We start from the raw sequence: 56631 nt of genomic DNA, 5'->3' as shown, positions 1-56631 counted from the left end.
CGGGAGGCCCAGAGCGAAAGAGGAGAAACACCTCATTATTCCGGTAAATGCCGCCATTTAACCGATGAACAGCGCCGTCAATTTGAAAGCGAAGGCCGTCAGCCAAGCATCCGCATCCTCGTACCTGAAGGGAAAACCTATACGTTTGATGATATGGTCAAAGGCAGCGTTTCGTTTGAATCGGAAGGGATGGGTGATTGGGTCATCATTAAAAAGGATGGCACCCCAACCTATAACTTTGCTGTAACGATTGATGATTATTTAATGAAAATCTCTCATGTGCTCCGTGGCGATGATCATATTTCTAACACGCCAAAGCAATTGATGGTCTATGAAGCATTAGGCTGGGAGCCGCCAGTTTTTGGACACATGACTTTGATTGTCAATGAAAGCCGCAAAAAGTTAAGTAAGCGTGATGAGTCCATCATTCAGTTTATTGAACAATATGAAGAATTAGGTTATATCCCAGAAGCACTCTTTAACTTTATTACACTACTCGGCTGGTCGCCGGCAGGTGAAGAAGAAATTTACTCTAAGAACGAGTTTATTGAAATATTTGACGCGAATCGCCTATCCAAATCTCCAGCATTATTTGATAAGCAAAAGCTGTTGTGGATGAATAATCAATATATGAAAAAAATTGAGGTGAACCGTGTAGTTGATCTGGCTATGCCTCACTTAATTAAGGCAGGCCGAATAAGTGAAAGCATGACAGATGAACAGTATCAATGGCTCCAAGGACTTGTAGCTCTTTTACAGGAAAAAATGAGCTTTGGTGCTGAAATCGTGGAATTATCAGATATGTTCTTTCAAGAGGATGCCATCTATGAAGAAGATGCAAAGGAAATATTAACCGGTGAAACTGTTCCAGAAGTGTTAAGGGCATTTTCACATGAACTTGACCAACTGGAAAGCTTCCGGGCTGATGGTATAAAGGCAGCCATGAAGGCAGTTCAAAAGTCGACCGGTCAAAAGGGGAAAAATCTATTTATGCCAATTCGAGCGGCGGTAACAGGCCAAACACATGGACCAGACCTGCCAATGGCAATTGAACTCTTAGGTAAAGATAAGGTTCAAACGAGAATTAATAAAATTATTAGTTAACATTGGAGAAGAAATGTAATATAGTAGAGTAAACAATTATATAGTTACTAAAGTGTAGAAGAGGATAAGTAAAAAAAGGATGCTTTAAAGAGAAAACCATCACCGGCTGAAAGTGGTTTAAGCCTCTCGTTTTTTGAAATGCACCTCTGAGCCCTGTTTCGAAAAGAGTCAACTTCTAGTAGAAATGGGCGGAACCTATCCGTTAACAGGTAGAGTGAGACCCATATTAAGCTTTCCGTTACCAAAACGAGCTTTTCGGTCTAATCAGAGTGGAACCGCGCATAAGCGTCTCTGTCGTTAAGACAGAGGCGCTTTTTTGTTTCTAAGAAGATATATAACTTTGAACTTAGATAACAGTCTAGCGCAAGCGGCCCAGCGGCTAGTGTACTTCGCCCTTTTCCCTACGATAAGTCAACATCGGATCGCTTACCGCTCTCCGTGTTTCCTTTATCTCAGTCAAAGTGCTCCAGTCCATACGCCGCTAAACGGGCGGCTTACGCTTTATAAAAAGGGGGAGAATGGTAATGTTCAAGAAGTTGAGGGAGGACGTTGAGGTTGTTTTTGAACAAGATCCTGCGGCAAGAAGTCATTTAGAAGTCATCTTAACGTATTCAGGCTTGCATGCCATTTGGTCACATCGACTCGCGCATGCACTCTTTAATCGGAAATTCTATTTTCTAGCCAGGGTTATTTCACAAGTAAGCCGCTTTTTTACCGGAATTGAAATTCATCCTGGGGCAAAAATAGGCAGAAGATTTTTTATTGACCATGGTATGGGCGTTGTTATAGGGGAAACGTGCGAAATTGGGGATAATGTAACTATATATCAAGGGGTAACACTTGGTGGAACGGGTAAAGAGAAAGGAAAGCGGCATCCGACGATTAAGGATAATGTCCTGATTGCCACAGGTGCAAAGGTGCTTGGTTCGATAACCATTGGAGAAAATTCCAAAATTGGCGGCGGCTCAGTAGTATTAATAGAAGTCCCCCCTAACTCAACGGTAGTTGGGATTCCAGGGAGAGTGGTGATCCAGGATGGTAGAAGAATTACAAGAGACTTGAATCACTGTGACTTACCAGACCCTGTAGCCGACCGCTTAAGAGAAATGCAAAATGATCTGGATAAATTAATGCACGAACTCGAAGAATTAAAAGGAGAAAGGATAAAAGTCAATGGCCATTCAACTTTATAATACACTAACTCGTAAAAAGGAAACCTTCGTACCGCTCGAAGAAGGGAAAGTCAAAATGTATGTTTGCGGTCCGACGGTCTATAATTATATTCATATCGGTAATGCACGTCCGGCAATCGTCTTTGATACAGTTCGGCGCTATTTGGAATATCGCGGCTATGATGTTCATTATGTTTCCAATTTTACCGATGTCGATGACAAATTGATTCGTGCTGCCAATCAATTAGGAGAAAGTGTTCCGGCGATTGCGGACCGATTTATCAATGCTTATTTTGAAGATGTGATGGCATTAGGCTGCCAAAAGGCAGATGTTCATCCACGGGTAATGGAAAACATGGACATTATCATTGATTTTATTAGTCAATTAGTCGAAAAAGGCTACGCTTATGAATCTGCAGGGGATGTTTATTTCCGGACAAGAAAATTCGATGAATATGGTAAGCTATCGCATCAATCTATTGATGACCTGCAGGTAGGTGCAAGAATTGAAGTCGGCGATAGGAAACAAGACGACTTAGACTTTGCCTTATGGAAAGCGGCCAAGGAAGGCGAAATCTTCTGGGAGAGTCCTTGGGGACTTGGCCGGCCGGGCTGGCATATTGAGTGCTCGGCAATGGCGAAAAAGTATCTTGGCGAAACCATTGACATTCATGCCGGTGGACAGGATTTGACCTTCCCACATCATGAAAATGAAATTGCCCAATCAGAAGCACTGTCAGGAAAATTATTTTCTCGTTACTGGATGCACAATGGCTATATCAATATTGATAATGAAAAAATGTCTAAATCATTAGGAAACTTTGTCCTTGTTCATGACATTATTAAAAAACATAACCCGCAAGTGTTACGGTTTTTTATGTTATCCGTTCATTACCGCAATCCGATTAATTACAGCGAGGAATTACTGGAGAGTACGAAAGCAGCATTTGAACGCATCACCACCTCTTATCAAAACTTAAAGCATCGGAAAGAAGCGAGTACTGACTTAACAGATTCGAATCAGGTATGGCTTGAAAGTATTGCAAAAAGGCAAGAAGAATTTATTGAGGCAATGGATGATGATTTCAATACAGCTAAAGCGATTTCCGTTTTATTCGACCTTTCAAAACTGGCTAATTATTATCTTTTAGAGAAAAATACAGCTGTGGAAGTCATTGATGCCTTTACAAAACAATTTGAAAAGTTATTCCATGTCTTAGGGCTGACATTTGAAAAAGAAGAAATGCTCGATGAAGAAATCGATGCGCTGATTGAAAAGCGAATCCAAGCTCGAAAAGACCGTAATTTCCAATTGTCTGATCAAATAAGAGATCAGCTAAAGGAAATGAATATTATTTTAGAAGATACACCGCAGGGTACAAGGTGGAAAAGAGGCTAATTCATGCTTGAATATGAAAATACAGTGGATGTTAAACAATTGAATAGTCTCGCTCTTGCCTACATGGGTGACGCGATTTATGAAACCTATGTAAGGCGCCACCTCCTCTATAGCGGTAAGGTAAGACCGAATCAGTTACACCGCACCGGAACCAGTTACGTGTCGGCAAAGGCTCAAAGCCAAATTCTTTTTCAAATGATGGATCATAAACTGCTTGATGAAGAAGAATTAGCGGTGGTTATGCGCGGTAGAAATGCGAAATCAGGCACTGTTCCTAAAAATACAGATGTCCAAACTTATCACTATAGTACAGCATTTGAAGCATTGATGGGTTATCTGTATTTAACGGGTAAAAAAGAACGTTTAGAAGAGCTTATTAGCAGGGCATTTTCATATGTGGAACAAAGAAAGGAGGAACGCTAGGATGGAACAACAAGAATATATTGTTGGCAAAAATCCAGTCATCGAAGCGCTTAAATCAGAAAGGGATATTAATAAAATATTAATTGCCGAAGGATCGCAGCGTGGCCAAATGCAGCAAATTACGCAATTAGCCAAAGAAGCAAATGTGATTGTTCAATTTGTTCCTAAGAAAAAAATTGACCAAATCGCGGATGAAAATCATCAAGGAGTTCTTGCTTATGTTGCGGCCTATCAATATGCGGAAATGGATGATTTGTTTGCAGCAGCAGAAAAGAAAAATGAACCGCCATTCTTTTTATTGTTGGACGAAATTGAGGATCCTCATAACCTTGGGTCGATTATGAGAACAGCCGATTCAGTCGGTGCTCATGGCATCATTATTCCAAAGCGTCGGGCTGTCGGCCTAACAGCAACAGTTGCCAAAGCTTCGACAGGTGCGATTGAATATATCCCAGTGGTCCGTGTCACTAATATGGCGCGAACCATCGATGAACTTAAGGAACGAGGTATTTGGATTGCCGGAACAGATGCAAAAGGCAAAGATGATTACCGAAGATTAGACGGGACGCTGCCACTAGGCTTGGTGATTGGCAGTGAAGGAAAAGGAATGGGAAGACTGATCCGCGATAAATGTGATTTTCTCATCCATTTGCCAATGGTTGGTAAAGTAACCTCGTTAAATGCTTCTGTTGCGGCGGCTTTACTGATGTATGAGGTATATCGAAAACGACACACACTTGAGGAATAGTAATGGATATCCTGCTTGTGGACGGTTACAACATCATCGGAGCTTGGCCTGAACTAAGAGCTTTAAAGGATCATGATTTACCTGCTGCACGGGACCGTTTAGTGGAGAGAATGGCTGAATACCAAGCCTATTCAGGCTTCCGTGTGATTGTGGTATTCGATGCCTATTATGTACAAGGGACGGAAAAGAAGTATAAAAATCATAAAATAGAAGTTATCTTTACGAAAGAAAATGAGACGGCAGATGAGCGGATTGAAAAAATGGCCATTAGTTTAAGTAATCGAAGAACACAAATTCATGTAGCGACTTCCGACTTTACAGAGCAATGGGCAATTTTTGGACAAGGGGCATTAAGGAAGTCTGCACGTGAATTGCTCATTGAAATGTCTTCGATTGAAAGAGGCATCGAAAAGAAAGTGAAAACCATTCAAGAAAAAAGACCCGTTTCTAAAATAAAGATGAGTGCGGAAATGGCAGAAATTTTCGAAAAGTGGCGCAGAGGACAAAAGTGAACGTGGACTAATAAAAAATTGTCATGTATACTATTACTATCTATGCTTGTTCGGTGGAGGGGATCTACTTTGAGTACGGACTTTGGAACAAAGATCAACCAGCAGTTCCTGATAATGGAAGACGAAGGAATTGTTGATTTAGTGCACCAAGGTGATAGTGAAGCATTGGATTATTTAATCCATAAGTATCGGAATTTTGTACGTGCAAAAGCAAGGTCCTATTTTTTAATCGGTGCAGATAAGGAAGATATTGTCCAAGAAGGTATGATTGGACTGTATAAGGCAATTCGTGACTTTCGGGAGGACAAGCTTACCTCTTTCAAGGCATTTGCAGAGCTTTGTATAACTCGTCAAATCATTACCGCAATTAAAACCGCAACAAGGCAAAAGCATATCCCATTAAATTCATACGTTTCATTGGACAAGCCAATCTACGATGAAGAATCGGACCGAACATTAATGGATGTTTTGTCTGGAACAAAGGTTCTCGACCCAGAGGAACTGATTATTAATCAGGAAGAATTTGACCATATCGAAGTGAAGATGACTGAATTATTAAGTGATTTAGAAAGGAAGGTATTGGCTCTCTACTTAGATGGTCAATCATACCAAGAGATTTCTGAAGAGCTAAACCGCCATGTGAAATCAATTGATAATGCTCTGCAGCGTGTCAAAAGAAAGCTGGAAAGATATTTAGAACTTCGTGAATTTTCACTTTGATGATTAAATATGTCATATAATTGAACCGTTTCCAAGGGTTATTGACAATAATTAGGACTCATGTTACATTTTTAAGGATATAATAGAAAATTGGGTAAAGGTGTCGACTATGAGTAAAAAAGTAATCCTTTCCTGTGCTGCTTGCGGCTCGCGAAATTATTCGACGATCAGCAAGCAGACACAAACAGAGAGATTAGAATTGAAAAAATTCTGCAAAACCTGCACCACCCATACCATTCATAGAGAAACGAAATAATGATCATAGACTTTTGCAGATATTTATAGATTTTGGGGGTTACAGAAATGCAGCGCATAACTACATTCTTCAGTGATATTTTCCGTGAGATGAGAAAAGTTAGCTGGCCAAAACGTGGGGAACTAACTCGCTCGACGCTTACTGTACTATCGACTGTTGTTTTTTTTGCAGCGTTCTTTGCGGTTCTAGATTTAGGGATTTCAAAATTGATTCGCTTAATTCTTGAATAATAAATCCACTTTCATGGTATAATGGTGATTAATAAAGGAATTTTTATCTAAAGCCCGTTTCACGGGTTTTTTGTTTGTTTAAAAGATAGTCTATGAATAAGAAATAGGGAGGGACGGACGTTCAAGTCCTCTTAAATGGAAAAAAATTGGTATGTTTTGCATACTTACTCAGGTTATGAAAATAAGGTAAAAGCAAATCTAGAAAAACGAGTCGAATCGATGGGTATGACAGATAAGATTTTCAGAGTGGTTGTCCCTGAAGAAGAAGAGACTGAGATCAAAAATGGCAAGACAAAAGTAGTAAAGCGCAAAGTGTTCCCTGGTTATGTATTAGTTGAAATTGTGATGACTGATGATTCTTGGTATGTGGTTCGGAATACCCCGGGTGTAACAGGCTTTGTCGGTTCATCTGGAGGTGGATCGAAGCCCACGCCATTGCTTCCAGAAGAAGTTGTCGTTATTTTAAAACGCATGGGGGTTTCCGAAAATCGCATCGATGCCAATTATGAAATTGGTGAAACGGTTCGCGTGAAGGAAGGTCCATTTGCTAACTTTACTGGGTCTGTGGAAGAAATGGATAAGGATCGCTCGAAACTGAAGGTTCTTGTCAATATGTTCGGGCGTGACACCCCGGTAGAACTGGATTTCACACAAATCGAGAAGCTCGATTAAGAAAAGCGGAGCGTCCTTTTTGCAGCGATATTTAAAGAAAATAATGTTATATTGTAAAAAAACTTGAAATCATTTTTAAAAAGTGGTAATATTTCATAGGTCAGTATGTCTCCTTGTGAGACAAGACTTATGTCAAGTTCTTTATGATCAATAGATAAAGACAGATGCCTGAGTGGGAGGATTCCTAACGGATTCCAATTACCACATCACGGACTTTAAGGAGGTGTGTCTCGTGGCTAAAAAAGTAATTAAAGTCGTTAAATTACAAATTCCTGCTGGGAAAGCAAACCCTGCGCCACCAGTTGGTCCTGCACTAGGTCAAGCCGGTGTTAATATCATGGGATTCTGTAAAGAATTTAACGCTCGTACAGCAGATCAAGCTGGTTTGATCATTCCTGTTGAAATCACGGTATTTGAAGACCGTTCATTTACATTTATTACGAAAACTCCTCCTGCTGCCGTTCTTTTGAAAGTAGCAGCTGGAATCCAGTCTGGTTCTGGTGAACCTAACCGTAATAAAGTAGCAACAGTAAAGCGTGATACAGTACGCGAGATTGCGGAACAAAAAATGCCTGACCTAAACGCAGCTAGCGTTGAAGCAGCAATGCGCATGGTCGAAGGTACTGCACGCAGCATGGGTATCGTCATCGAAGACTAATTCATGTACTGTTCGTGTTGAATGAGTGGGGTTGCGTTTCTGCGCAACCTTTATTCGTGGGAGAGTAATTCGCTAAAACCACAATCTAGGAGGAAATAAAAATGGCTAAAAAAGGTAAGAAGTATTTAGAAGCTTCAAAGCTTGTAGATCGCCTAAAGGCATATCCAATTGCAGAAGCGATTGATCTTGCTAAAAAAACAAACTTCACTAAATTTGATGCAACTCTAGAAGTAGCATTCCGTTTAGGTGTTGACCCTAAGAAAGCTGACCAACAAATCCGTGGTGCAGTTGTACTTCCAAACGGAACTGGTAAAACGCAACGCGTTCTAGTTTTCGCTAAGGGTGAAAAAGTAAAAGAAGCAGAAGCAGCTGGTGCTGATTATGTAGGTGATGCAGAGTACATCAACAAAATCCAACAAGGTTGGTTTGAATTTGATGTAATCGTAGCAACTCCTGACATGATGGGTGAAGTTGGTAAACTTGGTCGTGTATTAGGACCTAAAGGTTTAATGCCAAACCCTAAAACAGGTACAGTTACATTTGATGTGACTCGTGCGATTAATGAAATTAAAGCGGGTAAAGTTGAATACCGCGTTGACAAGTCTGGTAACATTCACGTGCCAATCGGTAAAGCATCTTTCGAAAACGAGAAGCTTGTTGAAAACTTCAACACTATCTTTGAAACTATGCTAAAAGTGAAGCCATCTGCTGCAAAAGGTACTTACATGAAGAACGTAACTGTTGCTTCAACAATGGGACCTGGCGTTAAAGTTGATCCTTCATCTGTAGCAGTTAAATAAATTTTACCAATTGACAATCTAGAATAGATTTTATATAATCTATTTTGTTGTTTAAAATAATAACATTTGTACTGAAGACAGCAGGTGCGCTAGGCGCGCTTAATTTCCTGCCGAGGTAATGCTATAGAATTGGCTGAATTATTCAGCTGTTGTATGCTGCCTCCATGTCACCGATTGATATGGAGGTTTTTTATTTGCCTAGTATGAATGTAGACAATCTACAGGAGGTGTAAAGATGAGCAGTGTAATCGAACAAAAGCAACTAATCGTTAACGAAATTACTGATAAGTTAAAGAGCAGTGTATCAACAGTTGTTGTTGATTACCGTGGTCTAACAGTTGCTGAAGTAACTGAACTACGTAAACAACTTCGTGAAGCAGGTGTTGAATTCAAAGTTTACAAAAACTCAATGACACGCCGTGCAGCAGAAGCAGCTGAACTTGCTGGTTTAAACGCTGCATTAACAGGTCCTAACGCAATTGCGTTCAGTACTGAAGATGTAGTAGCACCAGCTAAGATCTTGAATGACTTTGCGAAAAAACATGAAGCACTTGAACTTAAAGCGGGTGTAATTGAAGGAAACGTTGCAACAGCCGAAGAAATTAAAGCTCTTGCAGACCTACCATCACGCGAAGGTTTACTATCTATGTTACTCAGCGTACTACAAGCTCCAATCCGCAACCTTGCTCTTGTTACAAAAGCAGTTGCAGAACAAAAAGAAGAACAAGGCGCGTAAGCTAGCCTGAATACGCACATCAAATAAATTTGAACGAAAACTAAGGAGGAAATTTATCATGACTAAAGAACAAATCATTGAAGCAGTTAAAACTATGACTGTTTTAGAACTTAACGATCTAGTAAAAGCAATCGAAGAGGAATTTGGCGTAACTGCTGCAGCTCCAGTTGCAATGGGTGGCGCAGCTGTAGCGGCTGTTGAAGAACAAACTGAATTTGATGTTATCCTAGCTAGCGCTGGCGATCAAAAAATCAAGGTTATCAAAGTTGTTCGTGAAATCACTGGTCTTGGACTTAAAGAAGCAAAAGACCTTGTTGACAACACACCAAAAGCTGTTAAAGAAGGCGTTTCTAAAGAAGAAGCTGAAGAAGTTAAAGCTAAACTTGCTGAAGTTGGAGCAAACGTTGAAGTTAAGTAATAATCTTATAAAAAAGCTCGCTGTATAAGCGGGCTTTTTTTGCCTTAACTAAATTTTTAGTCCTCGGTTATCTTCAATTATTAATATTCCTCGGAGGTGAGTCAGTTGTCTGAACACTACTATTCTCGAATGCAGAGGGTTGAAAGTGACCCGAAATTTTGGGATTACACTTTAAAAAATAACCAGTTCCGTTTTAAAACGGATAACGGTGTTTTTTCAAAAAGAGAAGTAGATTTCGGCTCACGTTTATTAATTGAGTCTTTTGAAATGCCGAATGCAGATGGATTACTTCTGGATGTAGGCTGCGGCTATGGACCAATTGGTCTTTCGATTGCGAAATTTTACCACGATCGTATGATACATATGATTGATGTTAATGAACGGGCGATTGCTTTGGCGAAGGAAAATGCAGAACTTAATCGCATACAGAATGTTAAGATATATGAAAGTGATCGTTTGCTGAATGTAAAAGAAAACACGTTTGCAGCTATTTTAACAAATCCACCGATAAGAGCGGGGAAAAAAACGGTTCATGATATTTTTGAACAAAGCTTCGAGCATCTTACATCTCAGGGTGAGCTCTGGGTTGTCATTCAAAAGAAACAAGGAGCACCATCCGCAATTGAAAAATTAAATAATTTATTTAACCACGTCGAAACTATTGACAAATCCAAAGGTTATTTTGTCATAAAGGCACAAAAAAGTTGACTTGAAAATGTCACTATGATAGCATTATAAAATGCCATCATAATAATTTCCGAATTATTCCTTAAAATACTTAATTTCAACGTATAAAAAAGGGATATTAAGGAAATGATGACAAAATAATAGTCAAAATGTGAAAATGTGGTTTTTAGTAAAAAACCCTTTTTCTTTTTGTTTATTGGAAAGGAAGTAAAATTCTGATCCATAAACGCTAATAGATTTTAATAATAACGCTTGATTTGAGGGGTGAATCAGTTGACAGGTCAACTAGTTCAGTATGGACGACACCGCCAACGAAGAAGTTACGCACGAATCAGTGAAGTTTTAGAATTACCAAATCTTATTGAAATCCAAACCTCTTCCTATCAATGGTTTCTTGATGAGGGTTTGCGTGAAATGTTCCAGGATATTTCACCAATAGAAGACTTTACTGGTAACCTATCACTAGAATTTATTGATTACAGCCTTGGCGATCCAAAGTATTCTGTTGAAGAATCAAAAGAACGGGACGTTACATATTCTGCTCCATTACGTGTAAAAGTACGTCTTGTAAACAAAGAAACAGGCGAAGTAAAAGATCAAGATGTTTTTATGGGTGATTTTCCACTTATGACTGAAACGGGTACGTTTGTCATTAACGGGGCAGAGCGTGTTATCGTTTCACAATTAGTGCGTTCTCCGAGCGTATACTTTAGTGGGAAACTCGATAAAAATGGAAAACGTGGCTACTCGGCTACTGTCATTCCGAACCGCGGCGCTTGGCTGGAATATGAAACAGACGCCAAAGATGTCGTATATGTGAGAATAGATCGTACTCGGAAACTGCCCGTTACGGTTCTTTTGCGTGCACTTGGCTTCGGTTCTGACCAAGAAATCATCGAATTGATCGGTGATAACGAGTACATCCGTAACACATTAGAGAAGGACAATACAGAAGGTGTTGACAAAGCGCTTCTAGAAATTTATGAGCGACTTCGTCCGGGTGAACCCCCTACTGTTGAAAACGCAAAGAGTCTATTAATTTCGCGTTTCTTCGATCCAAAGCGATATGATCTTGCGAATGTAGGCCGTTATAAAATTAATAAAAAGCTTCATATTAAAAATCGCTTATTCAACCAGCGCTTAGCAGAATCCCTTGCGGATCCTGAAACGGGCGAAATTATCGCTGAAAAGGGAACAGTTCTAGACAGAAGAAACCTGGATAGAGTCTTACCAGCCTTGGAAAAGAATATAAACTTCAAAGGCTTCAATCCTTATGGCGGCGTGGTAGATGAAGAGATTACTCTTCAGGACATTAAGATTTATGCTCCTGGCGATGAAAATGAAAAAGTCATTAATGTTTTAGGTAATGCCTATGTTGCCGAACCAATTAAAAATATTACACCTGCAGATATCATTGCATCTATTAGCTACTTCTTTAATTTACTGCATGGTGTAGGCGATACAGATGATATTGACCATCTTGGTAATAGACGTCTTCGTTCTGTAGGAGAACTCTTACAAAATCAGTTCCGTATTGGATTATCCCGGATGGAACGTGTTGTTCGCGAAAGAATGTCAATCCAAGATACTGCTACGATTACACCGCAGCAATTGATCAATATCCGTCCAGTTATTGCTTCGATTAAAGAGTTCTTTGGAAGCTCTCAGTTATCGCAGTTCATGGATCAAACCAACCCGCTTGCTGAATTAACACACAAGCGTCGACTATCTGCCTTAGGGCCTGGTGGTTTAACGCGTGAGCGCGCTGGGTTCGAAGTTCGTGACGTTCACTACTCCCACTATGGTCGTATGTGTCCGATCGAAACGCCAGAGGGTCCGAACATTGGTCTGATTAACTCGTTATCATCTTATGCAAAAGTAAACCGTTTTGGGTTTATTGAAACACCTTACCGTCGTGTCGACCCTGATACAGGGAAAGTTACGAGTCGGATTGATTACTTAACTGCTGATGAAGAAGATAACTATGTTACAGCCCAAGCGAATTCTCGTCTAAGTGATGATGGTTCATTCGTCGATGAAGATGTTGTTGCTCGTTTCCGTGGTGAAAACACGGTAGTTAAACGTGAACGAATTGATTATATGGATGTATCGCCAAAGCAGGTTGTGTCTGCGGCAACAGCTTGTATCCCATTCCTTGAAAACGATGACTCCAACCGTGCCCTTATGGGTGCGAACATGCAGCGTCAAGCAGTACCGCTTATGCAGCCAGAAGCTCCTACAGTTGGAACGGGTATGGAATACGTATCCGGTAAAGACTCAGGTGCTGCGGTTATCTGTAAGCACGAAGGTATTGTTGAGCATGTAGAAGCACGTGAAGTATGGGTACGTCGCATTAATATTGTTGATGGTCAAGAGGTTAAAGGTAATCTTGATAAGTACCGTATGTTAAAATTCATCCGTTCCAATCAAGGAACATGTTATAACCAACGTCCAATCGTTGCTGTGGGCAACCGCGTAACAAAAGGCGAAATTCTTGCTGATGGTCCATCAATGGAACTTGGCGAATTAGCCCTTGGACGCAACGTCCTTGTTGCCTTTATGACATGGGATGGCTATAACTATGAAGATGCGATTATTATGAGTCAACGTCTTGTTAAAGATGATGTATACACATCTATCCATATCGAAGAATACGAGTCAGAATCTCGTGATACAAAGCTTGGACCTGAAGAAATTACACGTGATATTCCAAACGTGGGTGAAGATGCCCTTCGCAACTTGGATGAGCGTGGAATTATCCGTACCGGTGCTGAAGTTAAAGACGGAGATCTCCTTGTTGGTAAAGTTACGCCAAAAGGAGTTACAGAATTAACGGCAGAAGAACGTCTTTTACACGCGATCTTTGGTGAAAAGGCACGTGAAGTTCGTGATACGTCACTACGAGTTCCACATGGCGGCGGCGGAATTGTTCTTGATGTAAAAGTCTTTAATCGTGAAGATGGCGATGAACTGCCACCAGGTGTGAATCAACTGGTCCGTGTTTATATCGTTCAGAAGCGTAAGATTTCTGAGGGAGATAAAATGGCGGGACGTCATGGTAACAAAGGGGTAATCTCTCGTATTTTACCGGAAGAAGATATGCCGTTTTTACCAGATGGTACACCTGTTGATATCATGTTAAATCCACTGGGCGTACCTTCACGTATGAACATTGGACAGGTGCTTGAACTTCACCTTGGGATGGCAGCTCGCTACCTAGGTATTCATGTCGCTTCTCCTGTATTTGATGGAGCGCGTGAAGAAGATGTTTGGGGAACGATTGAAGAAGCAGGAATGGCTCGTGATGCGAAAACGGTCCTTTATGATGGCCGTTCTGGGGAACCATTTGATAACCGTGTCTCTGTGGGTGTCATGTATATGATTAAACTTGCACACATGGTCGATGATAAACTCCATGCCCGTTCAACTGGTCCTTACTCACTTGTTACGCAGCAGCCATTGGGCGGTAAAGCTCAATTTGGCGGACAGCGCTTTGGTGAGATGGAAGTTTGGGCACTTGAAGCATACGGAGCAGCATACACACTTCAAGAAATTCTTACTGTTAAATCAGATGACGTTGTTGGTCGTGTGAAAACATATGAAGCGATTGTTAAAGGCGAAAATGTTCCAGAACCTGGTGTTCCTGAATCATTCAAAGTATTAATTAAAGAACTTCAGAGTCTTGGAATGGATGTAAAAATTCTTTCTGGTGATGAAGAAGAAATCGAAATGCGCGATACGGAAGATGACGATGACTTACAACAAGTCGATACGTTAAACATCGTTCCTGAGCAAGCATTTGAATCTGAAAAAGTCGGTTCAAAAGAGTAATAATATATGCTAGTTGGAGTGCAATCTGCACTCCAACTTAACTTGATTCCTAGCTGCAGCGCGCAACCCCTCGAGGTCATAAGCCAAAATCCTCCAGAAGGCAAAAGACGCCTTCTTGCGGATTTCGTCTTATGCTTGTCGGGGCTAAGACGCGCGCTTCCGCTTTATAACGCAATAAGGGTAAAACCTGGAGATATCAAAAGGGAGGTAGGCCCCTTGCTGGATGTTAATAATTTTGAGTATATGAAGATTGGTCTTGCTTCACCGGACAAAATCCGTTCATGGTCTTTCGGAGAAGTCAAAAAACCAGAAACGATTAACTATCGTACATTAAAGCCTGAAAAGGATGGTTTATTCTGTGAGCGAATTTTCGGTCCAACGAAGGACTGGGAATGTCATTGCGGGAAGTACAAGCGTGTCCGTTATAAAGGCGTTGTATGTGACCGCTGTGGTGTGGAAGTAACTCGTGCTAAAGTTCGTCGTGAACGAATGGGGCACATCGAGCTTGCTGCACCAGTTTCACATATATGGTACTTTAAAGGAATTCCAAGCCGAATGGGACTTGTTTTAGACATGTCACCAAGGGCTTTGGAGGAAATCATCTACTTTGCTTCTTATGTAGTGACGGAATCCGGTGATACAGCTCTTGATAAAAAGCAGCTATTATCTGAAAAAGAATATCGGGCATACCGTGAAAAGTACGGAAACAAATTCCAAGCTGCCATGGGTGCAGAAGCAATTAAAAAACTTCTTTTTGATATCGATTTAAACAAGGAAGTAGACGCCTTAAAAGAGGAATTAAAAAGTGCACAAGGTCAGCGTCGTACGCGTGCGATTAAACGCCTTGAAGTGCTGGAAGCATTCCGTGGTTCTGGAAATGAGCCTTCATGGATGATTCTTGACGTTCTTCCAGTTATACCTCCTGAACTTCGTCCAATGGTTCAATTGGATGGGGGGAGATTTGCGACATCTGACTTAAACGATCTTTATCGTCGTGTAATAAACCGTAATAACCGCCTAAAGCGTTTGTTAGATTTAGGTGCTCCAAGCATTATTGTTCAGAATGAAAAACGGATGCTTCAAGAAGCAGTTGATGCCTTGATTGATAACGGCCGCCGCGGGCGTCCAGTTACAGGACCAGGTAACCGTCCATTGAAGTCACTTTCCCATATGCTAAAAGGAAAGCAAGGCCGTTTCCGTCAAAACTTGCTTGGAAAACGTGTAGATTATTCTGGACGTTCCGTTATCGTTGTAGGACCAAACCTAAAAATGTATCAGTGCGGACTTCCTAAAGAAATGGCGTTAGAACTATTTAAGCCATTTGTTATGAAGGAACTCGTTGAAAAGGGCTTAGCACATAACATCAAATCTGCAAAACGTAAAATAGAAAGAGTATCTCCAGATGTGTGGGATGTACTTGAAGATGTAATCAGAGAGCATCCGGTATTATTAAACCGAGCCCCTACATTGCATAGATTAGGGATTCAAGCATTTGAACCAACACTAGTTGAAGGCCGTGCGATTCGTCTTCATCCTCTTGTATGTACAGCATACAATGCGGATTTTGATGGTGACCAAATGGCTGTTCACGTGCCGCTTTCATCAGAGGCACAAGCAGAAGCACGTTTATTAATGCTTGCAGCACAAAATATCTTAAACCCTAAAGATGGTAAGCCAGTTGTTACACCTTCTCAAGACATGGTTTTAGGTAACTATTACTTAACCTTGGAAAGAGATGACGCTGTCGGTGAGGGAATGATTTTTAAAGACACGAACGAAGCAGTACTTGCTTATCAAAACGGCTATGTTCACATGCATACACGTGTAGCTGTCCATGCGGGCTCATTAGGAAATGAAACATTCACAGAAGAACAAAATAATAAGTTATTAATCACAACGGTTGGTAAACTTATTTTCAATGAAATTCTGCCAAAATCATTCCCGTATATTAATGAACCAACTAGACAGAATTTGGAAGTAGAAACACCTGTAAAATATTTTGTTGAAAAAGGCGAAGACATTAAGGCGAAAATTCAAGAAATGCCATTAATTGATCCGTTCAAAAAGAAAATCCTTGGAAATATCATTGCTGAAGTATTCAAGCGTTTCAAAATTACCGAAACGTCAAAAATGCTTGACCGCATGAAGGACTTGGGCTTTAAGCATTCAACGAAAGCAGGACTTACGGTTGGTGTAGCTGACATTGTCGTACTTCCTGAAAAGCAGGAAATTCTTAAAGAAGCACAAGGTAAAGTAGATAACGTTTTGAAGCAGTTCAGACGTGGTCTAATTACTGAAGATGAGCGTTACGATCGTGTTATTGCGATCTGGAGTGCCGCAAAAGACACCATTCAAGGTAAACTAATGAAATCCCTGAATAAATCGAATCCAATCTTTATGATGAGTGATTCCGGTGCCCGTGGTAACGCGTCTAACTTTACGCAGTTAGCTGGTATGCGTGGTCTGATGGCCAACCCGGCTGGACGAATTATTGAATTACCGATTAAATCAAGTTTCCGTGAAGGATTAACGGTATTAGAGTACTTTATCTCCACTCATGGTGCGCGTAAAGGTCTTGCTGATACGGCTCTGAAAACTGCTGACTCTGGTTATTTAACACGTCGTCTTGTTGACGTTGCCCAAGATGTCATTGTCCGTGAAGATGATTGTGGTACAGATCGCGGTTTCTTAATCAGCGCCTTAAAAGATGGAACTGAAATTATCGAAGGATTGGATGAACGTCTAATTGGCCGTCATGCACGGACTGCGATTAGACATCCAGAAACCAAAGAAGTGCTTGTCCCTGAAAATGGCTTAATTACTGAGGATTTAGCAGAAATTATTGTCGGTGCAGGTATTGAACAAGTAAAAATACGTTCTGCGTTTACATGTAATACCCGTCATGGTGTATGTAAGAAGTGTTACGGCCGCAACCTGGCAACTGGTCAAGAGGTGGAGGTTGGTGAATCTGTTGGTATTATTGCAGCACAATCCATCGGAGAGCCAGGTACACAGTTAACAATGCGTACCTTCCATACAGGTGGTGTTGCGGGAGACGATATTACTCAAGGTTTACCGCGTATCCAAGAGATTTTTGAAGCCCGTAACCCTAAAGGTCAAGCTGTTATCACTGAAATTGAAGGTGTTGTTGTTGGGATTAATGAAGGTCGTGATCGCCAGCATGAAATAGTTGTTCAAGGTGAAGTTGAATCACGAACTTACAATGCTCCATATACAGCACGCTTGAAAGTGGCAGTAAATGATCATGTCGCTCGTGGTGAAGAACTCACTGAAGGTTCGATTGATCCGAAAGAGTTAATCCGAGTAAAAGACGTTACTTCTGTTCAAGAGTACTTATTGAAAGAAGTACAGAAGGTTTACCGTATGCAAGGGGTAGAAATCGGCGATAAGCACGTGGAAGTAATGGTACGTCAAATGTTACGAAAAGTACGTGTCGGTGATGCCGGTGAAACAGATGTACTTCCAGGTACACTTCTGGATATTCACCAGTTTACAGATGCGAACGAAAAGGCATTATTAGCAGGCAAATTACCGGCTACAGGTCGTCCAGTATTACTTGGTATTACCAAAGCGTCGCTTGAAACTGATTCATTCCTATCTGCAGCATCGTTCCAAGAAACAACAAGAGTTCTTACCGATGCAGCTATCAAAGGTAAACGTGATGAATTACTAGGTCTAAAAGAAAATGTTATTATCGGAAAGCTGATCCCGGCTGGAACAGGAATGCCTCGTTATCGTAAAGCTGAGCCTGTACTCCGTGATACCACTTCTGAAGAAACAGTTACTATTGATTAATGATAATAAGGGATCTGCGACTAGCAGATTCCTTATTTTAAGAAATTATTTAAAGTCGTGTTGACATCTATTTGTAAAGATGGTACTATATCAAAGGTGCTCCTATTCACCTGATACTTTGGAGGATATGAACTATGTCTTATGAAAAAGTATTGCAGGCACAAAAGTTCGTTATAGGAACAAAACAAACAGTCAAGGCACTTAAAGAAGGTAATGTCCGAGAGTTAATTGTTGCAAATGACGCTGACCCGAAAGTGACAGTGAAAGTTGTTAATGAAGCTCTTGAAATAAATGTTCCTATCCTATATGTGGATTCGATGCTAAAACTCGGAAAAGCATGCGGGATTGAAGTTGGTGCTTCAACTGTTGCAATTATCCGCTAAAAGCTGTTTTTGTAGATAGAAAGTCTGCAAGAACTTTGTTTTTGCACAAAAATGAACCACCTGGATGTGTGGACTTACAAATAATGAAGGGAGGAAACACAAATGCCAACTATTAATCAATTAGTGCGCAAACCTCGTCAATCTAAAGAGGAAAAATCAAAATCACCTGCACTAAACAAAGGTTATAACAGCTTCAAAAAATCACAAACGAATGTATCTTCACCACAAAAGCGCGGTGTATGTACTCGTGTTGGTACAATGACACCAAAGAAACCAAACTCAGCGTTACGTAAATATGCGCGTGTACGTTTGACTAACGGTATTGAGGTGACTGCATACATTCCTGGTATTGGACACAATCTTCAAGAACACAGCGTTGTTCTTATCCGTGGAGGACGTGTAAAGGATTTACCAGGAGTACGTTATCACATCGTACGTGGAGCACTTGATACAGCTGGAGTTAACAACCGTATGCAAGGACGTTCTAAATACGGTACTAAGAGACCAAAAGCAGCTAAGAAATAAAACAACTTAAATAGAAGCTTCTTTGAAAGGAGGAAATATAATGCCACGTAAAGGTCCTGTAGCAAAAAGAGACGTGTTACCAGATCCACTTTATAACTCTAAATTAGTTACTCGTTTAATCAACAAAATGATGGTTGACGGTAAGAGAGGTAAGTCACAAGAAATTCTTTACTCTGCATTCGATACGATTCGTGAACGCTCTGGCAAAGAGCCGATGGAAGTTTTTGAAGCAGCGCTTAAAAACATCATGCCTGTACTTGAAGTTAAAGCTCGCCGTGTTGGTGGTGCTAACTATCAAGTTCCAATTGAGGTGCGTCCTGACCGCCGTGCAACTTTAGGTCTTCGTTGGTTGGTGAACTATTCGCGTAACCGTGGAGAAAAAACGATGGAAGAGCGTTTAGCTAATGAAATCATGGATGCAGCCAATAACACTGGTGCAGCTGTTAAAAAGCGTGAAGATACACACAAAATGGCAGAAGCAAACAAAGCGTTTGCTCACTATCGTTGGTAATCTAACCTTCAATATAAAAACTTTTAAACTAGGAAGGAGAAAGACCCAATGGCAAGAGAGTTCTCCTTAGCAAACACTCGTAATATCGGTATCATGGCTCACATCGATGCTGGTAAGACGACTACCACTGAGCGTGTTCTTTATTACACTGGTCGTATCCATAAGATTGGTGAAACACATGAAGGTGCATCTCAGATGGACTGGATGGAGCAAGAACAAGAGCGTGGAATTACAATCACTTCCGCGGCTACAACTGCACAATGGCATGGTCACCGCGTTAATATCATCGACACACCAGGGCACGTAGACTTTACAATCGAAGTTGAACGTTCACTTCGTGTACTCGATGGTGCGGTAGCAGTACTAGATGCGCAGTCAGGTGTTGAACCACAAACTGAAACAGTTTGGCGTCAAGCAACCACTTATGGTGTACCACGTGTAGTATTTGTTAACAAGATGGACAAAATCGGAGCAGATTTCCTGTATTCTGTAAAGACATTACATGAACGTCTTGGTGCAAATGCACATCCGGTCCAATTACCTATCGGCGCTGAAGATGAGTTTGAAGCAATCATTGACCTTGTGGAAATGAATGCAGTATTCTACGCAGACGACTTAGGTGAAAACATTGAGGTACGTGAAATTCCTGAAGAACACCGTGCATTAGCTGAAGAACATCGCGAAAAGTTAATAGAAGCAGTTGCAGAACTTGATGAAAACTTAATGGATAAGTATCTAAATGGTGAGGAAATCACTAAAGAAGAGCTTAAAGCTGGTATTCGTAAAGGTACCGTTAATGTTGAATTCTATCCTGTAATCTGTGGTTCAGCTTTTAAAAACAAAGGTGTTCAACTTATGTTAGATGCAGTTATTGATTACCTTCCATCACCATTGGATGTAGCAGCTATTAAAGGTACTCTTCCAGATTCAGATGAGGAAATCGAACGTCATTCAAGTGACGAAGAGCCATTCTCTGCGCTTGCATTTAAAGTAATGACAGATCCTTATGTAGGAAAATTAACATTCTTCCGCGTATACTCTGGTACTTTAGAGGCTGGAACATATGTTCAAAACTCTACAAAAGGTAAGCGTGAGCGTGTTGCACGTATCCTGCAAATGCACGCAAATAGCCGTAAAGAAATCTCTAAGGTTTATGCCGGTGATATTGCTGCAGCTGTAGGACTGAAAGATACAACTACTGGTGATACTCTTTGTGATGACAAAAACCTTGTTATCCTTGAGTCAATGGTATTCCCTGAACCAGTAATTCAACTTTCAGTTGAACCAAAATCAAAAGCAGATCAGGATAAAATGTCCAATGCTCTGCAAAAACTTCAAGAAGAAGACCCATCATTCCGTGCTCATACAGATCAGGAAACTGGTCAAACTATCATCGCTGGTATGGGTGAGTTGCACCTAGATATCATCGTTGATCGTATGCGTCGTGAATTTAAGGTTGAAGCTAACGTAGGTGCTCCACAGGTTGCATACCGTGAAACTTTCCGTTCATCTGCATCAGTTGAAGGTAAGTTCGCACGTCAATCTGGTGGTCGCGGACAATTCGGTCACGTTTGGATCGAATTCTCACCAAATGATGAAGGTAAAGGCTTCGAATTTGTAAACGGTATTGTTGGTGGTGTTGTTCCTCGTGAATACATCCCTGCTGTTCAAGCTGGACTTGAAGATTCACTTGATCGAGGTGTACTTGCTGGGTATCCATTAGTTGATATTAAAGCAAGACTTTTTGATGGATCTTACCATGATGTTGACTCATCAGAAATGGCATTTAAGATTGCTGCTTCCATGGCTCTTAAAAACGCAGCTTCTAAATGTAGTCCGGTAATTCTAGAACCTGTTATGAGGGTTGAAGTTATTATTCCGGAAGAATATTTAGGCGATATTATGGGACAACTTACTGCCCGTCGCGGTCGCGTTGAAGGTATGGATGCTCGCGGTAACGCTCAAGTAGTTCGTTCAATGGTTCCACTTTCTGAAATGTTTGGTTATGCAACAGCACTTCGTTCAAGCACACAAGGTCGTGGAGTATTCTCTATGCACTTTGATCACTATGAAGAAGTACCAAAGTCAATTTCGGAAGAAATCATCAAAAAAAATAAAGGTGAATAATTGATTTTCATCTTTTGATAAAGTATAACTACAATTGGAAGCCGTGAGTAAGGGACAACCATATTCACGGCTTACATAAAAAAAATAAACTTAAATTTTTATAATTTAGAGGAGGATTTCCTAATGGGTAAAGCTAAATTCGACCGTTCAAAGCCACACGTTAACATTGGTACAATCGGACACGTTGACCATGGTAAAACAACTTTAACAGCTGCAATCACTTCTGTTCTTGCTAAATCTGGTAAAGCAGAAGCTCGTGCATACGATCAAATCGACGGTGCACCAGAAGAAAAAGAACGTGGTATCACAATCTCTACTGCACACGTAGAATATGAAACAGATCTTCGTCACTATGCACACGTAGATTGCCCAGGACACGCTGACTATGTTAAAAACATGATCACTGGTGCTGCGCAAATGGACGGCGGTATCCTAGTTGTTTCTGCAACTGATGGCCCAATGCCACAAACTCGTGAGCACATCCTTCTTTCTCGTCAAGTAGGTGTACCATACCTTGTTGTATTCATGAACAAGTGTGACATGGTTGACGATGAAGAGCTTCTTGAATTAGTAGAAATGGAAATTCGTGATCTATTAACAGAATACGACTTCCCAGGCGATGACACTCCAGTTATCAAAGGTTCTGCTCTTAAAGCATTAGAAGGCGATGCTGCATGGGAAGAAAAAATCAATGAACTTATGACTGCTGTTGATGAGTGGATTCCAACACCAACTCGTGACACTGACAAGCCATTCATGATGCCAATTGAGGATGTATTCTCAATCACTGGTCGTGGAACTGTTGCTACAGGGCGTGTTGAGCGTGGTGTAGTTAAAGTTGGTGACGTAGTTGAAATCGTAGGTTTCACTGAAGAGCCAAAATCTACTACTGTAACAGGTGTAGAAATGTTCCGTAAACTTCTTGATTTCGCTGAAGCTGGTGACAACATCGGTGCCCTTCTTCGTGGTGTAGCACGTGAAGATATCGAACGTGGTCAAGTATTGGCTAAACCAAAGTCAATCACACCACACACAAAGTTCAAAGCACAAGTTTACGTATTATCAAAAGAAGAAGGCGGACGTCATACTCCATTCTTCTCAAACTACCGTCCACAATTCTATTTCCGTACTTCTGATATTACTGGTATTTGTATGCTTCCAGAAGGCACTGAAATGGTTATGCCTGGCGACCATATCGAAATGATCGTTGAACTAATCGCTCCAATCGCAATCGAAGAAGGAACTAAGTTCTCTATTCGTGAAGGTGGACGTACAGTAGGTTCAGGTTCAATCACTACAATCACTGAGTAATTAGAAACTGCAGCTCCTTTAGTGCTGAGTGGATAATTATTAAACATATAAAAAGCAGATGGATGACGATCCTTCTGCTTTTTTGTTGTTTTGGCTGTGTTAAAGACATTGTTTTAAAAAGGTTTTAGATCGAGTTTCTTCTATATATATATTCATAATATTCGTACCTCAACCTTTATATTAGGATATTTCTGGAGATTGATAATAATAGTTGATAAAGTGTATATCACCCGCTATAATAGGAAAAGTGTTCGAAACAGAAACATAAAGAAAAAAATCGGAATAAGTGTTGCGTTTGCTTTGTGTTTTATGTATAATAGACAATGTTGGTCTTTGACTGCGATGATGTGGAAGGTTGCTGACACACCCGGCCGCTTTGCCATGGCGAGTGTGTGAGGGAAATTTTCACTGAGAATGTCTATTTAGAAAATAGGCGAATAAAGGAGGGAAAATAATGGCAAAACAAAAAATTCGTATCCGTTTAAAAGCGTATGATCACAGAATCCTTGATCAATCTGCAGAAAAAATCGTTGAAACAGCAAAACGTTCTGGTGCGGCTGTATCTGGTCCAATTCCGCTACCGACTGAAAAAACTATTTACACGATTCTGCGTGCGGTTCATAAGTACAAAGATTCACGTGAACAATTCGAACAACGGACACATAAGCGTCTAATCGACATCGTTAACCCAACTCCACAAACAGTTGATGCGTTAATGCGTTTAGATTTACCATCTGGTGTTGATATCGAAATTAAACTTTAATCAAAATAAATGATAAATAATCTAGGAGGTGTGACTTAAATGACCAAAGGAATCTTAGGAAGAAAGATTGGTATGACTCAAGTATTTGCTAGTAACGGTAACTTAATTCCTGTAACTGTAGTTGAGGTAGCTCCAAACGTAGTTCTTCAAAAGAAATCAGTTGACAGCGACGGATATGTTTCAGTTCAAGTTGGTTTTGAAGACAAACGTGAAAAGTTAGCTAACAAACCAGAAAAAGGGCATGTTGCTAAAGCAAACACTGCTCCTAAGCGCTTCGTTCGCGAATTCCGCGGAGATGACTTAGCAAGCTATGAAGTTGGTCAAGAAGTCAAGGTTGATATTTTCGCTGCTGGCGATATCGTAGATGTAACAGGGATCTCAAAGGGTAAAGGTTTCCAAGGTGTAATTAAGCGCCACGGACAATCACGAGGCCCAATGGCCCACGGTTCACGTTACCATCGTCGTCCAGGTTCAATGGGACCAGTTGCTCCAAACCGCGTATTCAAAGGTAAATTATTACCAGGTCGTATGGGTGGAGAACAAATCACTGTACAAAACCTTGAAATCGTTAAGGTTGATACAGAGCGTAACCTACTTTTAATCAAAGGTAATGTACCTGGCGCTAAAAAAGCTTTATTAAAAATTAAAGGTGCGATTAAAGCATAGTCACTTTTTAAGAAAGGAGGAACAAAGGAATGCCTAAAGTAGCATTATTAAACCAAACTGGATCACAAGTTGGTGATATTGAACTTAATGATTCTGTATTTGGTATTGAGCCTAACCAGCACGTATTATTTGAAGCAATTGTTATGCAAAGAGCTTCATTACGTCAAGGAACTCATAAAACTAAAATTCGTTCTGAAGTACGCGGCGGTGGTCGTAAGCCATGGCGTCAAAAAGGAACTGGACGCGCTCGTCAAGGGTCAATCCGTTCTCCACAATGGCGCGGAGGTGGTACTGTATTCGGTCCAACACCACGCAGCTACAGCTATAAATTACCGAAAAAAGTACGTCGTTTAGCAATCAAATCTGCGCTTTCTTCTAAAGTTTTAGAAGAAAACATTTTAGTGTTAGATATTTTAGCTATCGATACTCCGAAAACAAAAGATTTCAAAACAGTATTAAACGGTCTTTCTGTTGAGAAGAAAGCATTAATCGTTACAGCTGACCTTGATGAAAATGTAGCACTTTCTGCTCGTAACATTCCTGGTATCACAGTAGTAACAGCAGATGGAATTAACGTATTAGATGTTGTTAATCATGAGAAATTGATCATGACTAAAGCAGCGGTTGAAAAAGTAGAGGAGGTGCTTGCATAATGGATGCACGCGATATCATTAAGCGCCCCGTTATCACTGAACGTACTACTGACCTAATGGCTGAGAAAAAATATACTTTTGAAGTTGATGTTAGAGCTAACAAAACTCAAGTTAAAGATGCGATTGAAGAAATCTTTAGCGTTGATGTTGAGAAAGTAAACATCATGAACTACAAAGGTAAATTTAAGCGTATGGGAAAATTCGGTGGTTACACAAATAAACGTCGTAAAGCAATTGTAAAATTAACTACTGATAGCAAAGAAATCGAATTCTTTGAAGCATAAGAACCTATCAAGAAGAGGAGGGAAATAAAATGGCGATTAAAAAGTACAAACCTACCTCCAATGGTCGTCGCGGAATGACTACTTCTGATTTCGCAGAAATCACAACTAGCACTCCAGAAAAATCTCTTTTAGCACCAATAAAGAGAAAAGGCGGCCGTAATAACCAAGGTAAGTTAACTGTTCGTCATCAAGGTGGCGGTCACAAACGTCAATATCGTTTAATTGACTTTAAACGTAACAAAGATGGCATTCCTGGACGCGTTGCTACGATCGAATACGATCCAAACCGTTCTGCAAATATCGCGTTAATCAACTACGTGGATGGAGAAAAGCGTTATATCTTAGCTCCTAAAAACCTAGTAGTTGGATTGGAAGTAATGTCTGGCCCTGAGGCTGATATTAAAGTGGGTAACGCACTTCCACTAACAAACATTCCTGTTGGTACAGTAGTACACAACATCGAGTTAAAACCAGGTAAAGGCGGCCAGTTAGTTCGTTCTGCTGGAACAAGCGCTCAAGTACTTGGTAAAGAAGGAAAATACGTATTAGTACGTTTGAATTCTGGTGAAGTTCGTATGATTCTTGCTGAATGCCGTGCAACAATCGGTCAAGTAGGTAACGAACAACATGAACTTATTAACATTGGTAAAGCAGGACGTAATCGTTGGTTAGGCAAGCGCCCAACTGTACGTGGATCTGTTATGAACCCTAACGATCACCCACACGGTGGTGGTGAAGGACGTTCACCAATCGGACGTAAATCACCAATGTCTCCATGGGGTAAACCAACTCTTGGATACAAAACTCGTACAAAGAAAAATAAATCAGATAAATTTATCGTTCGTCGTCGTAAAAAATAACGTGATTCTCCTACGGTTCAAAGAAAGAACCGTAGAACAGTCACGAAGGGAGGTTCCTTCATGGGTCGCAGCTTAAAAAAAGGACCATTTGTTGATGATCATTTAATGGTTAAGGTTGAAAAGTTGAACGAGACTGAAAGCAAACAAGTTATTAAAACTTGGTCACGTCGTTCTACAATCTTCCCACAATTTATTGGCCACACTATCGCTGTATATGATGGTCGCAAACACGTGCCTGTATATGTTACTGAAGACATGGTAGGACACAAGCTTGGAGAATTTGCTCCAACTCGTGCTTACAAGGGCCATGGTAATGATGACAAGAAAACAAGACGTTAAGAGAGGAGGGCATCCAAATGCAAGCTAAAGCTGTTGCAAGAACAGTTCGTATTGCTCCTCGTAAAGCACGTTTAGTCGTAGATTTAATTCGAGGTAAGCAAATTGGTGAAGCTGTGGCGATTTTAAATCTCACTCCTAAGGCTGCTTCTCCAATCGTGGAAAAAGTATTAAAATCAGCTATGGCAAATGCTGAACACAACTATGAAATGGACGTTAACAACCTAGTTGTTGCTCAAGCATTTGTTGACGAAGGACCAACGTTGAAACGTTTTCGTCCTCGCGCAATGGGCCGTGCAAGCCAGATTTTAAAGCGCACTAGCCACATCACAATCGTATTATCAGAAAAGAAGGAGGGATAAGCTGTGGGTCAAAAAGTAAATCCTGTCGGTTTGCGTATTGGAATCATTCGTGATTGGGAATCTAAATGGTACGCAGGCAAAGACTTCGCTACTCTTTTACACGAAGACCTTAAAATTCGTGAATACATCACGAAACGTTTAAAAGATGCTTCTGTTTCTAAAGTAGAAATCGAACGTGCTGCAAACCGTGTAAACGTAACAGTGCATACAGCAAAGCCTGGTATGGTTATTGGTAAAGGCGGTACTGAAGTTGAAGCACTTCGTAAAGCATTAAATCAATTAACTGGCAAACGCGTTCACATCAATATTCTTGAAATTAAGAGAGCTGATCTTGATGCGAAACTTGTTGCTGAAAATATTGCTCGCCAATTAGAAAATCGTGTATCTTTCCGTCGTGCTCAAAAGCAAGCAATTCAACGTGCTATGCGCGCTGGTTCAAAAGGTATCAAAACACAAGTGTCTGGTCGTCTTGGCGGTGCAGATATCGCTCGCGCTGAACATTACAGCGAAGGAACTGTTCCACTTCATACACTTCGCGCTGATATCGACTATGCTACTGCTGAAGCCGATACTACTTATGGTAAGCTAGGCGTAAAAGTATGGATCTATAAGGGAGAAGTCCTTCCTACTAAGAAGAAACCTGCGGAAGGAGGCAAATAATATGTTATTGCCAAAACGCGTAAAATATCGCCGTCAACACCGTGGTAACATGCGTGGTAACGCAAAAGGTGGTACAGAAGTGACATTCGGTGAATTCGGCCTACAAGCTCTAGAAGCTTCTTGGATTACGAATCGCCAAATTGAAGCAGCACGTATTGCGATGACACGTTACATGAAACGTGGCGGTAAAGTTTGGATTAAAATCTTTCCTCACAAGCCTTACACTGCTAAACCGCTTGAAGTACGGATGGGTTCCGGTAAAGGAGCACCTGAAGGCTGGGTAGCTGTTGTTAAGCCTGGAAAAATCATGTTCGAGATTGCTGGAGTTTCTGAAGAAATCGCTCGTGAAGCACTTCGACTTGCAATGCACAAACTTCCTATTAAATGTAAGTTTGTAAAACGAGAAGAAATTGGTGGTGAATCAAATGAAAGCTAATGAACTTCGTGACCTAACCACTGCTGAAATTGAACAAAAAGTAAAATCTTTAAAAGAAGAACTTTTCAACCTTCGCTTTCAATTGGCGACAGGACAACTTGAAAACACAGCTCGCATTCGTGAAGTACGCAAAGCGATCGCTCGTATGAAAACAGTTGTTCGTGAAAGAGAAATCAGCGTTAACAAGTGATTATTGAAGGGAGGTTCACACAATGAGTGAACGTAACCAACGTAAAGTTTACACAGGACGCGTTGTTTCTGACAAGATGGATAAAACTGTAACGGTTCTTGTTGAAACACAAAAAAAGCATCCTTTATATGGTAAACGCGTTAAGTACTCTAAAAAGTATAAAGCTCATGATGAGCAAAATGAAGCAAAAATCGGCGATGTAGTACGTATCATGGAAACTCGTCCGCTTTCAGCTACTAAGCGTTTCCGTTTAGTTGAAGTTGTAGAAAAAGCAGTTATTATTTAATTGTTCGGATTAAGCTTCATTCCGAAGGGAGGTTACACACATGATTCAACAAGAATCACGTTTAAAAGTTGCTGACAACTCTGGTGCTCGTGAGGTACTTACGATTAAAGTTCTTGGTGGTTCAGGTCGCAAGTTTGCTGGTATTGGTGATGTTATCGTCTGTACAGTAAAACAAGCTACACCAGGTGGCGTTGTTAAAAAAGGTGACGTTGTTAAAGCAGTTATTGTTCGTACAAAGAGCGGTGCTCGTCGACCTGACGGTTCATACATTCGTTTTGATGAAAACGCATGTGTAATTATCAAAGATGATAAGAGCCCACGCGGAACTCGTATCTTCGGACCAGTTGCCCGTGAACTTCGCGAAAACAACTTTATGAAGATCGTTTCTCTAGCTCCAGAAGTACTATAATTTAAATTCAAATGCCTTTAAGGAGGTGCTTAATGATGCATGTGAAAAAAGGTGACAACGTAAGAGTCATCTCTGGAAAGGATAAAGGCAAAACAGGAGTAATCCTTGCTGCTTATCCTAAAGAAAGCCGTGTACTAGTAGAAGGAGTGAACATTGCAAAAAAACACTCTAAACCTTCTCAAGTGAATCCACAAGGCGGTATCATCAGCTTTGAGGCTCCAATTCATGTATCGAACGTAATGCCTATCGATCCTAAAACAGATATTCCGACTCGTGTAGGTTCCACAACGGTAGATGGCAAAAAAGTACGCGTAGCAAAATCCGGTGAAATTTTAGATAAATAGTTTAAAATTAAGAAGGGAGGTACAATAAGTGAACCGCCTAAAAGAAAAATTTGTTAAAGAAGTTACTCCTGCTCTTATGAGCAAGTTCAACTATAAATCAGTTATGGAAGTTCCTAAACTTGATAAAATCGTCGTGAATATGGGCGTTGGTGACGCAGTTGCAAATGCAAAGGCACTTGATAATGCAGTTGAAGAACTTTCAACGATCACAGGTCAAAAACCAGTCGTGACACGTGCGAAAAAATCTATCGCTGGCTTCCGCCTTCGTGAAGGTATGCCAATCGGTGCAAAAGTTACACTTCGCGGTGAGCGCATGTACGAATTCTTGGATAAATTAGTTTCTGTTTCTTTACCTCGTGTACGTGACTTCCGTGGTATTTCTAAAAAAGCATTCGACGGTCGCGGTAACTATACATTGGGAATTAAAGAACAATTAATTTTCCCTGAAATTGATTACGATAAAGTAAGCAAGGTTCGTGGTATGGATATCGTTATCGTAACGACTGCTAAAACTGATGAAGAATCTCGTGAACTTTTAACTCAATTTGGAATGCCATTCCAAAAGTAATCGTTAAATAATGGAGGCGAAAACGTGGCTAAAAAGTCAATGATTGCGAAACAAAAGCGCACGCCTAAATATGCAGTACAAGAGTATACACGCTGCGAACGTTGTGGCCGTCCACACTCTGTATACCGTAAATTTAAGCTTTGTCGTATTTGTTTCCGCGAATTAGCGTACAAAGGACAAATTCCTGGTGTTAAAAAAGCTAGCTGGTAAAACCCAAGTCTGGGAAGGAGGTAAAAATAATGGTCATGACAGATCCAATTGCTGATATGCTTACTCGCATTCGTAATGCGAATATGGTGCGTCACGAAAAGTTAGAAGTGCCTGCTTCTAATACGAAAAAAGAAATTGCTGAAATTTTAAAGCGCGAAGGTTTCGTACGTGACGTCGAATTTATCGAAGACAACAAACAAGGTATCATCCGTATCTTCCTAAAATACGGTGCTAGTAATGAACGTGTTATTACTGGTCTTAAGCGCATAAGCAAGCCTGGACTTAGAGTTTACGCAAAATCAACTGAGGTACCACGCGTTCTTAACGGTCTTGGTATCGCATTAGTATCAACATCACAAGGTGTTATTACAGATAAAGAAGCTCGTGCAAAACAAGTCGGCGGAGAAGTATTAGCTTACGTTTGGTAATTGAGCTTTTGAATGAATGGAGGTGCACTAAATGTCTCGCGTAGGAAAAAAACCAATTGTTATTCCAGCAGGAGTTACAGTTACTTTAAATAATAGTACTGCTACAGTTAAAGGACCTAAAGGTGAACTTACTCGTACTTTCCATCCTGATATTACTATCAACGTGGAAGAGAATCTTGTAACAATCACTCGTCCTTCTGATGTAAAAGAACACCGCGCATTACACGGAACTACTCGTGCCGTGCTTGCGAACATGATTGAAGGTGTATCCACTGGCTTCACTAGAGGCTTAGAGTTAATCGGGGTTGGTTATCGTGCTCAAAAGCAAGGTAACAAACTTGTATTAAACGTTGGATACTCTCATCCAGTTGAGATCGAACCTGAAGCGGGCCTTGAAATCGAGGTACCTGCAAATACTAAAATCGTTATCAAGGGTACTGACAAAGAACGTGTTGGTGCTTTAGCAGCGAATATTCGCGGAGTTCGTCCTCCTGAGCCTTATAAAGGTAAAGGAATCCGTTACGAAGGTGAATTTGTTCGTCGCAAAGAAGGTAAAACTGGTAAGTAATGCCTCATAGGTAAACGAAAGGAGTGACGTAAATGATTACGAAGCTTGATAAAAACGCTACTCGCAAGAAAAGACATGCTCGTGTTCGTGCGAAACTTAGCGGAACTTCAGCTCGTCCACGTCTAAATGTGTTTCGTTCAAACAAACATATTTATGCTCAAATAATTGATGACATTAATGGAGTAACTTTAGCAAGTGCTTCTACTTTAGATAAAGACTTTACTTTAGAATCAACTAATAATGTTGAAGCTGCTAAAATGGTCGGAGAATTAGTAGCTAAACGTGCGGTAGAAAAAGGTATCACTTCTATTGTCTTTGATCGTGGCGGATACCTATACCATGGACGTATTCAAGTATTAGCTGATGCTGCCCGTGAAAACGGCTTACAATTCTAAAAGACAAAGGAGGGACACAAAAAGATGCGTCGTATTGATCCAAACAAACTTGAACTAGAAGAACGCGTAGTCACGGTTAACCGTGTTGCGAAAGTTGTTAAAGGTGGACGTCGTTTCCGCTTCACAGCCCTTGTTGTTGTAGGCGATAAAAACGGTCACGTTGGTTTCGGTACTGGTAAAGCTCAAGAAGTACCTGATGCTATTCGTAAAGCCATCGAAGATGCAAAGAAAAACTTAATAGAAGTAGCTATGGTTGGAACAACCATTCCTCACCAAGTAATCGGACGTTTTGGTGCTGGTGAAATTCTTCTAAAACCTGCTTCAGAAGGTACAGGAGTTATCGCTGGTGGACCAGTTCGTGCGGTTCTTGAATTAGGCGGAGTAGCTGATATCCTTTCTAAGTCATTAGGAACAAATACTCCTATTAACATGGTTCGTGCAACAATTGATGGTTTAAAACAATTAAAACGTGCTGAAGACGTAGCTAAACTACGTGGAAAATCAGTAGAAGAACTGTTAGGATACGGGGGGAAATAAAATGGCGAATAAACTATTAGTTACCCTCACTCGCAGCGTAATTGGCCGTCCTGGCGATCAACGTGAAACAGTTAAAGCTTTAGGATTACGTAAATTGAATCAAACAGTTGAGCATCAAGATAATGCTGCTATTCGCGGTATGATTACCAAAGTTGCTCACCTTGTAACAGTTAAAGAACAATAATTGATTGTTTTCTTTCATAAGGAGGTGCCAATATGAAACTTCATGAACTAAAACCTGCTGAGGGTTCCCGTAAAGATCGTAAGCGTCTAGGACGCGGTATCGGTTCTGGTCAAGGAAAAACTGCCGGTAAAGGTCATAAAGGTCAAAACGCTCGTTCGGGTGGCGGTGTACGTCTAGGTTTTGAAGGTGGTCAAACACCTTTATATCGTCGTTTACCAAAACGCGGATTTACAAACTTCAGCCGTAAGGAATATGCAGTTGTAAATCTTGATGCTTTAAACCGCTTTGCTGAAGGTACAGAAGTTACTCCAGAACTTCTTATCGAATCAGGTGTAGTTAGCAACGAAAAAGCAGGAATCAAAATTCTTGCAAAAGGGAACGTAGAGAAAAAGTTGACTGTCAAAGCTCACAAATTCTCCTCTGCTGCTAAGGAAGCGATCGAAGCTGCTGGTGGAAACACTGAGGTGATCTAATGTTCCAGACAATCTCCAATTTTATGCGCGTGGGTGAGATAAGACGGAAGATCATATTCACCCTTTTAATGTTAGTCGTATTTCGATTAGGTACATTTATCCCAGTGCCCAATGTAAATGCAGATGTACTTGCAAATCAAGATAAGCTTAGTGTTTTCGGAATTTTAAATACTTTTGGCGGTGGAGCATTAAAACAATTCTCCATCTTTGCAATGGGAATCATGCCATATATCACTGCTTCGATCATAATACAGCTCCTGCAAATGGACGTTGTACCTAAGTTTACGGAATGGTCTAAGCAGGGTGAATCAGGTCGTCGTAAGATTGCTCAAATCACTCGATATTTCACAATTGTGCTTGGTTTTATCCAAGCATTAGGTATGTCCTACGGTTTTAATAATTTAGCCAGCGGTCAACTGATTGAAAATCCTGGAATTGCTACGTATCTGCTTATTGCAGTTGTTTTAACTGCAGGTACAGCATTTTTAATGTGGTTAGGGGAGCAAATTACTGAAAAAGGTGTTGGTAATGGAATTTCCATTATCATCTTTGCCGGTATCGTTGCTGGAATGCCATCAACTATTAATCAAATTTATGTACAGCAATTTGAGAATGCAGGAGAGGCATTATTCTTACGTATTGTTACTGTAGTGTTAATAGCACTTGCTGTTGTGGCTATTGTAGTAGGAGTTATTTTTATCCAACAAGCAAATCGTAAGATACCTATTCAATATGCTAAACGTGTGGTTGCTGGACGTAATCCTGTCGGAGGACAATCCACTCACATGCCATTAAAAGTTAATGCTGCGGGTGTAATTCCTGTAATCTTTGCGGTTTCATTCATTGTAACACCAAGAACGGTTGCATCATTTTTTCCAACTAATGATGTAACACTTTGGATTACAAAAGTATTTGATTATTCTCATCCAATCGGGATGACGTTATATGCTGCGTTAATTATCGCGTTTACTTATTTCTATGCATTTATCCAAGTTAACCCTGAACAAGCAGCGGAAAACTTGCAAAAGCAAAGCGGCTATATTCCAGGGATCCGTCCAGGAAAGAGCACGCAAGAATACTTAACACGCGTCTTATATCGTTTAACTTTTGTTGGTGCACTCTTCCTAGCTTTGATTGCTGTATTGCCTATGTTATTTATTAATTTAGCCAATCTGCCGCAATCGGCTCAAATCGGTGGAACAAGTTTGCTAATCGTTGTCGGTGTAGCATTAGATACGATGAAACAACTTGAAGCACAATTAGTTAAACGTCACTATAAAGGGTTTATAAAGTAAAGGTTTTGGGGGCCACTGCTCCCTAAAACCAATTTATAGCACGAGGGGGGAACACGTGTGAATTTAGTATTAATGGGGCTTCCGGGTGCCGGAAAAGGTACTCAAGCTGAAAGAATCGTCGAAAATTACGGCATCCCTCATATCTCTACTGGAGATATGTTCCGTGCAGCGATGAAAGAAGGAACAGAACTAGGTTTACAAGCGAAATCATTCATGGATAAAGGCGAACTTGTTCCTGATGAAGTAACAATCGGTATTGTTCGTGAACGATTAAGCAAGGAAGATTGTCAAAAGGGATTCCTTTTAGATGGCTTTCCTAGAACTGTACCTCAAGCAGAGGCGTTGGAAAATCTTTTAGTTGATTTAAATAAAAAAATTAACTATGTAATTAATATTAATGTCGATAAGGATTTATTAATGGAACGTTTGACAGGGCGTCGTATTTGTAAAGAATGTGGTTCTACGTATCATTTAGTTTTTAATCCTCCAAAACAAGAGGGCGTATGCGATCGTTGCGGCGGTGAGTTATACCAAAGAGCGGATGATAATGAAGAAACTGTTCAAAATCGTTTAGACGTGAATATCAAACAACAAGAACCATTATTAACTTTTTATGAAACAAAAGGTTATCTTCGCACGATTGATGGTCAGCAGGATATTAACAAGGTATTCGCTGATATCGAGCAATTACTTGGGGGCTTATAATGATCTTTTGCAAAACCCCTAGGGAAATTGAAATCATGCGCGCGGCCGGGCGGATTGTGGCCCTTACCCACCAAGAGTTACAAAAACATGTAGCTCCTGGGATTACCACAAAGGAATTAGACATGATTGCTGAAGAATTTATTCTCTCACAAGATGCATTTCCTTCGTTTAAAGGGTATAATGGTTTTCGCGGCAGCATTTGTACAAGTGTGAACGAAGAACTTGTTCATGGAATTCCTGGTAATCGTGTTCTCAATGAAGGAGACATTATTAGCATTGATATCGGTGCTAAGTATGAAGGTTATCATGGTGATTCAGCTTGGACCTATGCTGTAGGAGAGATTGATGATAATTCCCAGCATTTGCTGAAGGTAACAGAGGAATCTCTTTATCTAGGCATAAACGAAGCAAAACCGGGCGAGCGACTCTCGAACATCTCCCATGCGATTCAAACGTATGTGGAAGCAAATGGCTTTTCTATTGTACGCGAGTATGTAGGACACGGAGTAGGGAAAGACTTACATGAGGAACCTCCTATTCCACATTTTGGTCCACCAAACAATGGTCCGCGTCTTATGCCTGGAATGGTACTTGCTATTGAACCGATGGTAAATGCCGGAAGCCGATATGTGAGAACATTGACTGACAATTGGACAGTTGTAACTGTTGACGGCAGGCGTTGTGCGCATTTCGAGCATACGGTTGCGATCACTGATGCAGGATTTGAAATCTTAACCAAATTATAAATTTGTGCGGATTTCAATAGTTGTTGTCGATTCTGGTCCGTTTTTAGGTAATTTGTAATATTTACTGAGGACAGAATGCTGCTCAATATGTTAGAATTGAAAGGTTGCATGACGACATACGAGCGAATAGCTTTGCTTGCTCTACCTAGTTTGAATAAACGCAATCCTGAAAAGAGAAGGGAAACGAGATCGATGGCCAAAGATGATGTAATTGAAATTGAAGGTAAAGTCATTGAAACATTGCCAAATGCAATGTTTAAGGTAGAATTAGAAAACGGTCATACCGTGCTAGCGCATGTTTCTGGTAAAATACGAATGCATTTCATTCGGATCCTTCCGGGTGACAAAGTGACTGTTGAGCTTTCTCCATATGACTTAACACGCGGAAGAATTACTTACCGCTTTAAATAATGCTTGCACTCCGTACTACTAAGGAGGTTAGGATAATAATGAAAGTAAGACCATCTGTTAAACCGATCTGCGAAAAGTGTAAAGTTATCCGTAGACGCGGAAAAGTTATGGTTATCTGTGAAAACCCTAAACATAAACAAAAACAAGGTTAATTTTGAAGGAGGTGCGCATTTTCTATGGCACGTATTGCTGGTGTAGATATTCCACGTGAAAAACGTGTAGTTATCTCTTTAACTTACATTTATGGAATTGGTAAAAATACTGCACAAAAAGTACTAGCAGAAGCTGGTGTTTCTGAAGATACACGTGTACGTGATTTAACAGAAGACGAATTAAACAAAATCCGTGACATCATCGACAAATTAAAAGTTGAAGGTGACCTTCGCCGTGAAATTTCTCTTAACATTAAGCGTTTAATGGAAATCGGCTGCTACCGCGGATTACGTCATCGTCGTGGTTTACCAGTTCGTGGACAAAATACGAAAAACAACGCTCGTACACGCAAAGGTCCTCGTAAGACTGTAGCGAACAAGAAGAAGTAATCGGTAAAGGAGGTTAATTTAAATGGCGCGTAAAACGAATACACGTAAACGTCGTGTTAAAAAGAATATTGAAGCTGGTATCGCTCATATCCGTTCAACATTTAACAATACGATTGTAACAATTACTGATGTACATGGTAATGCAATTTCATGGTCAAGTGCAGGTGCGCTTGGATTTAGAGGTTCTCGTAAATCCACACCATTTGCTGCACAAATGGCGGCTGAAACAGCAGCTAAGACTTCCATTGAACATGGTATGAAAACTTTAGAAGTTACTGTTAAAGGACCTGGTGCAGGACGTGAAGCTGCAATCCGTGCTCTTCAAGCTGCTGGTCTAGAAGTAACTGCAATTAAAGACGTTACACCTGTTCCTCATAATGGATGCCGTCCACCAAAACGTCGTCGTGTTTAATTTTTCTGTATAGATTTTGTATCATGCGTCTATAATGGGATATGATACTAATTTTTTGCACTCTTACAGAAGATTTATTCCAGTTGTTGTGCACAAAACGGGAACTTATACATGGGGACTTTTAATTAGCAAATATGCTGATTTAGAGTTTCGACGTTTTGAAGGAGGGTTATTTGATGATCGAAATAGAAAAACCAAAAATCGAAACGATTGAGATCAACGATGATGCTAAGTATGGCAAATTCATCGTAGAGCCACTTGAGCGTGGATATGGTACCACTTTGGGTAACTCCTTACGTCGTATCCTATTATCTTCACTCCCAGGTGCCGCGGTTACATCGATTCAAATCGATGGGGTACTTCATGAGTTCTCAACAATTGAAGGCGTCGTGGAGGATGTAACATCCATCATTTTAAACATTAAAAAATTAGCTTTAAAAATCTACTCTGATGAAGAGAAGACGCTTGAGTTTGATGTACAAGGTGAGGGTCCAGTTTTAGCTGGCAATATTACTCATGATAGTGATGTTGAGGTTTTAAATCCAGAACTTCATATTGCAACATTAGCTGCAAATGGTCATCTTCGCATGCGTTTGACTGCTAGACGTGGACGTGGATATACACCGGCTGTTCAAAACAAAAGAGAAGATCAACCGATAGGTGTTATTCCAATTGATTCCATTTTCACACCAGTTTCTCGTGTACAATTTCAAGTAGAAAACACACGTGTTGGTCAAATGTCTAATTTCGACAAGCTCACACTTGATGTTTGGACAGATGGAAGCACTGGGCCAAAAGAAGCGATCGCTCTTGGATCCAAAATTTTGACCGAGCATTTGAATATTTTCGTTGGTTTAACTGATGAAGCTCAAAATGCTGAAATCATGATTGAAAAAGAAGAAGACCAAAAAGAAAAAGTTCTTGAAATGACTATTGAAGAACTAGATCTTTCTGTTCGTTCTTACAATTGCTTAAAGCGTGCTGGAATCAACACTGTTCAGGAATTAGCTAATAAGACTGAAGAAGATATGATGAAAGTTCGTAACTTAGGCCGTAAATCACTTGAAGAAGTGAAGGCAAAACTAGAAGAGCTTGGATTAGGCTTGCGTAAAGACGACTGATTTTTTTACCGTTATACACATGCGTTAATCCGTTTAATGACTTCAACAAAGGAGGGAACCCTTCATGGCATACAGAAAGTTAGGACGCACAAGTGCACAGCGTAAAGCTATGCTACGTGATTTAACTACAGATTTAATTATCAATGAGCGCATTGAAACAACAGAAACTCGTGCGAAAGAAATTCGTGTGACTGTTGAAAAAATGATCACTTTAGGTAAACGTGGTGATTTACACGCTCGTCGTCAAGCTGCTTCATATGTTCGTAACGAAGTTGCTGATGCTGAAAATAATACAAGTGCAATACAAAAACTTTTCGCTGATATCGCTCCACGTTATCAAGAGCGTCAAGGTGGATACACTCGTATTATGAAACTTGGACCACGCCGCGGTGACGGTGCACCAATGGTTATTATCGAGTTAGTTTAATATAGCTTTAACAGACAACAAGGGCGCTGGACAGTTTACAAACAAACTTGTTCTTTGCCCTTTTTCTGTAAATGAATCTTATATCAAGATGACCCAAGCCAAAAAAGAGTGTTATGATGAGCGTAACTCCAATTCATTGGAGAAAATCTAAAAGTTTTACTTGATTTCATCTAGCTTTTCTACGTGACTTGATTTCTTGTATCTTTTATCATCTCGCAGCTATTGGTGCGCAGATTGAAATTAATAAATACGTCTCGTCTAGCTCATGCACCTCCTCTCATTTCTTTTATAGAAATTCCTTACATCGCAGTTTAAAGCGAAACTGCATAGGGACGAGGTGCAGGCTTTTTTTTATATGTAAAAGAAATAATGAGCAGAGAATTGTTTAGCTGAGAGGAGGAATTATCTGTGAAAAACTCGATTGTATCTCTTAATGGAATATCTTTTCAATATGACGCACAAGAACGTTATGCTTTGAACAATGTTTCTTTTGATATATATGAGGGAGAATGGCTCGCGATTGTCGGTCATAATGGGTCAGGAAAATCCACGATGGCAAAACTCCTAAATGGGCTGCAATTTCCACAAACAGGTGAGATTACAGTTTGCGGAATAAAGCTGGATGAAGAGTCAATTTGGGATATCCGTAAAAAATTAGGGATGGTCTTTCAAAACCCTGACAATCAGTTTGTTGGAACGACAGTACAGGATGATGTGGCTTTTGGTCTAGAAAATAACGGCATTCCTAGAGACGAAATGGTCACAAGGGTCGAGGATTCGTTAAAGAGAGTTAAGATGGATAAGTTTCTATATCAAGAGCCCCACCATCTATCAGGCGGACAAAAGCAACGTGTGGCAATAGCTGGTGTACTAGCTTTACGGCCATCGATCATCATACTTGATGAAGCAACTTCCATGCTTGATCCAAGAGGACGCGAAGAGGTATTAGAGACCGTCCGATTATTAAAAGAAGAGAAATCATTGACCGTTATCTCGATTACACATGATTTAGAAGAGGCAGCTAAGGCGGATCGAATCATCGTCATGAACAAAGGGGAGGTCTTCCGGGAGGGTACACCTGAAGAGATTTTCTCTATGGATGAACAATTGGTTCAGTTAGGGTTAGATATTCCTTTTTCAGTGAAAATGATGAAAGCTTTAAGGAATGATGGAATCGATCTATCTAGGCACTATTTATCGGAAGAAGAGTTGGTGAAAGAGTTATGGACATCTCGCTCAAACATGTAGATTATCGTTATCAAGTCAATACTCCTTTTGAACGACTGGCCATTGAGGATGTGTCTATTGATATTCCTTCAGGTGTGTATATGGCGATTATTGGTCATACCGGGTCAGGGAAATCAACAGTCCTGCAGCATTTAAACGCTCTCCTTCAACCAACAAAAGGAACTGTAGCAATTGGCGAACATGAAATTAAAGCTTTGCAAAAAAATAAGAACTTAAAAAAAGTCCGGCAAAAAGTTGGCATCGTCTTTCAATTTCCTGAACACCAATTATTTGAAGAGACGGTGGAAAAAGATATTATTTTTGGGCCGTTGAATTTTGGGGTTTCTGAAACAGCAGCAAAGGAAAGGGCACGGGTTGCTTTAAAACAAGTGGGTCTAGAGGAAGATATACTAAATAAATCACCGTTTGACCTCTCTGGTGGACAAATGCGCCGCGTCGCAATTGCAGGAGTACTTGCAATGGAGCCCGATGTTATTGTCCTGGACGAGCCTACTGCGGGTTTAGACCCAAGAGGCCGAAAAGAAGTTATGGATATGTTCTTTTCTCTTCATAAGGAAAGAAAGCTTTCTACCATTCTTGTTACACATAGTATGGAAGATGCTGCTAGATATGCAGACCAAATTGTGATCATGCAGCAAGGGAAGGTTGCCAATAAAGGGACACCAGAAGAGATTTTCTCCGCACCGACTGAGCTCGTTGAAATGGGACTTGATGTTCCTGAGGTCGTTCGGTTTCAACTGAAGCTTGAGGAGAAACTTGGCATGAAATTTGAGGAAATTTTTCTAACCATTGATGAGTTGTCAGCTGCTGTTACTAAGGTATTAAGTAGAGGTGTTCACTCATGATGGAAAAAATGATTTTTGGGCGCTATGTCCCGGCAGATTCTATTATTCATAAAATGGACCCTCGTTCAAAATTAATGATCATCTTTCTATTTGTTTGTGTTATTTTTTTAGCAAACAATGTCGTAACCTATGCACTTATTGGAATTTATACTTTTTTAATGCTTGGATTGTCGCGGGTCCCGGTACGCTTTTTATATGGCGGTCTTAAACCAGTCATCTGGCTCGTTCTTTTTACCTTGGTGCTGCAACTTTTTTTTACGAAAGAAGGTACCCTTTTATTTGAACTAGGTCCAGTAAAAATTTACGAGGAAGGGGTCAGACAGGGGATTTTTATTTCCTTGCGATTCTTTTTCTTAATTTTAATGACGTCGTTGTTGACGTTAACCACCACCCCAATTGAGATTACCGATGGCCTTGAAACGCTGTTACATCCTTTAAATAAGGTCCGCTTCCCTGTCCACGAAATGGCATTAATGATGTCTATTTCCTTAAGGTTCATTCCTACACTTATGCAGGAAACGGATAAAATAATGAAGGCGCAAATAGCCCGTGGCGTTGAGTTTGCTAGCGGCCCTTTTAAGGAACGCATTAAAGCCGTCATTCCACTGCTTATCCCATTGTTTGTCAGTTCCTTTAAACGAGCGGAGGAATTAGCGATCGCTATGGAGGCTAGAGGATATCAAGGCGGGGAAGGAAGAACAAAATACCGGGAATTATCCTGGAAAATAACGGATTCCTTACAGATGGGGATATTAGTCCTTCTATCGATCCTACTATTTTTATTACGTTCATAATGGAGCGAAACCATGGCAAGGTATAAATGTATTATTTCCTATGACGGGTCGGGCTTTTCCGGCTATCAGGTCCAACCAAATAAGCGAACCGTACAGTCTGTATTAGAAGCTGTTTTATCAAAAATGCATAAGGGTGATACGGTGAAAGTCGTCGGCTCAGGTCGAACGGATGCCGGTGTCCACGCAAAAGGACAAGTTATTCATTTTGATTCACCACTACTGATTCCAGCTGACAAGTGGGAGAAAGCATTGAATTCCATGCTGCCTGAAGATATTTCCGTTCTAAAGGTTGTTACTGTCACCGAGTCCTTTCATGCTCGCTTCGACGCGAAAGGGAAGGAATATCGCTATGTTCTTCATTTATCTCAAAAAAGAGATCCTTTTCAGCGGAAATTTGCTTATCAATATCCATACCGTTTAAATTTCCAGGCGATGGAGGAGGCAAGTAAACTTTTCCTTGGTACACATGACTTTACTAGTTTTTGTGCGGCAAAGACGGAAGTAGTTGATAAAGTTCGAACGATTGAATCGATTGACTTTACACGTAAGGATGAGTTACTGACGATCCGTTTTGTTGGAAATGGCTTTTTGTATAATATGGTTCGTATTTTAGTTGGAACTTTATTAGAGGTGGGATCAGGTGAACGCAGTCCTGAAGATATTCCGATTATATTAGCCCATAAAGACCGGAGGCTATCGGGAAAGACAGCTCCAGGTCATGGTTTATATCTTTGGGAAGTCTTTTATGAATAAAATGAGCTAAACAACTTCACCTGGTGTAACATTTTCTTGACATATTGACCCGCAGGTTTTATTATATTAGATGTGCGTGTTTTTAATCCCACGATAAAGCCCCGGAAAGTCTTCATCGTGATTGAAAATATATGAATACAAACTTAACCGCACAAGGGTATTAGATGTTCATTCCCGGAACAGAATCGGACTCTAATTACTTTAAAAGTGCGAAAACAATAATCTTTTATGGATTTAAATTAGGAGGGAAACTCATGCGTACAACGTTTATGGCAAATGCCAACACTATCGAGCGTAAATGGTACGTAATTGATGCTGAGGGCAAAACTCTTGGACGTCTTGCTTCTGAAGTAGCATCAATTTTACGTGGTAAAAACAAACCAACTTTTACACCACATGTTGACACTGGTGATAATGTAATTATTCTTAATGCTTCAAAAGTAGAACTTACTGGAAAGAAATTAACTGACAAGATTTACTACCGTCACACAATGCATCCAGGTGGTTTAAAAACAAGAACTGCTCTAGAAATGCGTACTAACTATGCTGAGAAAATGATCGAGCTTGCTGTTAAAGGTATGCTTCCAAAGAATTCTCTTGGCCGTCAAATGTTTAAAAAATTACATGTATATGCTGGCAGCGAACATCCGCACCAAGCACAACAACCTGAAGTTTACGAACTTCGCGGTTAATAAAGAGGGAGGGAATTAACTTGGCACAAGTTCAATATATCGGTACAGGTCGCCGTAAAAGTTCTGTTGCACGTGTACGTTTAGTACCAGGCACAGGTAAAATTATTGTAAATAGTCGTGGAATTGAAGATTATATCCCATTTGAAGCATTACGTGTTGTTGTAAGACAACCATTAGTAGCTACTGAAACAGTTGGAAGCTATGATGTTCTTGTAAACGTAAGCGGCGGTGGATACACTGGTCAAGCTGGCGCAATCCGCCACGGTATTGCTCGCGCATTACTTCAAGCTGACCCTGAATTCCGTCCAACATTAAAGCGCGCTGGATTATTAACTCGTGATGCACGTATGAAAGAACGTAAAAAATACGGTCTTAAAGGTGCTCGTCGTGCGCCTCAGTTCTCAAAACGTTAATTATCAACGTTTCAAGACTCTTTTCACTACTGTGGAAAGGGTCTTTTTTATTCCCGAAAAGCGCTTTTGACCACATTTTGACCACGAAAAGTTTTTTGACCACATTTGACCACAAATCAAAACTCTATATACTTTTGAAATTTTGAAGCGGTTTGCTCTTTAAGGGTATTAGTTACGTGGGTGTAGATATTCATTGTCATTTTAATATCAGTGTGTCCTAGCCTCTCTTGTACTTCTTTTATACTCGCACCAGCTTCAAATAATAAGGAGGCGTGAGTGTGGCGTAAACCGTGTATAGTTATAGAGTGAAGATTGTGTTTCTTAATTATAATTTTTAGCTTTTCATTAAGATATGCTAAGCGTAAAGGTATTCCATCTTCCCTTGTAAAAACGAGATTATTTCCACCATTTATTATTCCGTTGGCAAAATCCTCTTCCATTTGGCATATACGCCACTTTTTAAGCAAGGCAAGGGTTTTATCATCTAAACTAATTAATCGCTTAGAATTCTTTGTTTTTGGCGTTTGAAAGAGGTGTTTTCCGTTAGTGTGGAATAGGGTTTTCCAAAAGCGGATAGAGCCGGCTTCAAAATCAATATCATCCCATGAAATGGCTAATAATTCACCTTTCCGAGCCCCGGTGTAAATTAACAGATGAAAAAGAACATGATCCCGAATTGAAATTTCCCTTTTTGTAATAGAAAGAAACTTTTTCACCTCTTCCTTTGTCCAGTAATTGCGTTCCTCAAATTCGGTTTCCTCATTTAATAATCCATTTTGCTGTTTGGGTATGGTTACATGTTCCATAGGATTTTTTGATATAATGTCCATTTTAACGGCATATTTGAAAACCTGATTTGCCTGGATCTTTATATCATTTACAGAAGCAATAGAATTAGCTATTTCGTTAATCATCTTTTGGCAATATGATTTTGAGATATCCTTCATTTTTAATTTTCCAAAGCGAGGTAAAAGATGCCTTGTAAATTTAGATTCAATGGTTTTTTTCGTGCTAGCTTTTATGGTATTAGAATGATTAGCAAACCATTGTTCAAAAACGTCTTCATAAGTACGGTTATTATTATTAATTAACAAACCATTTGCTATTTCTTGTTCCAGCTTAGCTGCTGTCGCTTGAGCCTCTTTCTTTGTGTTAAACCCCCTACGTGTAGTTGTTTGCCTTTTTCCTGTCTCAGGATTAATACCTGTGTCCAGTTTAAACATCCACAGTTGTCCTTGTTTTGTTGTGTACTTCTGAAATGAAGCCAACCTTATCACCTCATAATATCTTCTTTAGTTTAACTTGATTATTTAACGCTTTTTCCTGTAAAAGACTCAAAAAGCTGGTCCAAATGAATATTAATCTCCTGCTTTTCTTTGAGATACGATTTTACTATTTCATATATTGTTGAGGGTGGGACTGTCTCTTTTGTAATACCCACTCCAAAAGCGATTTTCATTTGATAAATTGATTTGAAAATTTCTAGTAATTGCTCTAATTCCTTACCACTCAGATTAGCCGCTATTAAAAACAACTGGTCATGTAAATCCAAGATTAATTCTTTTGCTTCGGGATCAGCTCTGTTAAGCATTACCTGAACGTCTTCTGTGTAACGATTTGTTTTATACTCATCGTAATTTTCTGCTTCATCTCCTTTAGTAAGATAATCCATGGATACTCCAAAATATTTGGCGACAGCGAGGACAAAATCAAAATCTGGCTGCCTATCTCCACGTTCATAATTACCTAATGTAGTAAAAGGGACTCCTAACTCTTGGGCTAATTCCCTTAGGGTCAATTTTTTCCTTTTCCTAAGTTCTCGAATACGCTCTCCAATCATCCTACCGTACCTCCAAATGAGTAATTACAATACAATATTACACACTTTGAGTACAAAAATCAACTTGAAATTACTCAAATTGGGATGTTAATATAAAAATGTACTCAAAATGAGAAATTAAGGAGGGGTTAAAGTGGAATGTATACGGTATATCAGATGCAATCACCATATTGATGGAAAAAAAGTGTTGATGGCCAGGGCGGAAAAGGGTTGGACTATAACTAGATTAGCGGATGAGTCAGGGGTAACCCGGAAAACCATTAGTGAGATCGAAAAAGGATTTAAAAGTAATATTCGGATTTCCACCATAAATCAGATCGCAGTTACCTTAGGAAAGCCAGTTGAATATTTTTGTTTAAATCAAAATAAGGAAATTGATTAGGAGGTTATCTAATTGAATTTCAAATTGGAATTACCAGAAGGTACAATCCTAATTAATCGAAATGAATTAAAAGAAGTGCTTCAAGAAATGTTATCTGAAATGCAAAATGAAAGCGGAAGAGAAGAAATCTTCACTATACGTGAAGCGGCTGATTATTTAAAAGTAAGCGTGCCTACAGTACGAAAAATGATAGCCAATAAGGAAATTCCTTTTTTCCAAAGGGGGCAAGTCATTAGAATTAATCGCAATGACTTACAGAATTGGCTGCGAAGTAATTCAAAAAAGTAGCAACAAAAGTGGGTGAGGTGAATTGGCCAATGTTCAAATTGAGAACGGCTATACAAAGATAGCCAATGAATTGTTTGAGGAGCTAGCCAAAATAAAATTAAGTCCAACACAATACCGCTTGTTATTCGTGATTTGGCGATACACCTATGGATTTAACAGAAAAGAGCACGAAATGTCTCTTACATTCCTTAGTCAGGCTACAGGTTGTGATTTACGTCAGATTCAACGTGAGTTAAAAAGCCTGGAAGTAAGGAAGCTAATATTTCAGAAGATTAAGTCTGGTAACACCAGGAAAATTACATTTAATAAAAACCATGATGATTGGGTTAGTAAATCAGTTGGCGAAATTAACAATGGTGAAAGAGACATTAGTACCTTAGGTAAAAATATCAAGGGAACTAATGGTGAAATAGACAAACAAGAAATAAATAAAAAAATATTAAAAGAAAATGTTAATCGATCAGAAAAGCCTAATCCTTATTTGGAATATGAAAAACTATTTGGTACACCTTCGCCGATGATAATTGAAAATTTTCGTTATTGGATAGAAAACAGTCAATTTCAGGAACCCGAAGCAATCATATGTGAAACTATTAGAAGAGCAAAATTACAATCCCCAAAAAACCCAACAGCATACGTGGAATCCATTCTAAAAAATCTTCACAACCTAGAACTTTATACACTGGGCGCCGTAAAAATATATAATGCAAATTTTGATGCTAGGACAAAGAGCAAAAAAAGTGGAACAGCTCCAACCCTAAGTAATATGTTTGTTAAAACAAAAGGCTCAAACAAGCCATTATCCGATAAAGAAAAAATGGAGATTAAAGTTTTAGAGGAAGAATTTCCATTTTAAGGGGTGAAAATTATGAAGGATATTAGTTACCTCCTGTATGAACGGTTCAGAAGAAGTCTTAAATACTTTGTTAAAGAACTTAAGGACCGAGACGATTATGAGGCTAGGATGTCACAGGATAAATGTATTGCTTGCGGTGGAGATGCTAGCTACCTGATATACCGTATCATTGGGCAGAAAGAATGGGAACCTGCTATTAAAAACCATGAGATAAATTGTAAAAAGTGTACGGAACAGAAGGAATTGGCTCAAATTTTAGAGGGAAACAAAACTTGCTTAAATGAGCAATTGGCCTCCCGTTTTGAAAAAGAATATTGGCATATTCCAGAGGACTTGAAAAATGCTGAATTTAAGAATTTCTATGTTGAGCACTATGGAAGTGTTTATGAAGCCAAGAGGGCTGCAATGGATTATGTAAAAGCATTCCAAGTCGTAGAAAAGCGACATAATCTTTTAATTATGGGGAACCCAGGTACAGGAAAAACTCATTTAGCTACTGCGATAGCAAGGACACTTAAAAAACAGGGTTATCTAGTTGGTCATTTGACCACAGGTATGCTCCTCTCAAAAATAAAGGCCACCTATCAAAAAGGGGCAAGTACAACGGAAGAAAGGATATTAAATGATTTGAAAAAGTTTGAGCTTTTGGTTTTAGATGATTTGGGGTCAGAAGCAAGAAATAGTGATGAATTTGATTGGAGTAAAAATAAACTGTTTGAAATCGTTAACCTTAGGATCGGGAAGCCAACGATTTACACCAGCAACTTTAACGTACAACACTTACCGACTGCAATCGGTGAGCGGGTATATAGCCGTTTATATAATAATAACAAGTTTATCAAACTTGTTACAGATGATTATAGAAAAAAGTTTAAGATTGAATAACCATGCTGTAAATTTAGGCATAATTCAAAACATATAAGGAGAGTGGAGTATGGCTACGGCAGCAAAAATGGATCAGAAAGAACGCTTTATTGAAATGAGAGCTAAAGAGGTGCCTTATGAACATATTGCAAAGGAATTAGGAGTTAGTAAACCTACCCTAATTAAGTGGGGCAAAGAATTGCAGCTAGAAATCAGTAACCGCTATGCGTTTGAATTAGAGTTGCTGCAAGAAAAGTATTTTGTTTCCAAGAAAAAGCGGATTGAATTGTATGGGGAAGAATTATTCCGGTTAAATGAAGAATTGGCAAAGCGGGATTTGTCCGAGATTCCTACAGAAAAATTATATGACATGAAAATGAAAACTATCGTAAGCTTAAAGCAAGAGGAGACTGAAATCAAATTGAGGGAGAAAAAATCTTTTGATGAATCTTTAACCGATTTACTGGATAACAGTTATTCAGAGTGGAAAGCATAGCGATTGATGTGAAAGAGTGGGGCAAAAACGCGCGAGGTTTTTACTGTATCTTTACCGTTGCTTTACTAAAACCGATATTACAAGAGTTGAACAAAAGCGTCCTAAGAGTAGATGGAAAGTATACCGGTTATAGAGAAAGGGTGAGCGGTTTTGCCGAGATATATAATCCAGCTGGAGAAATGCAAAGTGATTTTAACTTCAGAAGAAATTAATTCCCTTCTTCAGAAGGATACAGAGCTGTTTTCACGGGCTTTAAACAGAGGCAAGGAATATCTTTGGGGCAGACGTCAAAAGGAGTGGGAGCAGGCGTAATTTTAAGCGGGATAATCGCGTTTAAGGCAAGAATAAGAAAATGTCTTTTACTACATTGTAATGGATTTCAATTAAGCTACCATGAAAATAAGTTTCTTCAAGATTAGAAAAATGACAATACTTAAGAAGACCCTTCTAAATTGTTAAAAAAAAGAGGAGAGCAATAATTAATAAGTCTATGGATTAGGGTTGACTGGATTAAGGTCAGTAATAGTATTGACACTTCCTAACCATTTTCATTCTCTGTGGTGCAGCATGATTTTGTGCTGCATGGATGGCTAACGGGCAGTTTAATATAAGTACAATCCTTCACAAGGTTATAGAAAAAAGCCGATTCCCACTTGGGAAAATCGGCTTCTTTTATTTATTATTTCAAATTATAATTTATTATACCATTCATCATCGACAGCTTCTAACCAATCCGTTTGCCCGGGTGTAAGTGCTAAGTGTACAAACCAACTGTCTTTTGTCGCACCATGCAAATGTTTCATATTGGAGGAATATACATCCCCCCTTTTGAGGGTTAGTACCTTAAGAAAGAACTAAAACATACCCATTTGCCTTTTTTCGATGTTAAATAAACATATTTTGCATGAAGCTTTTTTTCTGGTTTTGCAGAACTTCTAGTTTTTCTTTTTCTTTTTCAATTTTTTGATCGACAGATGACAAGAAATCAGCAATTTTCTGTTGCTCCTCATTGGAAGGAACCCATACATCTATTTTCAATAATTCTGTTTTAGATAAATTGAAACGTGTAGAACCTTGTGCTAATGTTGCAGATTCAGGCTCGAACTTATTAAATTCCTCTGTTGTTTGGGTATCTAAGTTTCAGCGCTTCTAATAACTGGTTAGTAACTTCCAGGAGCTGCCAAAGGCTCTCAACCAATTTGGTTTGGGGTCTTTTTTATACAAAAATTGCTTTTGTCTACATAGCACAAGATGATTTGTATACGCATAATCTTTATAGAAGTCCTTAATTCCTTATTAACTAGGCGCTGGAGAGGAAACTTAATATGCATAATAGAAACAATAGCTCCATTTATATTATTTCAGGTCCACATGGAGTTGGTAAATCGACAGTTACAAAGGCACTTGCCCAGGAGATGGATAAAGTTGCATTAATAGAAGGTGACCAAATCAAATTATTGTTTAAAGGAAAAAACCCGCCAACGAGGGAAGAAGAGCAGTCACTTGTATGGAAAAATATCTTTTCTTTAACATGGAATTTCGTTGAAAATAACATTAATGTAATTATTGATTATGTTGTTAGAACGGAATTAGAGTGGTTTCCCATACACTTTTCGGATTTAAATGTAAAAATTTATTATGTTGTATTATGTGCGGATGAAAATACACTTATTTCTCGATTAAATGAAAGAGGGGATGATTTTTTAATAGATGGCTCTTTAATGTTATTATATAAACTTAAAAAATTTTCACCAAACAAAAACTATCTCTATGACACAACAAATAAACAGACAGTTGAAATTATTCACGATTTAAAAAGTCGCTTTGATCAATTTTGTCTATAACTTTGTTTAACTAACATTTGGATGTTAGTTTTCCCTAGCCCTCTCCTGTTTCGAGTAAGCCTCATTTTAACTTTTGCTTTCTAAAATGTGTTTTGAATATTGGATAATGCCTAAACAATTTTCAAAATTAAGAATAAGTTATTAAGAAATTGACACGGCAACTAATACTTGTTTATACAAAGAAGCAGAATGTCAGGAAAGGAGAGAAAATGTGAAGGTCTTAATTTTAGCTGGAGGGTTTGGCACAAGAATAAGTGAAGAAACCCATTTAAAGCCGAAACCTATGATAGAGATTGGTGAGAAGCCCATCTTATGGCATATCATGAAGCTTTACTCTAGTTATGGTTATAACGACTTTATTATCTGTTTAGGATATAAGAGTCATGTAATCAAGGAGTATTTTTTAAATTATTACCTATATAATTCTGATTTAACATTTGATTTTCAGAAGGGAAATGAATTTATTATTCACCAGCATTCGGTTGAACCTTGGAAGGTTACCTTGGTTGACACTGGCTTAAATACAATGACTGGTGGCCGAATTAAGAAAGTGCAGGATTATGTTGGTAATGAATCTTTTATGTTGACGTATGGTGACGGAGTAAGTGATGTAAATATTAAGGAATTAGTAGAATTCCATCGCTCACATGGGAAGCTGGCTACATTAACAACTACACAGCCTCAGGGCAGGTTTGGAGTTTTATCCTTGTCCAATGATCAGAAAGTAGAGAAGTTTCAGGAGAAAATACATGGAGATGGCGGTTGGATAAATGCTGGCTTTTTTGTATTGCAGCCAGAAGTATTTAATTACCTGAGCAACGGCGAACAAACCATATTTGAAAAGGAGCCGTTAGAAAACCTTGCTAAAGATGGTCAATTAATGGCATATAAACATAATGGTTTTTGGTATCCAATGGATACTTTGCGGGATAAGAAATATTTACAAGAAATGTGGGAGTCCAGTAAAGCTCCTTGGAAAATATGGGATAAAAATAATTAAGAACAACAGTTTTTAGTGGATGCCTCTGTAATTGGTGCAATCGTTTTATTTAAAAGAATGAATGTGAGGTAGATAACTTGGATTTATATGAAAAACACAATATCTATCAGTCAGATCTTCAATATATATTTAATAATCTTGATCAGACAGAAATAGAAAAACTTAAGGATTCATCAATCCTCATAACGGGTTGCGCCGGATTCTTAGGCTATTATTTCATGTCATTTTTATCTGATTATTCAGCGGAGCTTGGTATTAAAAAGATTATTGGAATTGACAATTTTAAACTAGGTAAACCCAAATGGATTAAAGATTTAAGTAATTTAAATCCAAAGATTGAATTATACACTTTTGATATTACTGAGTTTTCATTATTTGATACTAATAAAATTAACGATGTTGATTTTATTATCCACATGGCTTCGATTGCCTCGCCAACCTTTTATAGAAAATATCCTCTTGAAACCTTGGATGCTAATGTATTAGGACTAAGAGCTTTGTTAGATTTTTATAAGGATAAAAACATTAAAGGGTTGTTGTTTTTCTCCAGCAGTGAAGTTTATGGTGATCCATTTCCGGATTACATTCCGACTTCCGAGGAGTATAGAGGAAATGTGGCTATGATCGGACCGCGCGCATGCTATGATGAGGCAAAACGATTCGGAGAGACGCTATGTTACTTATACGCCGAAAAATTTGGTATACCCATTTCAATTGTCAGACCATTTAATAATTATGGACCCGGAATGAGACTTAATGATAAAAGGGTGCCTGCTGATTTTGCAAAAGCCATTATTGAGAATAGAAAACTGATTATGCACTCCGACGGAAATCCAACTCGAACATTTTGTTATGTTACAGATGCCATCACTGGTTATTTAAAGGCGCTACTATATGAATCATTTGACTACTTTAATATAGGAATAGATACACCTGAAATTTCAATTAAAGAATTAGCTCAGATTTATAAGGATGCAGGCTCAGCCAATTTTGGTTTTAATCAGTCTATAGAATTTAAAGAATCGGAAGAAAAGAGCTATCTAACACATAATCCCTTAAGAAGATGTCCTGATATTTCAAAGGCAAGAAAATTTTTAAACTATTCCCCAGCAATATCAATAGTTGAAGGTGTCGATCGCTTTCTAACCTTTTTGAAGGAAGAAGGTGATATTCATTGATTACTGTAATTGGCCTTGGATTTGTTGGATTGACAACGGCTTTAGGATTTAGCGAGAAAGGGTATCATGTTTACGGTTTTGATATTGATCAAAAGAAGAAAGACCAATTAAGAAATGGTAAGATTCCCTTTTATGAACCTAATCTTAATGAAAAATTAAATAAGCACTTAAATAAAGGTTTTACGATTACAGATGATTTACAGGAAGCTGTAATCAACAGTGAAGTTATCTTTCTTTGTGTGGGAACCCCGAGCAAAACGGATGGTAGTGCGGATTTAGGATATATCTTGGAAGCAATTAAAAATGTAGCAGGCTATATAAAAAAGCCGGAGTTTAAAGTATTAGTGGTCAAATCAACTATTCCTCCATCCAGAACAAGTGAAAGGATTAAACCGTATCTGGAGAATTTAGGTTTTAGGGTTGGTGTTGAAATTGGCCTAACCAATAATCCTGAATTTTTAAGAGAAGGATATGCTTGGGACGATTTTATGAATCCAGATCGGATTGTTATAGGCCAGGATGATGATAAAAGCGGACAAATAGTCGAAAAGATATACCAAACTTTTAATGCCCCGATTTACCTGGTTTCTTTAAATACTGCTGAATTTATTAAGTATTTATCTAACACGATGCTGGCAACTCTTATCAGTTTCGCAAATGAACAGTCACTAATCGCCAGGTCCATCGGGAATATTGATATAAAAAAAGCCTTTCAGGTCTTACATCTTGATAGAAGATGGAGTGGCGCTCCAGCTAATATGTCATCTTATGTATTCCCCGGTTGTGGATTTGGCGGCTACTGCCTTCCTAAAGATACGATGGCTTTAGTTAGTCAGTCCTTAAAGAATTCCTACACACCAGAACTATTAACAAGTACCCTAAAAGTAAATGAAGCCATTAAAGAATTTGTTGTCAGTGATGTAGAAAGAAAAGTTGAAAAGAATGAAAATATAGGAATCCTCGGGTTAGCATTTAAGCCAAATTCAAATGACATTAGGGATACACCGGCAAAAGCTATCATTCAAGGTTTGCTTCAAAAAGGATACACAAATATCATCGCCTATGATCCTATGGCAAACGAAGAGTTTAAAGAGGTATATGGCTTTCCTATTCAATATTCTCCTAACTTATCATCACTGCTTTCAATGGTTAATCATGTTGTAATTTTAACAGCTTGGGATGAATTTATTAAAAATGAAGAGTCGATAAAGAAAAAGAACGTTTTCGATTATCGTTATATTTTCCATTAGTTAACGATTAAAGGGATAGCTAAGCTGCAGACTAAATTTTAAACTTGAAAGGAGTTTGAACAGTTGAAACATTATTACTGCTCAACGTATAGTGAGGATTACGCCTATAAAGGTTTATTATTATACAACTCAATTGAACAACATGATAAAGATTTTCATTTTTTTATGATATGTCTTCATGAAGAAGCAAAAAAATTATTTGAGAAAATGAACTTTACTCATGCAACCATAATAAGTTTGGAAGAGATTGAAAAGGAAGACAAAGAATTACTTTCGGTAAAAAGCTCTCGAAATGACAAGGAATATATTTGGACCGCTAAAGCGTCGGTATGTCTATATCTATTTAACCAGTTCGAAGAAATCGATCATATTGTATGGCTGGACGGAGATACCTTCTTTTTTTCGAATCCGGAACCTATTTTTACCGAATGGGGAGAATACTCTGTTACGCTAACAGCCGAAAAATGGCTTGAGGAACATAGTATATTAGGCGAAACGAACGGCATCTATAATACCGGTTTTATGGGTTTTAAAAGAGATGAATATTCGATGGTTTGCCTTCATTGGTTTAGAGAGAAGCTGATAGAATGGTGTTTTGACAGATGGGAAAAAGGACGTTGGAGCGATCAGGTATATGCAAATGATTGGCCCAAGAGATTTCAGAATATTGGTATTATTGAGAATGTAGGTGTCAATCTTACTCCTTATATCATAAATTACAGGTTAAAGGAAAGTCCAGTTATTAAAACAGACAAAAATATATTTATAAATAATGAAAAAATAATATTTTTCCATTTTTATGGGTTTAAATACTATGATGGCAATGTCTTTGATATTTGTAATTATGTAATGAATTGCAGAGATGACGTCACTAAGCATATTTATATTCCCTATATAAATGCCTCAATAGCAATGATGAATAAAATAAAAGAAGTTGACAGTAACTTCGTCCAAGAAAAGAGTATAAAAGATTATCATATAAGAAATTATTTTAACCTTGAAATAAATTTGTCAGCAGATAAAGAAAAATATAACCTTTGTACAATTATAGGGAAAGAATCCCTAGAACAAGGGTTAGCACTTTTAAACTCCCTTAAGATGAATACACCCAATTTTCAACTATGGATTTGCTGTCTAGATGAGAGCACCTATTCCTTCCTTTACAAATTGAGTTTAGAACATGTCATTCTTTTTAATTTAACAAATCTTGAAGGCAACGAGTTATTAAGCATCAAAGATACTCGAAACCCTGAGGAATATTACCGGACATTAAAACCTTCCTTTATTTCATATATATTTAAAAATAATTATCAAGTAAATTCTCTTGTTTATACCGACGTTGATAACAACCTTTATACAGATTTTAATAACTTATTTTATGAATTGAAGCGTGGGAGCTCTCTTTTAATTTTCACGAGGCCCGTTACTACTGAAGAAGAAAAGAATTATGGTGTGTATGATGCTGGACTAATAGGATTTAACAGAGATGAAATCGGACTAGAATGCCTGTACAAATGGAAGAAGGATTGTATTAATTGGTGTTTTAACAAAGTAGAAGAAGAGCTATGGTTAGACCAAAGGTTTTTAGACCAATGGCCGCATCAGTTTTCAGGTGTAAAAGTCATGGAGAGTCCCACTAGAACTCCTGATCCAGAAAAATAACAATGGAGGAATTTATGGCAGAGACTAATTATTTTTATAATCAAAAGGTTTTAATTACTGGAGCAAATGGATTCATTGGATCTCATGTCGTGCAAAAAATGGTAAATGAACAGGCCGATGTATCCATTATAGTTAGGGAATCATCCGATTTATGGAGAATTGAAGAATTAAAAAAGGATATTGACATCCATCTGATTGATTTAAGAGATTCCGTTTCAATTGACAATTGCGTAAAACAGATTAAGCCTGAATATATTTTTCATGTTGGTGCGTATGGTGTAGATTCTAGACAAAAGGATTATTTAACTGCAGTTAACACCAATATCATAGGGACAATGAATATGTTAAATTCTTTAAAAGGTATAGGATGCAAGAAATTTATTAATGTAGGTACTTGTATGGAGTACGGTGATAAAAAGGAAATTATCAAAGAGAACTCTCATTTAGAGCCCGATAGTATTTACGGAAGTACTAAAGCCTCAACTTCCATTATTTCTCACCAAATCGCTGCAGAAAATAACATAGATATTGTAACTCTGAGGCCTTTTGGTGTATTTGGAGAGAAAGAGGGAAGCCATAAATTCTTTCCTTATATTATTTTATCTAATTTAGATGGCAAAGAAGTTAATTTAACTCCGTGTGAACAATACCGGGATTATTGTTATATAGAAAATATTATTGAAGGTTTTATTTTGGCTGCCCAAAATGAAACTATTAAAAACGAAATGTTCAATATCGGCAGTGGCACTATTTATAAGCTAAAGCACTATGTTGACATGATTTACAAGGTAATGAGTCCTAATAAAAAACCAAATTATGGTGCACTTCCTTATAGGAAAAATGAAGTTTGGAGACAACAGCCTGATACCACTAAAATTAAAAACGTTTTAAAATGGGAACCTAAAATAAGCCTCCATGATGGCATAAAAAGAACTATTGATTGGTATACAAGAAATAAAGAAAAATTTATAGGAACAGGTAGATAAAGGAAGCCGGTAATGGGGTGGAAGGAGTTGTTATTATGGAGAAAGGGTTTGAATTAATTTCCATTCAACCTTTTGAAGATAAGCGAGGAAGTCTAAAAAAAATTGTAATGAAAAGTCAGCTAGAGGAAAATGTACAAATTGAAGAGGTGTACTTGCTGTATTCTGAAAAGGGAAGTGTTAGAGGGAACCACTATCATAAAAAAACTTTAGAATATTTTATGATTGTTAGTGGGAAGGCAAAGGTTGCACTGAAGAATCTGGATACAGGAACATTGGAAGAAATCAATATTTCATCAAGTGATAATTTGATTTTAAAAGTTACACCCTATGTAGTGCATGCTTTTAAAAACGAAGGGGATCTGCCGTTAATCATGCTTGCTGTTTCATCCAAGGAATATAATAAACTTGATACAGATACATTCAAAATGGAAATCTTACAATAAATAATTTTCATCCAATAGCCTAAAAATTACAAAAACTCCCATCACCAGTGGTTGGGAGTCTTATTTTTTGATCATATAAATTTTTTTGACTACATTTGACCAGAAATTAATCTCAATGTACTTTTGAAATTTTAGCAGCTGTTTGTTCTTTGAGTTACGAAGGTGTAGATATTCATTGTCATCTTACTATCGGGTTGCCCTTACCGTTCCAATACCTCTTTAATACTTATTTTTTGACCACATTTTGACCACGAAACAAATAGAACAGTATATTATATCATTTCATTCTTGTTTAATAAAAACAGATTAAACCTTGCTACGTTAAGGTTGTTTTATTTCGTGTTTCTTCATATTATATGAATAGATGAAAGAACGTAAGAAATACGGTCTTAAAGGTGCTCGTCGTGCGCCTCAGTTCTCAAAACGTTAATCTTTTGCGAACATACAAAGACTCTCAACCATTTGGTGAACTATAACCCGAATATTG

73 protein-coding genes, 3 pseudogenes and 2 other annotated features (1 of these 78 only partly in view) are annotated in these 56631 nt (G+C 38.9%); of the genes and pseudogenes, 72 read left to right on the top strand and 4 right to left on the bottom strand.

Going from position 1 to position 56631, the window contains the following annotated elements:
* The 58 genes from gltX to rpsI (J7E66_RS11350) form a co-directional block, all read left to right on the top strand.
* Positions 1 to 1104, top strand: partial view of a glutamate--tRNA ligase gene (gene gltX, locus J7E66_RS11635; protein WP_215000171.1) — the 3' portion only. Its footprint begins 354 nt before the window's first position; the window shows 1104 of its 1458 coding nt (coding positions 355–1458); its start codon lies beyond the left edge, outside the window; the stop codon is at positions 1102 to 1104.
* Positions 1105 to 1150: 46 nt separating this feature from the next.
* Positions 1151 to 1400, top strand: a binding site (T-box leader).
* 228 nt (positions 1401 to 1628) lie between these two features.
* Complete coding sequence (gene cysE / locus J7E66_RS11630; RefSeq protein ID WP_215000169.1) at positions 1629 to 2297, top strand: serine O-acetyltransferase; 669 nt, start codon at positions 1629 to 1631, stop codon at positions 2295 to 2297.
* Complete coding sequence (gene cysS / locus J7E66_RS11625; RefSeq protein ID WP_215000167.1) at positions 2278 to 3675, top strand: cysteine--tRNA ligase; 1398 nt, start codon at positions 2278 to 2280, stop codon at positions 3673 to 3675. Before cysE ends, cysS begins: the two co-directional genes overlap by 20 nt.
* A gap of 3 nt (positions 3676 to 3678) precedes the next feature.
* Complete coding sequence (locus J7E66_RS11620; protein ID WP_215000165.1) at positions 3679 to 4098, top strand: Mini-ribonuclease 3; 420 nt, start codon at positions 3679 to 3681, stop codon at positions 4096 to 4098.
* A gap of 1 nt (position 4099) precedes the next feature.
* Positions 4100 to 4846 (top strand): 23S rRNA (guanosine(2251)-2'-O)-methyltransferase RlmB, encoded by a 747-nt coding sequence (gene rlmB / locus J7E66_RS11615; RefSeq protein WP_215000163.1) that lies wholly within the window; start codon positions 4100 to 4102, stop codon positions 4844 to 4846.
* Positions 4847 to 4848: 2 nt separating this feature from the next.
* Complete coding sequence (locus J7E66_RS11610; protein ID WP_214716663.1) at positions 4849 to 5358, top strand: NYN domain-containing protein; 510 nt, start codon at positions 4849 to 4851, stop codon at positions 5356 to 5358.
* Between the two features lie 114 nt (positions 5359 to 5472).
* The gene (gene sigH, locus J7E66_RS11605) at positions 5473 to 6078 is read left to right on the top strand and encodes an RNA polymerase sporulation sigma factor SigH (protein ID WP_251032888.1); all 606 of its coding nucleotides are present in this window, start codon (positions 5473 to 5475) and stop codon (positions 6076 to 6078) included.
* A gap of 109 nt (positions 6079 to 6187) precedes the next feature.
* Positions 6188 to 6334 carry a 50S ribosomal protein L33 gene (rpmG, locus tag J7E66_RS11600; RefSeq protein ID WP_215000161.1) on the top strand — a complete coding sequence of 49 codons (147 nt, stop codon included), beginning with the start codon at positions 6188 to 6190 and terminating at the stop codon, positions 6332 to 6334.
* A 47-nt stretch (positions 6335 to 6381) separates the two neighbouring features.
* The gene (gene secE, locus J7E66_RS11595; RefSeq protein WP_215000160.1) at positions 6382 to 6564 is read left to right on the top strand and encodes a preprotein translocase subunit SecE; all 183 of its coding nucleotides are present in this window, start codon (positions 6382 to 6384) and stop codon (positions 6562 to 6564) included.
* Positions 6565 to 6699: 135 nt separating this feature from the next.
* Positions 6700 to 7236 (top strand): transcription termination/antitermination protein NusG, encoded by a 537-nt coding sequence (nusG, locus tag J7E66_RS11590; RefSeq protein ID WP_088084973.1) that lies wholly within the window; start codon positions 6700 to 6702, stop codon positions 7234 to 7236.
* A gap of 232 nt (positions 7237 to 7468) precedes the next feature.
* Positions 7469 to 7894 (top strand): 50S ribosomal protein L11, encoded by a 426-nt coding sequence (gene rplK / locus J7E66_RS11585; protein ID WP_007085303.1) that lies wholly within the window; start codon positions 7469 to 7471, stop codon positions 7892 to 7894.
* Between the two features lie 101 nt (positions 7895 to 7995).
* Positions 7996 to 8694, top strand: coding sequence for a 50S ribosomal protein L1 (rplA, locus tag J7E66_RS11580; protein WP_168241499.1), 699 nt, complete (start codon positions 7996 to 7998; stop codon positions 8692 to 8694).
* A 53-nt stretch (positions 8695 to 8747) separates the two neighbouring features.
* Positions 8748 to 8895 (top strand) — a sequence feature (ribosomal protein L10 leader region).
* A 34-nt stretch (positions 8896 to 8929) separates the two neighbouring features.
* On the top strand, positions 8930 to 9430 hold the full coding sequence (gene rplJ, locus J7E66_RS11575; protein ID WP_215000158.1) for a 50S ribosomal protein L10: 501 nt from the start codon (positions 8930 to 8932) through the stop codon (positions 9428 to 9430).
* A gap of 58 nt (positions 9431 to 9488) precedes the next feature.
* Positions 9489 to 9848, top strand: coding sequence for a 50S ribosomal protein L7/L12 (rplL, locus tag J7E66_RS11570; protein ID WP_098933846.1), 360 nt, complete (start codon positions 9489 to 9491; stop codon positions 9846 to 9848).
* 105 nt (positions 9849 to 9953) lie between these two features.
* A complete protein-coding gene (locus J7E66_RS11565; RefSeq protein WP_215000156.1) occupies positions 9954 to 10556 on the top strand; it encodes a class I SAM-dependent methyltransferase in 603 nt (200 codons plus the stop codon).
* Between the two features lie 252 nt (positions 10557 to 10808).
* Positions 10809 to 14366, top strand: a complete 3558-nt coding sequence (gene rpoB / locus J7E66_RS11560; protein WP_215000154.1) for a DNA-directed RNA polymerase subunit beta — start codon at positions 10809 to 10811, stop codon at positions 14364 to 14366.
* A 216-nt stretch (positions 14367 to 14582) separates the two neighbouring features.
* On the top strand, positions 14583 to 18182 hold the full coding sequence (gene rpoC, locus J7E66_RS11555) for a DNA-directed RNA polymerase subunit beta' (RefSeq protein ID WP_215000152.1): 3600 nt from the start codon (positions 14583 to 14585) through the stop codon (positions 18180 to 18182).
* Between the two features lie 134 nt (positions 18183 to 18316).
* Entirely contained in the window at positions 18317 to 18565 is a 249-nt protein-coding gene (locus tag J7E66_RS11550; protein ID WP_215000150.1) for a 50S ribosomal protein L7ae-like protein, read from the top strand.
* Between the two features lie 102 nt (positions 18566 to 18667).
* Positions 18668 to 19090 (top strand): 30S ribosomal protein S12, encoded by a 423-nt coding sequence (rpsL, locus tag J7E66_RS11545; RefSeq protein WP_026565517.1) that lies wholly within the window; start codon positions 18668 to 18670, stop codon positions 19088 to 19090.
* Positions 19091 to 19130: 40 nt separating this feature from the next.
* Positions 19131 to 19601, top strand: a complete 471-nt coding sequence (gene rpsG, locus J7E66_RS11540; protein WP_088084981.1) for a 30S ribosomal protein S7 — start codon at positions 19131 to 19133, stop codon at positions 19599 to 19601.
* Positions 19602 to 19649: 48 nt separating this feature from the next.
* The gene (fusA, locus tag J7E66_RS11535; protein WP_215000148.1) at positions 19650 to 21728 is read left to right on the top strand and encodes an elongation factor G; all 2079 of its coding nucleotides are present in this window, start codon (positions 19650 to 19652) and stop codon (positions 21726 to 21728) included.
* A gap of 123 nt (positions 21729 to 21851) precedes the next feature.
* A complete protein-coding gene (gene tuf, locus J7E66_RS11530; RefSeq protein ID WP_215000146.1) occupies positions 21852 to 23039 on the top strand; it encodes an elongation factor Tu in 1188 nt (395 codons plus the stop codon).
* Between the two features lie 454 nt (positions 23040 to 23493).
* Complete coding sequence (rpsJ, locus tag J7E66_RS11525; RefSeq protein ID WP_066094693.1) at positions 23494 to 23802, top strand: 30S ribosomal protein S10; 309 nt, start codon at positions 23494 to 23496, stop codon at positions 23800 to 23802.
* 39 nt (positions 23803 to 23841) lie between these two features.
* Positions 23842 to 24468, top strand: a complete 627-nt coding sequence (gene rplC, locus J7E66_RS11520) for a 50S ribosomal protein L3 (RefSeq protein ID WP_088084984.1) — start codon at positions 23842 to 23844, stop codon at positions 24466 to 24468.
* Between the two features lie 29 nt (positions 24469 to 24497).
* Complete coding sequence (gene rplD, locus J7E66_RS11515; protein WP_168241503.1) at positions 24498 to 25121, top strand: 50S ribosomal protein L4; 624 nt, start codon at positions 24498 to 24500, stop codon at positions 25119 to 25121.
* Positions 25118 to 25405: a 50S ribosomal protein L23 gene (gene rplW / locus J7E66_RS11510; RefSeq protein ID WP_174523456.1), complete on the top strand. Its 288-nt coding sequence runs from the start codon at positions 25118 to 25120 to the stop codon at positions 25403 to 25405. Before rplD ends, rplW begins: the two co-directional genes overlap by 4 nt.
* Positions 25406 to 25434: 29 nt before the next feature.
* Positions 25435 to 26265, top strand: a complete 831-nt coding sequence (rplB, locus tag J7E66_RS11505) for a 50S ribosomal protein L2 (protein ID WP_168241505.1) — start codon at positions 25435 to 25437, stop codon at positions 26263 to 26265.
* Between the two features lie 60 nt (positions 26266 to 26325).
* Positions 26326 to 26604: a 30S ribosomal protein S19 gene (gene rpsS / locus J7E66_RS11500; protein WP_026565526.1), complete on the top strand. Its 279-nt coding sequence runs from the start codon at positions 26326 to 26328 to the stop codon at positions 26602 to 26604.
* Positions 26605 to 26621: 17 nt separating this feature from the next.
* Entirely contained in the window at positions 26622 to 26963 is a 342-nt protein-coding gene (gene rplV / locus J7E66_RS11495) for a 50S ribosomal protein L22 (protein WP_088084987.1), read from the top strand.
* A gap of 3 nt (positions 26964 to 26966) precedes the next feature.
* Positions 26967 to 27623 (top strand): 30S ribosomal protein S3, encoded by a 657-nt coding sequence (gene rpsC / locus J7E66_RS11490; RefSeq protein WP_088084988.1) that lies wholly within the window; start codon positions 26967 to 26969, stop codon positions 27621 to 27623.
* 1 nt (position 27624) lies between these two features.
* The gene (gene rplP, locus J7E66_RS11485; RefSeq protein ID WP_088084989.1) at positions 27625 to 28059 is read left to right on the top strand and encodes a 50S ribosomal protein L16; all 435 of its coding nucleotides are present in this window, start codon (positions 27625 to 27627) and stop codon (positions 28057 to 28059) included.
* A complete protein-coding gene (gene rpmC / locus J7E66_RS11480; protein ID WP_007085282.1) occupies positions 28049 to 28249 on the top strand; it encodes a 50S ribosomal protein L29 in 201 nt (66 codons plus the stop codon). The genes rplP and rpmC overlap by 11 nt, the downstream gene beginning before the upstream one ends.
* 22 nt (positions 28250 to 28271) lie before the next feature.
* A complete protein-coding gene (gene rpsQ / locus J7E66_RS11475; protein WP_088084990.1) occupies positions 28272 to 28535 on the top strand; it encodes a 30S ribosomal protein S17 in 264 nt (87 codons plus the stop codon).
* Between the two features lie 40 nt (positions 28536 to 28575).
* Positions 28576 to 28944, top strand: coding sequence for a 50S ribosomal protein L14 (gene rplN / locus J7E66_RS11470; RefSeq protein WP_088084991.1), 369 nt, complete (start codon positions 28576 to 28578; stop codon positions 28942 to 28944).
* A 35-nt stretch (positions 28945 to 28979) separates the two neighbouring features.
* Positions 28980 to 29288 carry a 50S ribosomal protein L24 gene (rplX, locus tag J7E66_RS11465; RefSeq protein WP_215000184.1) on the top strand — a complete coding sequence of 103 codons (309 nt, stop codon included), beginning with the start codon at positions 28980 to 28982 and terminating at the stop codon, positions 29286 to 29288.
* Between the two features lie 28 nt (positions 29289 to 29316).
* Positions 29317 to 29856 (top strand): 50S ribosomal protein L5, encoded by a 540-nt coding sequence (gene rplE, locus J7E66_RS11460; protein WP_088084992.1) that lies wholly within the window; start codon positions 29317 to 29319, stop codon positions 29854 to 29856.
* 24 nt (positions 29857 to 29880) lie between these two features.
* On the top strand, positions 29881 to 30066 hold the full coding sequence (locus tag J7E66_RS11455; protein ID WP_034676107.1) for a type Z 30S ribosomal protein S14: 186 nt from the start codon (positions 29881 to 29883) through the stop codon (positions 30064 to 30066).
* 29 nt (positions 30067 to 30095) lie between these two features.
* Positions 30096 to 30494 (top strand): 30S ribosomal protein S8, encoded by a 399-nt coding sequence (gene rpsH / locus J7E66_RS11450; protein WP_215000144.1) that lies wholly within the window; start codon positions 30096 to 30098, stop codon positions 30492 to 30494.
* 31 nt (positions 30495 to 30525) lie between these two features.
* The gene (gene rplF, locus J7E66_RS11445) at positions 30526 to 31062 is read left to right on the top strand and encodes a 50S ribosomal protein L6 (protein ID WP_215000142.1); all 537 of its coding nucleotides are present in this window, start codon (positions 30526 to 30528) and stop codon (positions 31060 to 31062) included.
* A gap of 32 nt (positions 31063 to 31094) precedes the next feature.
* Complete coding sequence (gene rplR, locus J7E66_RS11440) at positions 31095 to 31457, top strand: 50S ribosomal protein L18 (protein ID WP_098262320.1); 363 nt, start codon at positions 31095 to 31097, stop codon at positions 31455 to 31457.
* A 24-nt stretch (positions 31458 to 31481) separates the two neighbouring features.
* Positions 31482 to 31994 (top strand): 30S ribosomal protein S5, encoded by a 513-nt coding sequence (gene rpsE, locus J7E66_RS11435; protein WP_088084996.1) that lies wholly within the window; start codon positions 31482 to 31484, stop codon positions 31992 to 31994.
* A 1-nt stretch (position 31995) separates the two neighbouring features.
* Positions 31996 to 32178, top strand: a complete 183-nt coding sequence (rpmD, locus tag J7E66_RS11430) for a 50S ribosomal protein L30 (protein WP_088084997.1) — start codon at positions 31996 to 31998, stop codon at positions 32176 to 32178.
* Between the two features lie 32 nt (positions 32179 to 32210).
* Positions 32211 to 32651, top strand: coding sequence for a 50S ribosomal protein L15 (rplO, locus tag J7E66_RS11425; RefSeq protein ID WP_168241509.1), 441 nt, complete (start codon positions 32211 to 32213; stop codon positions 32649 to 32651).
* A complete protein-coding gene (secY, locus tag J7E66_RS11420) occupies positions 32651 to 33946 on the top strand; it encodes a preprotein translocase subunit SecY (protein WP_215000140.1) in 1296 nt (431 codons plus the stop codon). The genes rplO and secY overlap by 1 nt, the downstream gene beginning before the upstream one ends.
* A gap of 57 nt (positions 33947 to 34003) precedes the next feature.
* The gene (locus J7E66_RS11415) at positions 34004 to 34651 is read left to right on the top strand and encodes an adenylate kinase (protein ID WP_215000138.1); all 648 of its coding nucleotides are present in this window, start codon (positions 34004 to 34006) and stop codon (positions 34649 to 34651) included.
* A complete protein-coding gene (gene map, locus J7E66_RS11410; protein ID WP_215000136.1) occupies positions 34651 to 35397 on the top strand; it encodes a type I methionyl aminopeptidase in 747 nt (248 codons plus the stop codon). The genes J7E66_RS11415 and map overlap by 1 nt, the downstream gene beginning before the upstream one ends.
* A 192-nt stretch (positions 35398 to 35589) precedes the next feature.
* Complete coding sequence (infA, locus tag J7E66_RS11405; protein ID WP_007085268.1) at positions 35590 to 35808, top strand: translation initiation factor IF-1; 219 nt, start codon at positions 35590 to 35592, stop codon at positions 35806 to 35808.
* Positions 35809 to 35846: 38 nt separating this feature from the next.
* The gene (gene rpmJ, locus J7E66_RS11400; RefSeq protein WP_000868344.1) at positions 35847 to 35960 is read left to right on the top strand and encodes a 50S ribosomal protein L36; all 114 of its coding nucleotides are present in this window, start codon (positions 35847 to 35849) and stop codon (positions 35958 to 35960) included.
* A 24-nt stretch (positions 35961 to 35984) separates the two neighbouring features.
* Positions 35985 to 36350, top strand: coding sequence for a 30S ribosomal protein S13 (rpsM, locus tag J7E66_RS11395; RefSeq protein WP_026565543.1), 366 nt, complete (start codon positions 35985 to 35987; stop codon positions 36348 to 36350).
* A gap of 22 nt (positions 36351 to 36372) precedes the next feature.
* Positions 36373 to 36762, top strand: a complete 390-nt coding sequence (gene rpsK / locus J7E66_RS11390) for a 30S ribosomal protein S11 (RefSeq protein ID WP_075689916.1) — start codon at positions 36373 to 36375, stop codon at positions 36760 to 36762.
* Positions 36763 to 36938: 176 nt separating this feature from the next.
* Positions 36939 to 37883 carry a DNA-directed RNA polymerase subunit alpha gene (locus tag J7E66_RS11385; protein ID WP_088085002.1) on the top strand — a complete coding sequence of 315 codons (945 nt, stop codon included), beginning with the start codon at positions 36939 to 36941 and terminating at the stop codon, positions 37881 to 37883.
* Positions 37884 to 37947: 64 nt separating this feature from the next.
* Positions 37948 to 38310: a 50S ribosomal protein L17 gene (gene rplQ / locus J7E66_RS11380; protein ID WP_168241513.1), complete on the top strand. Its 363-nt coding sequence runs from the start codon at positions 37948 to 37950 to the stop codon at positions 38308 to 38310.
* A gap of 408 nt (positions 38311 to 38718) precedes the next feature.
* Positions 38719 to 39558 carry an energy-coupling factor ABC transporter ATP-binding protein gene (locus J7E66_RS11375; RefSeq protein WP_215000134.1) on the top strand — a complete coding sequence of 280 codons (840 nt, stop codon included), beginning with the start codon at positions 38719 to 38721 and terminating at the stop codon, positions 39556 to 39558.
* Positions 39534 to 40403, top strand: a complete 870-nt coding sequence (locus J7E66_RS11370; RefSeq protein ID WP_215000130.1) for an energy-coupling factor ABC transporter ATP-binding protein — start codon at positions 39534 to 39536, stop codon at positions 40401 to 40403. The genes J7E66_RS11375 and J7E66_RS11370 overlap by 25 nt, the downstream gene beginning before the upstream one ends.
* Complete coding sequence (locus J7E66_RS11365; RefSeq protein WP_215000128.1) at positions 40400 to 41197, top strand: energy-coupling factor transporter transmembrane component T family protein; 798 nt, start codon at positions 40400 to 40402, stop codon at positions 41195 to 41197. The genes J7E66_RS11370 and J7E66_RS11365 overlap by 4 nt, the downstream gene beginning before the upstream one ends.
* Before the next feature lie 12 nt (positions 41198 to 41209).
* Positions 41210 to 41950: a tRNA pseudouridine(38-40) synthase TruA gene (gene truA / locus J7E66_RS11360; protein WP_215000126.1), complete on the top strand. Its 741-nt coding sequence runs from the start codon at positions 41210 to 41212 to the stop codon at positions 41948 to 41950.
* Between the two features lie 254 nt (positions 41951 to 42204).
* Positions 42205 to 42642: a 50S ribosomal protein L13 gene (gene rplM, locus J7E66_RS11355; RefSeq protein WP_088085008.1), complete on the top strand. Its 438-nt coding sequence runs from the start codon at positions 42205 to 42207 to the stop codon at positions 42640 to 42642.
* 20 nt (positions 42643 to 42662) lie between these two features.
* Positions 42663 to 43055: a 30S ribosomal protein S9 gene (gene rpsI, locus J7E66_RS11350; protein WP_215000111.1), complete on the top strand. Its 393-nt coding sequence runs from the start codon at positions 42663 to 42665 to the stop codon at positions 43053 to 43055.
* A gap of 116 nt (positions 43056 to 43171) precedes the next feature.
* Here rpsI (J7E66_RS11350) and J7E66_RS11345 read toward each other — a convergent pair whose 3' ends face one another.
* Together J7E66_RS11345 and J7E66_RS11340 are read right to left on the bottom strand one after the other, a co-directional pair.
* The gene (locus J7E66_RS11345; protein WP_215000109.1) at positions 43172 to 44323 is read right to left on the bottom strand and encodes a site-specific integrase; all 1152 of its coding nucleotides are present in this window, start codon (positions 44321 to 44323) and stop codon (positions 43172 to 43174) included.
* A 38-nt stretch (positions 44324 to 44361) separates the two neighbouring features.
* On the bottom strand, positions 44362 to 44895 hold the full coding sequence (locus tag J7E66_RS11340) for a helix-turn-helix domain-containing protein (RefSeq protein ID WP_215000107.1): 534 nt from the start codon (positions 44893 to 44895) through the stop codon (positions 44362 to 44364).
* A 133-nt stretch (positions 44896 to 45028) separates the two neighbouring features.
* Between J7E66_RS11340 and J7E66_RS11335 the strand changes: the two genes are divergently transcribed.
* The 6 genes from J7E66_RS11335 to J7E66_RS32290 all read left to right on the top strand — a co-directional run bounded on the left by J7E66_RS11335 (position 45029) and on the right by J7E66_RS32290 (position 48093).
* Positions 45029 to 45277 (top strand): helix-turn-helix domain-containing protein, encoded by a 249-nt coding sequence (locus tag J7E66_RS11335; RefSeq protein ID WP_215000105.1) that lies wholly within the window; start codon positions 45029 to 45031, stop codon positions 45275 to 45277.
* 12 nt (positions 45278 to 45289) lie between these two features.
* A complete protein-coding gene (locus tag J7E66_RS11330) occupies positions 45290 to 45565 on the top strand; it encodes a helix-turn-helix domain-containing protein (RefSeq protein WP_215000103.1) in 276 nt (91 codons plus the stop codon).
* Between the two features lie 22 nt (positions 45566 to 45587).
* The gene (locus J7E66_RS11325; protein WP_215000101.1) at positions 45588 to 46421 is read left to right on the top strand and encodes a replication protein; all 834 of its coding nucleotides are present in this window, start codon (positions 45588 to 45590) and stop codon (positions 46419 to 46421) included.
* Between the two features lie 12 nt (positions 46422 to 46433).
* On the top strand, positions 46434 to 47306 hold the full coding sequence (locus tag J7E66_RS11320; RefSeq protein WP_215000100.1) for an ATP-binding protein: 873 nt from the start codon (positions 46434 to 46436) through the stop codon (positions 47304 to 47306).
* A 49-nt stretch (positions 47307 to 47355) separates the two neighbouring features.
* Positions 47356 to 47781 (top strand): helix-turn-helix domain-containing protein, encoded by a 426-nt coding sequence (locus J7E66_RS11315; RefSeq protein WP_215000098.1) that lies wholly within the window; start codon positions 47356 to 47358, stop codon positions 47779 to 47781.
* Positions 47782 to 47967: 186 nt separating this feature from the next.
* A complete protein-coding gene (locus tag J7E66_RS32290; protein WP_285289214.1) occupies positions 47968 to 48093 on the top strand; it encodes a hypothetical protein in 126 nt (41 codons plus the stop codon).
* A 377-nt stretch (positions 48094 to 48470) separates the two neighbouring features.
* Here J7E66_RS32290 and J7E66_RS11310 read toward each other — a convergent pair.
* Positions 48471 to 48614 (bottom strand): annotated as a pseudogene (locus tag J7E66_RS11310) (cupin domain-containing protein); the annotation flags it as partial.
* 52 nt (positions 48615 to 48666) lie between these two features.
* Positions 48667 to 48852, bottom strand: a pseudogene (locus tag J7E66_RS32850) (restriction endonuclease subunit S); the annotation flags it as partial.
* 254 nt (positions 48853 to 49106) lie between these two features.
* On the opposite strand from J7E66_RS32850, the gene J7E66_RS11300 reads away from it, so the two are divergent.
* The 8 genes and pseudogenes from J7E66_RS11300 to rpsI (J7E66_RS11265) all read left to right on the top strand — a co-directional run.
* On the top strand, positions 49107 to 49625 hold the full coding sequence (locus tag J7E66_RS11300) for an AAA family ATPase (RefSeq protein WP_215000096.1): 519 nt from the start codon (positions 49107 to 49109) through the stop codon (positions 49623 to 49625).
* A 211-nt stretch (positions 49626 to 49836) separates the two neighbouring features.
* On the top strand, positions 49837 to 50625 hold the full coding sequence (gene rfbF, locus J7E66_RS11295) for a glucose-1-phosphate cytidylyltransferase (RefSeq protein ID WP_215000094.1): 789 nt from the start codon (positions 49837 to 49839) through the stop codon (positions 50623 to 50625).
* A gap of 77 nt (positions 50626 to 50702) precedes the next feature.
* The gene (locus tag J7E66_RS11290) at positions 50703 to 51803 is read left to right on the top strand and encodes an NAD-dependent epimerase/dehydratase family protein (protein WP_215000092.1); all 1101 of its coding nucleotides are present in this window, start codon (positions 50703 to 50705) and stop codon (positions 51801 to 51803) included.
* Positions 51800 to 53053, top strand: coding sequence for a UDP-glucose dehydrogenase family protein (locus J7E66_RS11285; protein ID WP_215000090.1), 1254 nt, complete (start codon positions 51800 to 51802; stop codon positions 53051 to 53053). Before J7E66_RS11290 ends, J7E66_RS11285 begins: the two co-directional genes overlap by 4 nt.
* A gap of 63 nt (positions 53054 to 53116) precedes the next feature.
* Positions 53117 to 54715: a glycosyltransferase gene (locus tag J7E66_RS11280; RefSeq protein ID WP_215000088.1), complete on the top strand. Its 1599-nt coding sequence runs from the start codon at positions 53117 to 53119 to the stop codon at positions 54713 to 54715.
* A 14-nt stretch (positions 54716 to 54729) separates the two neighbouring features.
* On the top strand, positions 54730 to 55701 hold the full coding sequence (locus J7E66_RS11275) for an NAD-dependent epimerase/dehydratase family protein (RefSeq protein WP_215000086.1): 972 nt from the start codon (positions 54730 to 54732) through the stop codon (positions 55699 to 55701).
* A 35-nt stretch (positions 55702 to 55736) separates the two neighbouring features.
* Positions 55737 to 56144, top strand: coding sequence for a polysaccharide biosynthesis C-terminal domain-containing protein (locus J7E66_RS11270; protein WP_215000084.1), 408 nt, complete (start codon positions 55737 to 55739; stop codon positions 56142 to 56144).
* Positions 56145 to 56508: 364 nt separating this feature from the next.
* Positions 56509 to 56574: pseudogene (rpsI, locus tag J7E66_RS11265) on the top strand (30S ribosomal protein S9); the annotation flags it as partial.
* Positions 56575 to 56631 lie beyond the last annotated feature (57 nt).

It is taken from the genome of Bacillus sp. ISL-7, assembly GCF_018613065.1.
This window is presented reverse-complemented; position numbering and strand designations above follow the sequence as displayed.

Bases quoted from the DNA above. Each gene is read 5' to 3' on its own strand.
- cysE (WP_215000169.1), top strand. From the start codon at position 1,629: ATGTTCAAGAAGTTGAGGGAGGACGTTGAGGTTGTTTTTGAACAAGAT.
- cysS (WP_215000167.1), top strand. From the start codon at position 2,278: ATGGCCATTCAACTTTATAATACACTAACTCGTAAAAAGGAAACCTTC.
- J7E66_RS11620 (WP_215000165.1), top strand. From the start codon at position 3,679: ATGCTTGAATATGAAAATACAGTGGATGTTAAACAATTGAATAGTCTC.
- rlmB (WP_215000163.1), top strand. From the start codon at position 4,100: ATGGAACAACAAGAATATATTGTTGGCAAAAATCCAGTCATCGAAGCG.
- J7E66_RS11610 (WP_214716663.1), top strand. From the start codon at position 4,849: ATGGATATCCTGCTTGTGGACGGTTACAACATCATCGGAGCTTGGCCT.
- sigH (WP_251032888.1), top strand. From the start codon at position 5,473: ATGGAAGACGAAGGAATTGTTGATTTAGTGCACCAAGGTGATAGTGAA.
- rpmG (WP_215000161.1), top strand. From the start codon at position 6,188: ATGAGTAAAAAAGTAATCCTTTCCTGTGCTGCTTGCGGCTCGCGAAAT.
- secE (WP_215000160.1), top strand. From the start codon at position 6,382: ATGCAGCGCATAACTACATTCTTCAGTGATATTTTCCGTGAGATGAGA.
- nusG (WP_088084973.1), top strand. From the start codon at position 6,700: ATGGAAAAAAATTGGTATGTTTTGCATACTTACTCAGGTTATGAAAAT.
- rplA (WP_168241499.1), top strand. From the start codon at position 7,996: ATGGCTAAAAAAGGTAAGAAGTATTTAGAAGCTTCAAAGCTTGTAGAT.
- rplJ (WP_215000158.1), top strand. From the start codon at position 8,930: ATGAGCAGTGTAATCGAACAAAAGCAACTAATCGTTAACGAAATTACT.
- rplL (WP_098933846.1), top strand. From the start codon at position 9,489: ATGACTAAAGAACAAATCATTGAAGCAGTTAAAACTATGACTGTTTTA.
- J7E66_RS11550 (WP_215000150.1), top strand. From the start codon at position 18,317: ATGTCTTATGAAAAAGTATTGCAGGCACAAAAGTTCGTTATAGGAACA.
- rpsL (WP_026565517.1), top strand. From the start codon at position 18,668: ATGCCAACTATTAATCAATTAGTGCGCAAACCTCGTCAATCTAAAGAG.
- rpsG (WP_088084981.1), top strand. From the start codon at position 19,131: ATGCCACGTAAAGGTCCTGTAGCAAAAAGAGACGTGTTACCAGATCCA.
- fusA (WP_215000148.1), top strand. From the start codon at position 19,650: ATGGCAAGAGAGTTCTCCTTAGCAAACACTCGTAATATCGGTATCATG.
- tuf (WP_215000146.1), top strand. From the start codon at position 21,852: ATGGGTAAAGCTAAATTCGACCGTTCAAAGCCACACGTTAACATTGGT.
- rpsJ (WP_066094693.1), top strand. From the start codon at position 23,494: ATGGCAAAACAAAAAATTCGTATCCGTTTAAAAGCGTATGATCACAGA.
- rplC (WP_088084984.1), top strand. From the start codon at position 23,842: ATGACCAAAGGAATCTTAGGAAGAAAGATTGGTATGACTCAAGTATTT.
- rplD (WP_168241503.1), top strand. From the start codon at position 24,498: ATGCCTAAAGTAGCATTATTAAACCAAACTGGATCACAAGTTGGTGAT.
- rplB (WP_168241505.1), top strand. From the start codon at position 25,435: ATGGCGATTAAAAAGTACAAACCTACCTCCAATGGTCGTCGCGGAATG.
- rpsS (WP_026565526.1), top strand. From the start codon at position 26,326: ATGGGTCGCAGCTTAAAAAAAGGACCATTTGTTGATGATCATTTAATG.
- rplV (WP_088084987.1), top strand. From the start codon at position 26,622: ATGCAAGCTAAAGCTGTTGCAAGAACAGTTCGTATTGCTCCTCGTAAA.
- rplP (WP_088084989.1), top strand. From the start codon at position 27,625: ATGTTATTGCCAAAACGCGTAAAATATCGCCGTCAACACCGTGGTAAC.
- rpmC (WP_007085282.1), top strand. From the start codon at position 28,049: ATGAAAGCTAATGAACTTCGTGACCTAACCACTGCTGAAATTGAACAA.
- rpsQ (WP_088084990.1), top strand. From the start codon at position 28,272: ATGAGTGAACGTAACCAACGTAAAGTTTACACAGGACGCGTTGTTTCT.
- rplN (WP_088084991.1), top strand. From the start codon at position 28,576: ATGATTCAACAAGAATCACGTTTAAAAGTTGCTGACAACTCTGGTGCT.
- rplX (WP_215000184.1), top strand. From the start codon at position 28,980: ATGCATGTGAAAAAAGGTGACAACGTAAGAGTCATCTCTGGAAAGGAT.
- rpsH (WP_215000144.1), top strand. From the start codon at position 30,096: ATGGTCATGACAGATCCAATTGCTGATATGCTTACTCGCATTCGTAAT.
- rplF (WP_215000142.1), top strand. From the start codon at position 30,526: ATGTCTCGCGTAGGAAAAAAACCAATTGTTATTCCAGCAGGAGTTACA.
- rplR (WP_098262320.1), top strand. From the start codon at position 31,095: ATGATTACGAAGCTTGATAAAAACGCTACTCGCAAGAAAAGACATGCT.
- rpsE (WP_088084996.1), top strand. From the start codon at position 31,482: ATGCGTCGTATTGATCCAAACAAACTTGAACTAGAAGAACGCGTAGTC.
- rpmD (WP_088084997.1), top strand. From the start codon at position 31,996: ATGGCGAATAAACTATTAGTTACCCTCACTCGCAGCGTAATTGGCCGT.
- rplO (WP_168241509.1), top strand. From the start codon at position 32,211: ATGAAACTTCATGAACTAAAACCTGCTGAGGGTTCCCGTAAAGATCGT.
- secY (WP_215000140.1), top strand. From the start codon at position 32,651: ATGTTCCAGACAATCTCCAATTTTATGCGCGTGGGTGAGATAAGACGG.
- map (WP_215000136.1), top strand. From the start codon at position 34,651: ATGATCTTTTGCAAAACCCCTAGGGAAATTGAAATCATGCGCGCGGCC.
- infA (WP_007085268.1), top strand. From the start codon at position 35,590: ATGGCCAAAGATGATGTAATTGAAATTGAAGGTAAAGTCATTGAAACA.
- rpmJ (WP_000868344.1), top strand. From the start codon at position 35,847: ATGAAAGTAAGACCATCTGTTAAACCGATCTGCGAAAAGTGTAAAGTT.
- rpsM (WP_026565543.1), top strand. From the start codon at position 35,985: ATGGCACGTATTGCTGGTGTAGATATTCCACGTGAAAAACGTGTAGTT.
- rpsK (WP_075689916.1), top strand. From the start codon at position 36,373: ATGGCGCGTAAAACGAATACACGTAAACGTCGTGTTAAAAAGAATATT.
- J7E66_RS11385 (WP_088085002.1), top strand. From the start codon at position 36,939: ATGATCGAAATAGAAAAACCAAAAATCGAAACGATTGAGATCAACGAT.
- rplQ (WP_168241513.1), top strand. From the start codon at position 37,948: ATGGCATACAGAAAGTTAGGACGCACAAGTGCACAGCGTAAAGCTATG.
- J7E66_RS11370 (WP_215000130.1), top strand. From the start codon at position 39,534: ATGGACATCTCGCTCAAACATGTAGATTATCGTTATCAAGTCAATACT.
- J7E66_RS11365 (WP_215000128.1), top strand. From the start codon at position 40,400: ATGATGGAAAAAATGATTTTTGGGCGCTATGTCCCGGCAGATTCTATT.
- truA (WP_215000126.1), top strand. From the start codon at position 41,210: ATGGCAAGGTATAAATGTATTATTTCCTATGACGGGTCGGGCTTTTCC.
- rplM (WP_088085008.1), top strand. From the start codon at position 42,205: ATGCGTACAACGTTTATGGCAAATGCCAACACTATCGAGCGTAAATGG.
- J7E66_RS11340 (WP_215000107.1), bottom strand. From the start codon at position 44,895: ATGATTGGAGAGCGTATTCGAGAACTTAGGAAAAGGAAAAAATTGACC.
- J7E66_RS11320 (WP_215000100.1), top strand. From the start codon at position 46,434: ATGAAGGATATTAGTTACCTCCTGTATGAACGGTTCAGAAGAAGTCTT.
- J7E66_RS11315 (WP_215000098.1), top strand. From the start codon at position 47,356: ATGGCTACGGCAGCAAAAATGGATCAGAAAGAACGCTTTATTGAAATG.
- J7E66_RS11300 (WP_215000096.1), top strand. From the start codon at position 49,107: ATGCATAATAGAAACAATAGCTCCATTTATATTATTTCAGGTCCACAT.
- J7E66_RS11275 (WP_215000086.1), top strand. From the start codon at position 54,730: ATGGCAGAGACTAATTATTTTTATAATCAAAAGGTTTTAATTACTGGA.
- J7E66_RS11270 (WP_215000084.1), top strand. From the start codon at position 55,737: ATGGAGAAAGGGTTTGAATTAATTTCCATTCAACCTTTTGAAGATAAG.